General features: G+C 39.4%; 61 protein-coding genes (1 of these 61 running past the window's edge). 54 read left to right on the plus strand and 7 right to left on the minus strand.

Translation table 11 applies throughout. The features are described from left to right. Both P9Q65_RS00920 and P9Q65_RS00925 read right to left on the minus strand, forming a co-directional pair. A partial coding sequence (locus P9Q65_RS00920) for a GDSL-type esterase/lipase family protein (protein ID WP_304507203.1) occupies positions 1 to 602 on the minus strand: 602 nt, incomplete at its 3' end. A 16-nt stretch (positions 603 to 618) separates the two neighbouring features. Then, positions 619 to 1,374 carry a LytR/AlgR family response regulator transcription factor gene (locus P9Q65_RS00925; protein WP_304507204.1) on the minus strand — a complete coding sequence of 252 codons (756 nt, stop codon included), beginning with the start codon at positions 1,372 to 1,374 and terminating at the stop codon, positions 619 to 621. A gap of 109 nt (positions 1,375 to 1,483) precedes the next feature. Here P9Q65_RS00925 and spoIIIAA point away from each other — a divergent pair, with 109 nt between their 5' ends. From spoIIIAA to recN, 19 genes are all read left to right on the plus strand, one after another. Next, positions 1,484 to 2,419: a stage III sporulation protein AA gene (spoIIIAA, locus tag P9Q65_RS00930; protein ID WP_304507205.1), complete on the plus strand. Its 936-nt coding sequence runs from the start codon at positions 1,484 to 1,486 to the stop codon at positions 2,417 to 2,419. A gap of 4 nt (positions 2,420 to 2,423) precedes the next feature. Further along, on the plus strand, positions 2,424 to 2,945 hold the full coding sequence (locus P9Q65_RS00935) for a stage III sporulation protein AB (RefSeq protein WP_304507206.1): 522 nt from the start codon (positions 2,424 to 2,426) through the stop codon (positions 2,943 to 2,945). Positions 2,946 to 2,967: 22 nt separating this feature from the next. Next, a complete protein-coding gene (gene spoIIIAC, locus P9Q65_RS00940; RefSeq protein WP_066051238.1) occupies positions 2,968 to 3,162 on the plus strand; it encodes a stage III sporulation protein AC in 195 nt (64 codons plus the stop codon). Between the two features lie 12 nt (positions 3,163 to 3,174). Beyond that, positions 3,175 to 3,558, plus strand: coding sequence for a stage III sporulation protein AD (spoIIIAD, locus tag P9Q65_RS00945; protein WP_304507207.1), 384 nt, complete (start codon positions 3,175 to 3,177; stop codon positions 3,556 to 3,558). A gap of 13 nt (positions 3,559 to 3,571) precedes the next feature. Continuing rightward, positions 3,572 to 4,669 (plus strand): stage III sporulation protein AE, encoded by a 1,098-nt coding sequence (locus tag P9Q65_RS00950; RefSeq protein ID WP_304507208.1) that lies wholly within the window; start codon positions 3,572 to 3,574, stop codon positions 4,667 to 4,669. Positions 4,670 to 4,683: 14 nt separating this feature from the next. Next, positions 4,684 to 5,187: a stage III sporulation protein AF gene (locus P9Q65_RS00955; RefSeq protein ID WP_304507209.1), complete on the plus strand. Its 504-nt coding sequence runs from the start codon at positions 4,684 to 4,686 to the stop codon at positions 5,185 to 5,187. Positions 5,188 to 5,207: 20 nt separating this feature from the next. Beyond that, positions 5,208 to 5,765 (plus strand): hypothetical protein, encoded by a 558-nt coding sequence (locus P9Q65_RS00960; protein ID WP_304507210.1) that lies wholly within the window; start codon positions 5,208 to 5,210, stop codon positions 5,763 to 5,765. Between the two features lie 12 nt (positions 5,766 to 5,777). Then, a complete protein-coding gene (locus P9Q65_RS00965) occupies positions 5,778 to 6,413 on the plus strand; it encodes a SpoIIIAH-like family protein (protein ID WP_304507211.1) in 636 nt (211 codons plus the stop codon). 460 nt (positions 6,414 to 6,873) lie between these two features. Then, on the plus strand, positions 6,874 to 7,239 hold the full coding sequence (locus tag P9Q65_RS00970; protein ID WP_304507212.1) for an Asp23/Gls24 family envelope stress response protein: 366 nt from the start codon (positions 6,874 to 6,876) through the stop codon (positions 7,237 to 7,239). Positions 7,240 to 7,315: 76 nt separating this feature from the next. Beyond that, on the plus strand, positions 7,316 to 7,720 hold the full coding sequence (gene nusB, locus P9Q65_RS00975) for a transcription antitermination factor NusB (RefSeq protein WP_304507213.1): 405 nt from the start codon (positions 7,316 to 7,318) through the stop codon (positions 7,718 to 7,720). Positions 7,721 to 7,901: 181 nt separating this feature from the next. After that, positions 7,902 to 9,137: an exodeoxyribonuclease VII large subunit gene (gene xseA, locus P9Q65_RS00980; RefSeq protein WP_304507214.1), complete on the plus strand. Its 1,236-nt coding sequence runs from the start codon at positions 7,902 to 7,904 to the stop codon at positions 9,135 to 9,137. Next, positions 9,112 to 9,351: an exodeoxyribonuclease VII small subunit gene (gene xseB / locus P9Q65_RS00985; protein ID WP_304507215.1), complete on the plus strand. Its 240-nt coding sequence runs from the start codon at positions 9,112 to 9,114 to the stop codon at positions 9,349 to 9,351. Before xseA ends, xseB begins: the two co-directional genes overlap by 26 nt. Next, positions 9,348 to 10,235, plus strand: coding sequence for a polyprenyl synthetase family protein (locus tag P9Q65_RS00990; protein WP_304507216.1), 888 nt, complete (start codon positions 9,348 to 9,350; stop codon positions 10,233 to 10,235). The genes xseB and P9Q65_RS00990 overlap by 4 nt, the downstream gene beginning before the upstream one ends. A 34-nt stretch (positions 10,236 to 10,269) precedes the next feature. Further along, positions 10,270 to 10,698: a divergent PAP2 family protein gene (locus tag P9Q65_RS00995; protein WP_304507217.1), complete on the plus strand. Its 429-nt coding sequence runs from the start codon at positions 10,270 to 10,272 to the stop codon at positions 10,696 to 10,698. Positions 10,699 to 10,721: 23 nt separating this feature from the next. Further along, positions 10,722 to 12,608: a 1-deoxy-D-xylulose-5-phosphate synthase gene (gene dxs, locus P9Q65_RS01000; protein WP_304507218.1), complete on the plus strand. Its 1,887-nt coding sequence runs from the start codon at positions 10,722 to 10,724 to the stop codon at positions 12,606 to 12,608. Continuing rightward, positions 12,598 to 13,407, plus strand: a complete 810-nt coding sequence (locus P9Q65_RS01005; protein ID WP_304507219.1) for a TlyA family RNA methyltransferase — start codon at positions 12,598 to 12,600, stop codon at positions 13,405 to 13,407. Before dxs ends, P9Q65_RS01005 begins: the two co-directional genes overlap by 11 nt. Positions 13,408 to 13,425: 18 nt before the next feature. Beyond that, on the plus strand, positions 13,426 to 14,277 hold the full coding sequence (locus tag P9Q65_RS01010) for an NAD(+)/NADH kinase (protein ID WP_304507220.1): 852 nt from the start codon (positions 13,426 to 13,428) through the stop codon (positions 14,275 to 14,277). A 27-nt stretch (positions 14,278 to 14,304) separates the two neighbouring features. After that, entirely contained in the window at positions 14,305 to 14,760 is a 456-nt protein-coding gene (locus tag P9Q65_RS01015; RefSeq protein WP_304507221.1) for an arginine repressor, read from the plus strand. 24 nt (positions 14,761 to 14,784) lie between these two features. After that, positions 14,785 to 16,470 (plus strand): DNA repair protein RecN, encoded by a 1,686-nt coding sequence (gene recN / locus P9Q65_RS01020; RefSeq protein WP_304507222.1) that lies wholly within the window; start codon positions 14,785 to 14,787, stop codon positions 16,468 to 16,470. Between the two features lie 60 nt (positions 16,471 to 16,530). Here recN and P9Q65_RS01025 read toward each other — a convergent pair whose 3' ends face one another. Further along, on the minus strand, positions 16,531 to 16,950 hold the full coding sequence (locus P9Q65_RS01025) for a helix-turn-helix domain-containing protein (protein WP_304507223.1): 420 nt from the start codon (positions 16,948 to 16,950) through the stop codon (positions 16,531 to 16,533). Between the two features lie 284 nt (positions 16,951 to 17,234). Here P9Q65_RS01025 and nifS point away from each other — a divergent pair, with 284 nt between their 5' ends. The 9 genes from nifS to sstT all read left to right on the plus strand — a co-directional run bounded on the left by nifS (position 17,235) and on the right by sstT (position 28,671). Continuing rightward, positions 17,235 to 18,416, plus strand: coding sequence for a cysteine desulfurase NifS (gene nifS / locus P9Q65_RS01030; RefSeq protein ID WP_304507224.1), 1,182 nt, complete (start codon positions 17,235 to 17,237; stop codon positions 18,414 to 18,416). Positions 18,417 to 18,443: 27 nt separating this feature from the next. After that, on the plus strand, positions 18,444 to 18,884 hold the full coding sequence (nifU, locus tag P9Q65_RS01035; protein WP_304507225.1) for a Fe-S cluster assembly scaffold protein NifU: 441 nt from the start codon (positions 18,444 to 18,446) through the stop codon (positions 18,882 to 18,884). Between the two features lie 390 nt (positions 18,885 to 19,274). After that, the gene (gene fusA, locus P9Q65_RS01040) at positions 19,275 to 21,353 is read left to right on the plus strand and encodes an elongation factor G (RefSeq protein WP_304507226.1); all 2,079 of its coding nucleotides are present in this window, start codon (positions 19,275 to 19,277) and stop codon (positions 21,351 to 21,353) included. Between the two features lie 408 nt (positions 21,354 to 21,761). Next, positions 21,762 to 22,622: an NAD(P)/FAD-dependent oxidoreductase gene (locus P9Q65_RS01045; protein WP_304507227.1), complete on the plus strand. Its 861-nt coding sequence runs from the start codon at positions 21,762 to 21,764 to the stop codon at positions 22,620 to 22,622. Positions 22,623 to 23,262: 640 nt separating this feature from the next. Further along, positions 23,263 to 23,550 (plus strand): co-chaperone GroES, encoded by a 288-nt coding sequence (locus P9Q65_RS01050; RefSeq protein ID WP_304507228.1) that lies wholly within the window; start codon positions 23,263 to 23,265, stop codon positions 23,548 to 23,550. 20 nt (positions 23,551 to 23,570) lie between these two features. Further along, a complete protein-coding gene (gene groL, locus P9Q65_RS01055) occupies positions 23,571 to 25,199 on the plus strand; it encodes a chaperonin GroEL (protein WP_304507229.1) in 1,629 nt (542 codons plus the stop codon). 502 nt (positions 25,200 to 25,701) lie between these two features. After that, positions 25,702 to 26,355 (plus strand): L-serine ammonia-lyase, iron-sulfur-dependent subunit beta, encoded by a 654-nt coding sequence (sdaAB, locus tag P9Q65_RS01060; RefSeq protein WP_330695119.1) that lies wholly within the window; start codon positions 25,702 to 25,704, stop codon positions 26,353 to 26,355. 143 nt (positions 26,356 to 26,498) lie between these two features. Beyond that, entirely contained in the window at positions 26,499 to 27,377 is an 879-nt protein-coding gene (sdaAA, locus tag P9Q65_RS01065) for an L-serine ammonia-lyase, iron-sulfur-dependent, subunit alpha (RefSeq protein WP_304507231.1), read from the plus strand. A gap of 70 nt (positions 27,378 to 27,447) precedes the next feature. After that, positions 27,448 to 28,671, plus strand: coding sequence for a serine/threonine transporter SstT (gene sstT / locus P9Q65_RS01070; RefSeq protein ID WP_304507232.1), 1,224 nt, complete (start codon positions 27,448 to 27,450; stop codon positions 28,669 to 28,671). Positions 28,672 to 28,795: 124 nt separating this feature from the next. Here the strand turns inward: sstT and P9Q65_RS01075 are convergent, their stop codons facing one another. The 3 genes from P9Q65_RS01075 to P9Q65_RS01085 all read right to left on the minus strand — a co-directional run bounded on the left by P9Q65_RS01075 (position 28,796) and on the right by P9Q65_RS01085 (position 31,263). Further along, complete coding sequence (locus P9Q65_RS01075) at positions 28,796 to 30,046, minus strand: hypothetical protein (protein WP_304507233.1); 1,251 nt, start codon at positions 30,044 to 30,046, stop codon at positions 28,796 to 28,798. Between the two features lie 157 nt (positions 30,047 to 30,203). Further along, positions 30,204 to 30,491, minus strand: a complete 288-nt coding sequence (locus tag P9Q65_RS01080) for a hypothetical protein (protein ID WP_304507234.1) — start codon at positions 30,489 to 30,491, stop codon at positions 30,204 to 30,206. A 286-nt stretch (positions 30,492 to 30,777) separates the two neighbouring features. Beyond that, entirely contained in the window at positions 30,778 to 31,263 is a 486-nt protein-coding gene (locus P9Q65_RS01085) for an S-ribosylhomocysteine lyase (RefSeq protein WP_304507235.1), read from the minus strand. A gap of 153 nt (positions 31,264 to 31,416) precedes the next feature. Here P9Q65_RS01085 and P9Q65_RS01090 point away from each other — a divergent pair, with 153 nt between their 5' ends. From P9Q65_RS01090 to P9Q65_RS01135, 10 genes are all read left to right on the plus strand, one after another. After that, positions 31,417 to 31,977, plus strand: coding sequence for a hydrolase (locus P9Q65_RS01090; RefSeq protein WP_304507236.1), 561 nt, complete (start codon positions 31,417 to 31,419; stop codon positions 31,975 to 31,977). 391 nt (positions 31,978 to 32,368) lie between these two features. Continuing rightward, on the plus strand, positions 32,369 to 32,530 hold the full coding sequence (locus tag P9Q65_RS01095; RefSeq protein ID WP_304507237.1) for a DUF1540 domain-containing protein: 162 nt from the start codon (positions 32,369 to 32,371) through the stop codon (positions 32,528 to 32,530). 143 nt (positions 32,531 to 32,673) lie between these two features. After that, the gene (locus P9Q65_RS01100; protein WP_304507238.1) at positions 32,674 to 33,267 is read left to right on the plus strand and encodes a histidine phosphatase family protein; all 594 of its coding nucleotides are present in this window, start codon (positions 32,674 to 32,676) and stop codon (positions 33,265 to 33,267) included. Between the two features lie 110 nt (positions 33,268 to 33,377). After that, positions 33,378 to 33,728 carry a YlxM family DNA-binding protein gene (gene ylxM, locus P9Q65_RS01105; protein WP_304507239.1) on the plus strand — a complete coding sequence of 117 codons (351 nt, stop codon included), beginning with the start codon at positions 33,378 to 33,380 and terminating at the stop codon, positions 33,726 to 33,728. 15 nt (positions 33,729 to 33,743) lie between these two features. After that, on the plus strand, positions 33,744 to 35,084 hold the full coding sequence (ffh, locus tag P9Q65_RS01110) for a signal recognition particle protein (protein WP_304507240.1): 1,341 nt from the start codon (positions 33,744 to 33,746) through the stop codon (positions 35,082 to 35,084). A 32-nt stretch (positions 35,085 to 35,116) separates the two neighbouring features. Next, positions 35,117 to 35,365, plus strand: a complete 249-nt coding sequence (rpsP, locus tag P9Q65_RS01115) for a 30S ribosomal protein S16 (protein ID WP_304507241.1) — start codon at positions 35,117 to 35,119, stop codon at positions 35,363 to 35,365. Between the two features lie 22 nt (positions 35,366 to 35,387). Beyond that, on the plus strand, positions 35,388 to 35,618 hold the full coding sequence (locus P9Q65_RS01120) for a KH domain-containing protein (protein ID WP_304507242.1): 231 nt from the start codon (positions 35,388 to 35,390) through the stop codon (positions 35,616 to 35,618). 191 nt (positions 35,619 to 35,809) lie between these two features. Beyond that, complete coding sequence (gene rimM / locus P9Q65_RS01125; protein ID WP_304507243.1) at positions 35,810 to 36,319, plus strand: ribosome maturation factor RimM; 510 nt, start codon at positions 35,810 to 35,812, stop codon at positions 36,317 to 36,319. Continuing rightward, positions 36,319 to 37,053 (plus strand): tRNA (guanosine(37)-N1)-methyltransferase TrmD, encoded by a 735-nt coding sequence (gene trmD / locus P9Q65_RS01130; protein WP_304507244.1) that lies wholly within the window; start codon positions 36,319 to 36,321, stop codon positions 37,051 to 37,053. The genes rimM and trmD overlap by 1 nt, the downstream gene beginning before the upstream one ends. A 113-nt stretch (positions 37,054 to 37,166) precedes the next feature. Continuing rightward, entirely contained in the window at positions 37,167 to 37,736 is a 570-nt protein-coding gene (locus P9Q65_RS01135; protein WP_304507245.1) for an acetate uptake transporter, read from the plus strand. Between the two features lie 425 nt (positions 37,737 to 38,161). Here P9Q65_RS01135 and P9Q65_RS01140 read toward each other — a convergent pair whose 3' ends face one another. After that, entirely contained in the window at positions 38,162 to 38,473 is a 312-nt protein-coding gene (locus P9Q65_RS01140) for a DUF3892 domain-containing protein (protein ID WP_304507246.1), read from the minus strand. Between the two features lie 656 nt (positions 38,474 to 39,129). Between P9Q65_RS01140 and aroF the strand changes: the two genes are divergently transcribed. The 16 genes from aroF to mraY form a co-directional block, all read left to right on the plus strand. Continuing rightward, a complete protein-coding gene (aroF, locus tag P9Q65_RS01145) occupies positions 39,130 to 40,143 on the plus strand; it encodes a 3-deoxy-7-phosphoheptulonate synthase (protein ID WP_304507247.1) in 1,014 nt (337 codons plus the stop codon). Positions 40,144 to 40,243: 100 nt separating this feature from the next. Beyond that, the gene (locus tag P9Q65_RS01150) at positions 40,244 to 41,092 is read left to right on the plus strand and encodes a prephenate dehydrogenase (RefSeq protein WP_304507248.1); all 849 of its coding nucleotides are present in this window, start codon (positions 40,244 to 40,246) and stop codon (positions 41,090 to 41,092) included. An 8-nt stretch (positions 41,093 to 41,100) separates the two neighbouring features. Continuing rightward, positions 41,101 to 42,162: a 3-dehydroquinate synthase gene (gene aroB / locus P9Q65_RS01155; RefSeq protein ID WP_304507249.1), complete on the plus strand. Its 1,062-nt coding sequence runs from the start codon at positions 41,101 to 41,103 to the stop codon at positions 42,160 to 42,162. A 5-nt stretch (positions 42,163 to 42,167) separates the two neighbouring features. Next, positions 42,168 to 43,433, plus strand: coding sequence for a 3-phosphoshikimate 1-carboxyvinyltransferase (gene aroA, locus P9Q65_RS01160; RefSeq protein ID WP_304507250.1), 1,266 nt, complete (start codon positions 42,168 to 42,170; stop codon positions 43,431 to 43,433). Further along, positions 43,423 to 44,517, plus strand: coding sequence for a chorismate synthase (gene aroC / locus P9Q65_RS01165; RefSeq protein WP_304507251.1), 1,095 nt, complete (start codon positions 43,423 to 43,425; stop codon positions 44,515 to 44,517). The genes aroA and aroC overlap by 11 nt, the downstream gene beginning before the upstream one ends. Before the next feature lie 72 nt (positions 44,518 to 44,589). After that, on the plus strand, positions 44,590 to 45,729 hold the full coding sequence (locus P9Q65_RS01170) for a bifunctional chorismate mutase/prephenate dehydratase (protein WP_304507252.1): 1,140 nt from the start codon (positions 44,590 to 44,592) through the stop codon (positions 45,727 to 45,729). Between the two features lie 13 nt (positions 45,730 to 45,742). Beyond that, complete coding sequence (gene aroQ, locus P9Q65_RS01175; RefSeq protein WP_304507253.1) at positions 45,743 to 46,186, plus strand: type II 3-dehydroquinate dehydratase; 444 nt, start codon at positions 45,743 to 45,745, stop codon at positions 46,184 to 46,186. A 3-nt stretch (positions 46,187 to 46,189) separates the two neighbouring features. Further along, on the plus strand, positions 46,190 to 47,377 hold the full coding sequence (locus P9Q65_RS01180) for a pyridoxal phosphate-dependent aminotransferase (protein ID WP_304507254.1): 1,188 nt from the start codon (positions 46,190 to 46,192) through the stop codon (positions 47,375 to 47,377). 501 nt (positions 47,378 to 47,878) lie between these two features. Then, positions 47,879 to 48,310: a division/cell wall cluster transcriptional repressor MraZ gene (gene mraZ / locus P9Q65_RS01185; RefSeq protein WP_304507255.1), complete on the plus strand. Its 432-nt coding sequence runs from the start codon at positions 47,879 to 47,881 to the stop codon at positions 48,308 to 48,310. Between the two features lie 133 nt (positions 48,311 to 48,443). Continuing rightward, complete coding sequence (rsmH, locus tag P9Q65_RS01190) at positions 48,444 to 49,382, plus strand: 16S rRNA (cytosine(1402)-N(4))-methyltransferase RsmH (RefSeq protein ID WP_304507256.1); 939 nt, start codon at positions 48,444 to 48,446, stop codon at positions 49,380 to 49,382. Positions 49,383 to 49,402: 20 nt separating this feature from the next. Further along, a complete protein-coding gene (locus P9Q65_RS01195; RefSeq protein WP_304507257.1) occupies positions 49,403 to 49,942 on the plus strand; it encodes an FtsB family cell division protein in 540 nt (179 codons plus the stop codon). A 6-nt stretch (positions 49,943 to 49,948) separates the two neighbouring features. Further along, a complete protein-coding gene (locus P9Q65_RS01200; RefSeq protein ID WP_304507258.1) occupies positions 49,949 to 52,177 on the plus strand; it encodes a penicillin-binding transpeptidase domain-containing protein in 2,229 nt (742 codons plus the stop codon). Positions 52,178 to 52,399: 222 nt separating this feature from the next. Next, positions 52,400 to 54,343: a penicillin-binding transpeptidase domain-containing protein gene (locus P9Q65_RS01205; RefSeq protein WP_304507259.1), complete on the plus strand. Its 1,944-nt coding sequence runs from the start codon at positions 52,400 to 52,402 to the stop codon at positions 54,341 to 54,343. 358 nt (positions 54,344 to 54,701) lie between these two features. After that, entirely contained in the window at positions 54,702 to 56,156 is a 1,455-nt protein-coding gene (locus P9Q65_RS01210) for a UDP-N-acetylmuramoyl-L-alanyl-D-glutamate--2,6-diaminopimelate ligase (protein ID WP_304507260.1), read from the plus strand. Beyond that, the gene (locus tag P9Q65_RS01215; protein WP_304507261.1) at positions 56,153 to 57,538 is read left to right on the plus strand and encodes a UDP-N-acetylmuramoyl-tripeptide--D-alanyl-D-alanine ligase; all 1,386 of its coding nucleotides are present in this window, start codon (positions 56,153 to 56,155) and stop codon (positions 57,536 to 57,538) included. Before P9Q65_RS01210 ends, P9Q65_RS01215 begins: the two co-directional genes overlap by 4 nt. 1 nt (position 57,539) lies before the next feature. Next, positions 57,540 to 57,671 carry the 5' portion of a phospho-N-acetylmuramoyl-pentapeptide-transferase gene (gene mraY, locus P9Q65_RS01220; protein WP_330695106.1) on the plus strand. The gene runs 855 nt beyond the window's last position, so 132 of the gene's 987 nt are visible here — the first part of the coding sequence; the start codon lies at positions 57,540 to 57,542; its stop codon lies off the right edge, out of view.

Below are 57,671 nucleotides of genomic sequence, written 5' to 3' on the forward strand. Positions count from 1 at the left end.
TTTGTTATAGTATCTCGAATCAATGGGTACAGTAATGCATAGCCCCTATTACTTAGATGAATACCATCAAATTGGAAGAAGTCTTCGAAGCCTTCTTCTTCTTTTTTTGCCCAAAGAGCGGAGAAAAAGTCAACCACAGGGCACTGATATTCTGCGGCAATCTTCTTTACTGATTCAGCATAAAGCTTCACTCGGTCTGTAGTAGTAAAAGGAAAAAAATCTGTATCTACTACAGGGGGAGGTGTAATGAAAATAGGAAGGGCTGTCCCGTTATTAAATTTCTTTTCATGTTGTAAAGAAAGTACAAGTTCGGTAATGGAACGCAAATTTTTTTCATATTCTATTAGTGGAAGGTAATAGCCTTCAACCAAGGAGCAATCGTTGGAACCAAAAAAAATGGTGACAATCTGAGGATTGAAAATCAGAACGTCCTGTTTAATACGCTCTAATGCATCCCTAGTTGTATCGCCATTGACACCTTTATTGATAATGCGCCACTTAGGAAAATCTTTCTTTAAACAGGCCGGAAATGCGACCTGATCCAAAACGCCATATCCGTAAGTAAGGCTGTCACCAAAAGCAACAATTGTAAAAGGATCCATAAGTTATATCTCCATTTCATTCAAGGTTGTTTGAAGTTATATCATCATCGGTTCCCGGGAAAAAGGGCAGAAGTGTTTTTTTATGGCTTCTGCTAGCAAAGGCTTCTTTGTCTGAATTGAAAAAGAAGATACCCCAAGGTTCCTTAGATTTATCCACAAAGGAAACATTCTCCAAATTGACGATAAAAGAACGGTGTGTTTGGACAAAGTTTTTGTCAGCAATCATGCTTCGCACCTGGTAAAGTGGGCATGGAACGTAAATAGCATCATTTTTAAGATGAATGATCGATTTTTTCATTGTGCTCTCAATATAAAGAATTTCACTGTATGGGAGATTATATAATCCCTTTGATGTATTAATCTGACAAAACTTGCGATCATCACAGTGTATTTTTTTGTACAGGCTCACATAGTAATGTAACAAGCTAGTTAATGCATCTTTCCTTTTATTGTCCAAGGGTAAGAGAAAACACTCACACGACCGCCAATGAACAAATGCCGTAATAAGGTATTCAATTTTGGTTGAAAAAAGCAATATAGGCGTGTGCTGGTGTTCATCACGATTTCGCAAGGTGAAAATTACGCTGCGAACAAGCATGATATCTTTTTCGAAGGAAAAAAAGAAACAGTCATATTTATGTTGTTCAAAAAGAGTGAACCATTCTTCTTTTGTACTGGCACAAGAAACATTTATTTGACCGCACTGATCACAAAAATCTTTCATTAATTCCTGTGTAGGTGCATCAAAAAAGCCTAGTAGAATCGAAAACATTTTGGCACCTCTCTAAATAATTTTTTAATGAGTATATCACAAAACATGAATAAAAAAAAGACATTTTGTTAATTTTTCGAAAAAATTGCAAGAGAAAGTCGGTGAAACAATGGAAATATTTGAAGAAGTTTGGAGATTATTGCCTTTTGATGTAAAAAACAGGCTAAAGGAGGAGACGACATTACGGAATGAGCAAATACAAGAAATACGACTCCGTGCTTTGAGACCGTTGTTTGTAAAAACAAATAAAAACAAATATTTTTTAAAGGATGGGGAGAAAGAATGGATCGTTTCAAGCCGGCATATTAAGGAAGCGGTGGAAAAATTGGGAGGGTACTCCTTATATGCCTTTGAAGAGGAATTGAAGCAGGGTTATCTGACGGTTTCCGGTGGACATCGTGTTGGTTTTTGCGGCAAAGCGGTTCTCGAGGGCGGAAAGGTAAAAACCCTTCGACAAATCAGCAGCTTAAACATTCGAATTGCTGGGGAGGTTAAGGGATGCGGTGAAGAGTGGATTCCCTATTTGTTTGAAAACAATGGGCTCTGTCATACGCTCATTGTATCTCCGCCCGGTTGCGGCAAAACAACGTTGTTGCGGGATATTATTCGTTGTTTAAGCTATGGTATCAATTGCAGAGAAAGCTATAACGTTGGTGTGGTAGATGAACGTGGTGAAATTGCAGCCATGAAAGACGGAGTGCCCCAAATGGATATAGGACCTTGTACGGATGTACAGGAAAACTGCCCCAAAGCTGAAGGAATGCTTTTTTTGCTTAGAAGTATGACCCCTGACATCATTGCCGTGGATGAGCTGGGAAAGGAGGCGGATTTTATGGGAGTTGAGGAATTACTTCATGGGGGTGTAACGCTGATTTCAACAGTTCATGGCAACGATATGGACGGGCTTTTAAAAAATACGAAGATGCAAACAATGCTTAAGAAAATGGAAAATGGCAGAGTTTTATTTCTTTCTAAAAGATGTGGGGTTGGAACGGTAGAGGAAATTTGGGATACGCAAGGTAAAAAACGGTTTGAAAGGAGGTAAAATCATGATTATTCAAGGCATCGGCGCATTTTTAATTGTATCAGCAACAACCTTGGTGGGGTTTGCTTTTGCCGCAAAGGAAAAATATCGGCGAAATGAGTTGGGCGAAATTGAACGGGGAATTTTGTTGATGAAAAATCAAATCTCATACTTGGGGACGCCGTTAGGGGAATTATTAGGGCAAATCAGCTGGAAAACTGAGGGTGTGGCTGGTCTGGCCTTTCAAGAAATCGCAAACCGAATGGAAGAAAGACAAGGAAATTCGGCAGAGGAAATTTGGGAAAGTACATGGGTAGAGGTGGGAAAAAAATCCTATTTGACTGCCGTAGATTTAGAAGAACTGACTGCCTTTGGCCGAACCCTTGGTTTTTTGGAAAAAGAACAGCAGGAAGGCAGTATGGATATGCTTTTGCATTATTTACGGGAAGTGCAGGAAAAAATCAGCAAACGCCTGGATAAAAATGGACGCTTATATTATAGCATGGGTGTGCTCAGTGGACTTTTGCTTGTAATTACACTGTTGTAAGCGTAAGGGGGAGGAGTAGGTTATGGAAATTAATATTGTATTTCGTATTGCAGCGGTGGGGATTTTGGTTGCAGTTTTGAATCAGGTTTTGATTCGAGCCGGCAGAGAAGAGCAAGCGATGATGACAACGTTAGCGGGCCTTGTGGTAGTTTTGTTTTGGGTAATTCAGTATATCAGTACCCTTTTTGAAACGGTACAGACGCTATTTCAATTGTAAGGGGGTTAGACCATGGAAATGGGGCGAATCATTGCGCTGGGGCTGGTGGCTACCATATTTGCGGTGATGCTGAAAAAGGAAAATCCGCAAATGAGCCTTTTGGTTTCTGCAGCGGCGGGAGTCCTGATCTTTTTTACGATTTGTACGCCCCTAAGCGGATTAATTGCACTGTTAAGGGATGCTGCGGAAAAAGCAGGTGTAGGCAGTGGTTATTTTGGAATTGTACTTAAGATTATTGGTATTGCCTACTTGGCGCAATTTGGGTCTCAGCTTTGCGCAGATGCTGGAGAAAGTGCCATTGCAGCTAAGGTTGAATTGGCGGGTAAAATTTTGATTATGGCAGCCTCTGCACCAGTTTTAACAGCACTTTTGGAATTAGTAATGAATTTAGTTTAGAGGGGGAGGGAGAATGAAAAAAATTATAATTATATTGTTCTTATTTTTAGGATTCCTACCCTCTCCTGTGTATGCAGAGGATTTATTGGAAAATCAATTGGATTCCTTAGATTTGGAAAATGTGGATGCTCGCCTAGATGACGGGACAAGCTTTTCATCTATGGTACGTAATATCATTTCAGGAGAATACTCTTTTTCCTTCAAAGATCTACCTGATACCATTGGCGAATTGGCTTTTGGGGAATTTAAGGCCCAGGGCCGTTTACTTACGCAATTACTTTTAGTTGTTATACTTAGTGCGGTGTTAAAGCAACTCAGCGGCTCCTTTCATGGGAAGTCAGTGGGGGAAATGGGATTTTATGTGTGCTATATGGTGTTAATTGTGGTGATTATCACTTCGTTTTATAGCCTTTCTTCTATAGTTGTGGAGAGGGTAGACCATATATGTAAAGTTTTTTTGGGTATGCTTCCGGCGTTTTTGGTGCTTTCTGTTTCCGGTGGGAATTTCACCCAAACAGCGCTCATGGGTCCCACCATTATGGGTGGTTCCACGGTGTTGACCTTTGGCATCAGAGATTTTATTATACCAGCCATTCTTCTGGCAGTGGCTTTGGAAATGGCAGATCATATTTCGGAGAAACCCATATTGTCTCGTTTTGCACAGTTATTTCGCCAAGGCATTTCTTGGGTATTAAAAGGAGCGGCCATTCTTTTTATGCTTTTACTGTCCCTTCAAAAGGTGGGTGGGGGTGCTTTGAATGGCCTTGCAGCAAAAACGGCAAGAATCGCCGTAGGTTCCGTACCTGTTGTGGGTGACGTCATGGGCGGTGCCGTGGAAACAGCGGCGGCGGTGGCGGGAACGCTAAAAAGCGGAACTTTGGCGGCGGCGGCAATTTTTCTGTTATTGTTGTGTATCCCATTGTTGGTAAAGCTTGCTGTAATCCTCTTGGTTTTTAAGGTGACAGCGGCAGCGGCAGAATTTATTTGTGAAGAACGATTGGTAGACTGTATTAGTGCAGCGGGGGATTATACAGCATTATTATTGGGGGTTGTTTTTCTTGCCGAAGGGATGTTTCTTTTTTCCGCCTTATTACTTTTAGGCGGTTTCTAGAAAGGAGAATTGGAATGATGGCGGCTTTAAGCGCATATATAAAAACTATAACGGCTTTGACCATTTTCTCTGCTTTGGCCTGTATGCTAATGCCTGATGGCTCCTTTCGAAAATATGTTGAGTTGGTTCTTGGTGTATTGGTATTAACTGCTGTTTTAAATCCGTTTTTACGAATCTTCGGTACCGATAAAGGATATATGGAGCTTGGCTTGCTTCAGAATCAGGCTCGTATGGAAAAATATTTTCTATCATCTGAGGAGTATGAGGAAATAGAACAGCAAAGGGTAACTGCGGCTTATGGTCAGGTGCTGGAGGATAGAGTCAAGGAAGACTTGGCACAAAAGTATCTCGATATTGAGTGGGTAAATATTACTTTTTGTCAAGATATTGATGATGAGGACTACGGCATGATAGACAGCATTGTAATTGGTTGTGCTGATGAAGATGCGGGAAAAATACAGACCTATGCCGCCAAAAGGTATGGATTGCCGGAAGAAGCGGTTTCTGTGGAAAAATGACGAAAGAAGGGTGACATAAGATGCAAAAAGACTTTTGGCGGGATTTGTTTCGCCCGGAAAATAAAAAGACAGGCAATAACATATTATTAGCACTATTGATTGGTGTGCTTCTTTTGGTTCTAGGAAAAACCCTTTTTCCTACGGAGAAAAAAGTGGCCGAAGCCAGCATTAAGGAACAAACAACGGAAGTACATAATTACAGTGAACAAGATATGGAAGGGCGTATGGCTGAAATCCTTTCCAAAATTCAAGGGGCGGGGCAGGTTGACGTAATGCTGACATTTTGTGCAAGTACAGAAAGTGTGGTGGCACATGAAGAAAAGACGGAGGAATCCCATTCTCAGGAAAGTGGAAAAACCAGTGAAGATTTGCGTAAGGAGTCAACTGTGGTAATGACAGAGGATGGAAATGGAAATACATCTCCTTTGGTCTTGATGGAGCATTCTCCCCAAGTGGAAGGTGTGGTGATTGTGGCAGAAGGCGGAGACAATGCCGTGGTTTGCGAAGCTTTAAGCAACGCGGCTCAGGCACTGCTGGATGTGCCGGCTCATAAAATCGCAATATTAAAAATGAAATAAGGGGGAAAAAAGATGTTTGTTATTAAAAGAAATCAGGTAGTGGTTACAGCACTGGCAGTTATGATTGCTGCGGCAGGGTATTTGAATTTTCAAGACAGCAAGGCCTCCCAGGAAACGAAAACGGCTTTGCAGCTTACAGAAGAAGGGGATGCGGCTGCTGTGATTACGGATTATGATACGTTACCGGATGACGTTTCTGCCAGTGAAATTGGATTGGATCCCATTACCGCAGAAGTTTCCGATACAACGGGAGATGGTGCGGCTGTATTTGTAAGTGCGGATGCTGCCCAGGATGGTTCTCAGTTTTTTGCCGAGGCAAAATTGGATAGAGAACAGGCAAGAGCTAAGGAAAAAGATATTTTAACGGAAATGATGAATAATGAAAATGTTAGTCAGGGGCAGAAGGACAAATGCAGTGACAGCATGTTGCAACTACAGCAAAGGATCGAAAAAGAGACGGCTGCGGAAGCAATGATTGAGTCAAAAGGCTTTGAGGAAGCGTATGTGCGTATCGACGACGAAACAGTTGACGTTGTGGTAGATAAGGAAACACTGACGGATGCAGAGGTTGCGCAGATTGAGGATATTGTAAAACGGAAAACAGGCTTTAAAGCGGATCAAATCAGAATAAATCCGTTAGTAAAGTAAAAGATATACTTATTCTTGTAAAGGCTTACTTAGATTTTCCTATTCCCGAGTTGCAATATTTTTGTATCAGACATGATTTTCAATACTAAAATAAAGGAAACAGACAATACTGTTTTTTTACAGAAGTTTGTTAAAGGCAAACAATATAATCTTGTTGTTAGGCGGTCAAAATAGAGACATTGATAAACCAAAAAACGGTTTTGCGGCTATAAAACGCAGGTATTCCATTACGTTTTTTTCATTGGGGACTTGACAAAAAAATGGCTGTGAAGCCGCTGTTGGGCATTTATGTTTTCTTATGATGACCGCTTAATTTTGTTTAATTATGTGTGATTAAAGGATGCATATTTATTTGCATCCTATTACTTTTTCTGGTATAATGAAACCCAATAATGCTTATTATGTATGAGCTTTCTATAAATGCATAGAATCATGTATAAAAAGACAGGAGGTATTGATAATGTCTGAAAATAAAACCACGGCAGGTCAAATTGAGATTGCTGATGAAGTGATCGGTGTCATAGCGGTTACTGCCGCACTGGAGGTTGAGGGTGTTTCTGGAAACACAACCAAAGCTTTAACAGAATTTTTTGGGAAAAAAGGGCAAACAAGATGCGTAAAGGTTGCAAAGGATGAGAACGAAGTGGTTCTTGATATGGATATCATCGTAAACTTTGGCACCAAAGTTCAAAATATTGCCGAAGAGGTGCAAAAAAAGATTAAAAATGCCGTTGAAACCATGACAGGGCTTGTTGTTCCTGTGGTAAATGTTTGTGTGACTGGCATTGTAAAAGAAAAAGCTACTAAGGTGCAAGAAGAGGAATAAACAGTGAGTTGTTGGGATACCACTCCAAATTACGGGGTGGTATTTGTCCTTTTTAATTTTGTGGAGGATTGAATTTATGAGCCGAAGAAGTGCCAGAAAAAATGCGTTTTTCCTGCTGTTCCAGATGGATTTTAATAAGGCGGAGGAATATGAACAGGTAAAAGAAATTTTCTTTGCGGAAAAAGAAGAACCTGTTGAGGTGGAAGATAAACAATTTATTTTAAGCGAGGTTGAAGGTACAAGAGGTCATTTAGAAGAAATTGATCTTATGATTGGGGAATGTGCAAAGGGCTGGAATATAGACAGAATGTCTAAGGTGGATTTGGCCATTCTTCGTTTAGCGGTATATGAGCTGTGCTTTAGCCAGGATACTCCTGTGGGTGTAGCCATAAATGAGGCTGTGGAATTGGCGAAAAAGTTTAGTTCGGATGAAGCCCCCGGTTTTATTAACGGCATCTTGGGTAAGGTGGCAGCAAGATAAAGGGTTGTTTAAAAAATCCGGAACTGAAAAGACTTATCTTTTTTGGTAGGTTTATTGTTAATTGTTCTTAGTTTGAATAAAACTATAAAACCATGGGTGAAAATAGAATGAATTAAAAGGAATTGTTTGTGTTTGCTGTTGTGCAAGCAGAGAGCCGTTTTTGTTTTAAAGGAGCGTGCTTATGATTGAGCCAAAGGTTTTTTCGGTAGGACAAATAAACAGATATATCAAAAACCTGATGGAGAACGATTTCATCTTGAGCAGCCTTTTGGTAAAAGGTGAAATCTCTAATTTTAAAGCACATTCAGGTGGACATTTTTATTTCAGCTTAAAGGATGCTACAGGCGCAATTTCCTGCGTAATGTTTAAGCAAGATGCATTTCGCTTGCCTTTTTTGCCTGAAAACGGTATGAGTGTCATTTTGTACGGCCATGTTTCTTTATATGAAAAAACGGGGCAATATCAGCTGTATGCCGAAATGATGGAGCCGGCGGGCATTGGTTCCTTGCAAATTGCATTTGAACAGCTGAAGCGGAAGCTTGAGGAAGAAGGCCTGTTTGATCAGGATTTTAAAAGAGAAATTCCGTCTCATATAGAAACCGTAGGCGTAATCACATCACCTACGGGAGCAGCGGTGAGAGATATTATTCAAATTATAAAACGTAGGGATCCAAGGGTGAAAATCGCTATTTTTCCAGCATTGGTACAAGGGGAAAGAGCCGCTGACGATATAGTGCAAGCCTTGAAACTTGCGAATGCGTGGGGAAAGGCAGAGGTAATTATTCTTGGTCGCGGCGGTGGTTCTATCGAGGATTTGTGGGCATTTAATGAAGAAAAGGTTGCCAGAGCTATTTTTGCCTCGGAAACACCAGTTATTTCCGCTGTGGGACATGAAACGGATTTTACCATTGCGGATTTTGTTTCCGACTTACGGGCACCTACTCCCTCTGCTGCTGCAGAATTGGCTACACAGCCTTTATTGCAAAAAGTAGAAGAGGTAATGCAGCTTGAAAACCACCTGCAAAGAAATGTTATCGCGATTTTGGAGGATGCCAAACGCAGGCTGTTATATATAAAAGAGCGCCCTGTTTTAAAACGTCCTTTGGAGCGAATTCATAACACCCAGCTTCTTTTGGATAGAATTGTGTTTGACATGATAAAAGGGACTGACCAAAAGCTGATGCGCTGTGGAGAAAAGATTGGAGCCCTTGATGCAAGGTTGCATGCCTCCTCTCCTTTTGCTGTTATGAAGCGTGGATATTTGATAGCTATGAAAGAAAATGAAAAAACAATTGTTTCTGTGAACCAAGTTGGTGTTGGGGAAGAATTTCGTTTGAGACTTCAGGATGGATATATCAAAGCAAAGGTACTGGAAAAGGCGGTGATGGCTCGTGGCGAAGAAGAAACGGACATTTGAAGAATCCATACAAAGGCTGGAGGAAATTGTGGAACGGCTGGAAACGGAAGAGGTTTCCTTGGATGAGGCTGTGGCTTTTTATAAAGAAGGAATGGTTCTTTCTGCATTTTGCAAGGAAAAGCTAACGAGTGCGGAAGGCGAGATTTTGCTTTTGCGCAAGGAAGCGGGCTTGTGGCAGGAGGAACCTTTTCAAACGAAGGAGCAGGAGTTATGACTGAACTAAAAGAACAAATGAACCAATGGATTGCATATATCGAAGCAAAATTGGAAGATTTTATTCCCAAGCAGGAGCAGTTTCCCCCTATTATTTTTGAGGCCATGAGATATAGTCTTTTTGCCGGAGGAAAACGCCTACGCCCCATGATGGTTTTGGCGGCCTGTGAAGCCGTTGGCGGTGATCGAGAGGAAGGAGTGCCTTTTGCTTGCGCTATGGAAATGATTCATACCTATTCCTTAATCCACGATGACCTACCTGCTATGGATAACGATGATTACCGCCGAGGAAGGTTGACGAATCATAAGGTTTTTGGTGAGGATATGGCAATTCTTGCAGGAGATGGCTTGTTGCACAATGCTATGGAAATCATGGCAGATGCTTGTTGCTTGAATCCTTGCCAAAAAACAACAGGAGCCATGCAGGCCATTGCCCACGGCGCAGGAATTCACGGAATGCTGGTAGGTCAAGTGGTGGATGTATTTTATGAAGGCAAGACGTTAGATGGAAAGACCTTGGATTTTATCCATATTAATAAAACAGCAGCCATGATTTGTGCAGCTTTAAAAGCAGGAGCTATTTTGGGCGGCGCAACAGAAACAGTTATCGGGAAATTTGCCCTTGCCGGGGAGAAAATCGGCGTGGCATTTCAGATATTAGATGATATTTTAGATGTGACAAGCACCATGGAAGAGTTAGGTAAGCCCATTCATAGTGACGAAAAAAATGAGAAAAAAACTTATGTAGATTTATATGGTATTGAGAAATCCAGAGAAATTGCTTGCAAGCTTTCAGATGAGGCAATGGCCATTTGGTTGGAACTGGGGGAAAGCTGTGATTTTTTAAGAGATTTAACCGAATACTTGACAAAAAGAACCTATTAATTATTTGGGACGACGTAAGAAAGAAGATGGGAGTATGGGGTTTTCTAAAATCGCATATAACATGCCTTTATGGGCGGCGATCATATCATGGGCAATTGCCCAAGGATCAAAAATAATTTTGACTTTTATTACAGAAAAACGCTTTGATGCTACCAGAATTGTGGGAACAGGCGGTATGCCAAGCTCCCATACGTCCTTGGTTATGGCGCTGGCTATTAGCATCGGAAAGTATAATGGTTTTGACTCTCCTTTATTTGCAGTTGCTTTGATTTTTTCTTTTGTTGTGATGTATGATGCGGCAGGAATTAGAAGAGCGGCAGGAAAACAGGCTGAAATTATTAATATGCTGATTATAAAGCACCAGGTTCCTGATATGGAAAAGCTGAAAGAACTTTTAGGGCATACACCATTAGAAGTTTTTGTGGGAGGCATTTTGGGAATTGCGGTAGGTCTTTTGGTATAAGATTGATGAGAGCAGGTGAATTTGTGGGAGGACTATTGGATAGAATCCAGACCACCGGAGATATAAAAAAATTTAAAAAAGAAGAGTTGGACCCCCTTTGCAGAGAGTTGCGACGGTTTTTACTGCAAAATGTCTGCAAGACGGGGGGGCATTTGGCGTCAAACCTAGGGGTAGTAGAGTTGACGGTGGCGTTAGAATACATCTTCAATCTTCCGGAGGATAAAATCGTATGGGATGTTGGGCATCAAGCCTATATTCATAAGATATTGACAGGGAGAAAAACTGGTTTTTCTTCTTTAAGACAATTAGATGGTCTAAGCGGTTTTCCTAAACCAAATGAAAGTGAAGCGGATGCGTTTGCGGCCGGGCATAGCTCTACTTCTATTTCGGCGGCGCTGGGGATTGCCAAGGCAAGAGATTTACAAGGCAAGAAGAATAATGTAATAGCCCTAATTGGCGACGGCTCTATGACAGGCGGCCTTGCCTATGAGGCGTTGAATAATGCAGGACGGGAAAAAACAAATTTTATTGTTATTCTCAATGATAACCAGATGTCCATTGACAATAATGTAGGGGCAATCAGTAAACACTTAAACACCCTGCGTACAAGCAACCGTTATCGTATGCTCAAGGACAACTTTAAGCAATTTCGCGATCAAGTTCCCCTTTTAGGAAAAGCAACTTACTTGGTTTTGGAAAAAGTTCGGGACAGTGCAAAGGTTTTATTTTTAGAAGGTGCTGTGTTTGAGGAATTCGGATTTAAATATATTGGTCCTGTAGATGGTCATAATTTAGAAGAAATGCTGGAAATTTTTCAAAATGTAAAGGATACGAAAGAACCTATATTAATTCATATTAAAACAACCAAAGGGAAAGGATATTTGCCGGCGGAGAAAAGCCCGGGACATTTTCATGGTGTTGGGCCTTTTGATATAAAAACGGGAAACGGGGTTGGAAAAAGCGGTGGCTTAAGCTGGTCTGCAGTTTTTGGCAAAAAAATGGTGGAATTGGGGAAGCATAATCCCAATGTGGTAGGAATTACGGCTGCCATGTGTAGTGGCACGGGCCTTGAGGCTTTTCAAGCTACATTCCCCAAGCGTTTTTTCGACGTCGCCATTGCTGAACAGCATGGGACTACATTTGCCGCAGGATTGGCGAGCCAAGGTATGGTGCCGGTGTTTGCGGTGTATTCTTCTTTTTTGCAACGGGCATATGATCAAGTAATTCATGATGTCTGTATGGAAAACCTGCATGTTGTATTTGCCATCGATCGTGCCGGAGTTGTTGGTGCCGATGGAGAAACGCATCAGGGGGTTTTTGACCTTTCCTTTTTGACGCACATTCCCAATATGACGGTATTATCCCCCAAAAATGCTTGGGAATTAGAAGAAATGTTGGAGTTTGCAGTGAATGTTTGTAAGGGTCCCGTTGCTGTGCGCTATCCCAGGGGAACGGCAGATATGGATTTTGTCGAACATAAACAGCCTATTCAATTTGGGAAAGCAGAAGTAATACAAAAAGGAAAAGGCATTGCCATATTAGCCGAAGGTCATATGCTTCAAGCAGCAAAGGGAGCGGCAGAGCGATTGGTGGAAGATGGCTTGGACGCACCTATGCTTGTAAATATGCGTTTTATTTCTCCTTTGGATGAGGAATTATTAAAGGGAATTACATTGGATTGTGATCAAATTTTTACTGTAGAAGATAATCTTCGAAAAGGTGGGTTTGGCTCAAAGGTTTTGGAATTTTACAGTGATGGCGGTTATCAGGTTTCCATCACCAACTTGGCTTTTCCGGATAAGTTTATTGAGCAAGGAACCCAGGGCCAATTGTTTGCCCGTTATGGGTTGGATGGCGAAGGTATTTACAGGAAAATGAAAGAAAAAATAGGAGAAGGCTATGGCAGATAAAGAAAGACTTGATGTCTTGTTGGTAGAGAAAAATTTGGCAACATCCAGAGAACTGGCAAAAGCATATATTATGGCAGGAAACGTATACGTTGAAGGAATGAAAGAAGATAAAGCGGGTACAAAAATTCCTGTTACAGCCAACATTGAGCTTAGGGCTCCCAAGATGAAATATGTTAGCCGTGGGGGCTACAAGCTGGAAAAGGCCATTGATGAATTTGGAATTTCTCTGGATGGAAAAATTTGTTTGGATATCGGAGCTTCAACGGGAGGCTTTACCGATTGTATGCTGCAAAATGGTGCTGCAAAGGTTTATGCCGTGGACGTTGGTTATGGTCAATTTGCATGGAAGCTGCGGAATGATGAGCGAGTGGTTTGTTTGGAAAAAACCAATGTTCGCTATATTACCCACGAACAAGTGCCTGATGAAGGAGATTTTGCATCCATTGATGTTTCTTTTATATCCCTAACCAAGGTATTGCCGGCGGTTTTAGGAGTAATGCAGGAAGAAGGCCGACTTGTATGTCTGATTAAACCGCAATTCGAGGCGGGAAGAGAAAAAGTTGGAAAAAAAGGAGTGGTAAAGGATATTGGGGTGCATAAGGAGGTAATCGAAACCATTGCAAATTATGCATTAGAGCAGGGGCTTGGGATTTTAGGTCTTAGCTTCTCACCCATAAAAGGTCCCGAAGGGAATATTGAATATTTAATTTATTTAGATAAAAAACATCAAGGGGTGTCAAGGGAGGAGGTACATTTCCTTATAGAAGATGTTGTGGGGAAATCCCATGAAGTGCTTTGATGGGAAATGAGGTGGTCAATGAAAAAAATCGGAATAGTTCCCAATATTGATAAGGATAAAGATCTGGCTGTAACAAAGCGTTTGGTAAGACACATATTAGAAAAGGGCTGTATTCCCCAACTATCGGAAAAAATTGCAGAGCTGGCAGGATTGGAAATGTACGCCAGAAAGGAGTATGAAATTTACGAACATTCGGACTTTATCATCTCTCTTGGGGGAGATGGAACCATATTGGGCGTGGGAAGAAAAGTCTGTCAATATAATATACCCATATTGGGGATAAACCTAGGTACACTGGGTTTTTTAACGGCAGAGGAAAAAAATAGAGCCGAATACGCCATTGATAGAGTCCTAATGGGGGATTATAAAAAAGAAAAAAGAATGATGCTTCAAACCTCAATTGCAACGGATAATGGCCGTATTGACGGCATTAATGCCCTGAATGATATTTGCATTACCCGGGGTTTATTATATAAAATTTTGGAGTTTAATGTATTTGTCAATGATGAATATGTCAATACTTTACGGGCAGATGGTGTTATTATTTGTACGCCAACGGGATCTACGGCATATAATCTTTCCGCAGGAGGACCGGTTCTTAAGGCGGATGCGCAAATTATCGCAATTACCCCCATTGCACCTCATACCTTGACCAGCCGATCTATCGTAGTTTCGGCGGATGATGTGGTTACAGTGGAGATTAATCCTCGTGAAGATACCGCTTTTACCATTAGTGCCGATGGTCAGGATAGCTGGAGTTTAACGGGGAAAAAAGTTGTGCAAATACGCAGGGCGCCGGTTTACACCACAATCATAAAAACAAATTCGCAGAACTTTTACGATGTTTTGCGCCATAAATTATCAAAATAAAGACATAAGAAAAAGGAGGCGTGGGCCATGAAGATTGCTAGACATGCAAAAATTCTTGAATTAATTGAAAATTATGATATTGAAACGCAGGATGAATTGGCGCAAAGGTTGTGTGATGAAGGTTTTATGGTTACACAGGCTACAGTATCCAGAGATATACGCGAGATGAAGCTGACAAAAATTGCAACGGAAAAGGGACGTCAAAAATATGCGGTAATTTCAGGCAATGATACGGAAATTACCGAAAGGTTAACACGCGTGTTTAAGGAAGCCGTAATTAAGATGGACTATGCCCAAAATATGATTGTTATTAAAACCTTGGAAGGGATGGGCATGGCAGTTGCTGTAGCCTTGGACAATATGCAAAATACAGAAATTTTAGGTACCATTGCGGGGGATGATACTGTTTTTTGCGTGGTTCGAACCCACAATCAGGCTGCCATTATTATTGAAAAGCTGTATCGTATCATTCATAGTGCATAAGGACCGATAAAGGGGGAATGGCCTATGCTGGAAAATTTACATATTAAAAATGTAGCGTTAATTGAGGAGTGTCAAGTCTCTTTTGGCAAAGGGTTAAATATTCTAACCGGAGAAACCGGTGCGGGTAAATCCATGCTAATTGACTCTCTTCAATTTGCGTTGGGCGGAAGAATGGGGAAGGATTTTTTGCGAAAAGAGCAAAAAATGGCCTTAGTTGAAGCACTTTTTTCAGTAAAGGATAGAAATTTTTCTTGCAGACTTGAGGAAAGTGGAATAGAGCCTGAAGAGGACGGAACTTTATTAATTAGCCGAACTTTGAACGATGCGGGCAAGTCAGTTTGCCGGATTAACGGCAGCATTGTAACCATAAGTATGCTACGGGAACTGGCTGCCGATTTAATCGATATTTATGGACAGCATGAGCACCAATCCCTTTTAAACCCATCAAAGCACATTCGTCTATTAGATCGGTTTTGCACCGGTGAGTTTGATGAGGTGATGTCGGTTTACAAGAAAAGTTTTGAAAAGCGAAAAGAAATTGATAAACAGTTGGAAGAACTTATGGGAGACGAGGCCCAAAGGGAACAGCGTTTGGATATTTTAAATTTTCAAAAGGAAGAAATTGAAAACGCGGCTTTATCTGTTGAAGAAGAAGAAGAATTAACTGAGAAAAAAAAGCGATTGACGCATATGGAGCGTTTAATGCGCTTAACGAGTGAAAGTGCCAGCCTTTTGTATGATGGAACGGATGACCTGCCTTCTGCCTGTGATAATCTAAGTGTTGCTGTTGCCAAGCTTCGGGAGTGCATAACTTTGGATTCAACTTTAGAGGGCTATTATAGTGGTCTTGAAGATGTCTATGCAAAGCTGGAGGACATTTCAAGAGAAGTGAAGAGATATGCCCAAAATTTAGAGGATGACCCAGCTGAATTAGAAATGGTGGAGGAGAGACTCCAAATTATATATAAAATGAAGCGTAAATATGGTGGAAGCATAGAGGCTGCCTTAGATTTTTATGCGAAAATCACAAAGGAAATTGCGTTTTTCTCGAACAGTCAAGAAAGGGTTATCCAATTAACTGCTGAGAGAGAGAAGGAACAGCACATTTTGGAATTAAGTGGTAAGCAGCTAACAGCTTTGCGTCAGGAAGCGGCAGAGAGGGTTGCCAAACAAATTGAGGATTCTTTGAAGGATATGGAAATGAAGAATGCCAGATTTTATATACAGGTGGTGTCCCGGGATGATTGGAATGCAACGGGTAAGGATAAGGTTGAATTTTTGATCTCTGCCAATAAGGGGGAAGATTTAAAGCCTCTTGCCAAGATTGCCTCCGGTGGAGAAATGAGTCGTGTTATGCTGGCCTTAAAATCTGTTTTGGTGGATGCGGATGAAATTGAAACATTTATCTTTGATGAGATTGATACAGGTGTCAGTGGTAGAACCGCTGCAAAAGTCGGAAAAAAGATGAGTGTTATTGGCGAAAAACGGCAGATTCTTTGTATCACTCATTTACCCCAAATTGCTGCTATGGCAGACAAACATTTTCTTATTGAGAAACAAACAAAGAAAGAACAAACTATAACTAGGGTGAAAAATCTGGATGAGATGGCTTCTGTTGAGGAAGTCGCACGTCTTATGGGCAGCACAAATATAACTGCAGCTACGTTAACTGCTGCGAAAGAATTGCGTGAAGGGAAAAAAGGTTCGTGATATGAAATAAAAATAAACGGTATTTTTCTTTGAGGAAAATACCGTTTATTTTTTTTATAACTATAGTTTAAAATCTTTGGGTTTTTGTGCCACCTGCAAGGAAGAGTTTTGAAATCCATAAACATCCACATAAGGGTCTTCATAAGAATTTTCTTGCCGATTTAAAAGCCATTGAATATAAAGAAGCAACTCTTTTCTTCCTCTTTCCTCCAATATTTCAAAATATTTAATGAATGTTTCGTAATCGTCTGCCTTTTTATCAGATTCATATGGACGACGAATTTCATTTACCCCTAAAAGATAATCCATGGAAACGTTAAAAATAGAAGCGATTTTTTTTAAGTCGGTAATGGAAGGCTGGTTATGACCGGATTCATAATTTGAAATAGCGGTTGCACCGTAAGCTAATTCTTTTGCCAAAGCCGCTTGTGTCATTTTTTTTTCTTTTCTCAGTTGTTTGAGCCTTTCGTGAAATTCCATAGAAACACCTCATTTAGCAAAGGGAATATAATAGTATAAAGCAAAATGTCATAAAATGATTATAAAGTGAAAATCGACAGTGCGAAAGATAAATCCATAAAAAAGGAACAATAAATGAAAAAAACCATGGTTTATGGATGTAATCCCATAATAAATGATATTATTTGTGACTTATGTCAGATTATTCATAAAATCTATTGACAAACTATAAAAAAAATGATATTTTTAACACATAAAACATATAGGAATACTATGATATAAAAATTGGCGAGAGGAGCATTTTTATGGCAACTAAAATATATATGGACAATGCAGCAACAACACCTGTAAGGGAAGAAGTATTTCAGACAATACTTCCCTATTTTAAAGACTATTATGGCAATGCATCCAGTGTGTACAGTATTGCAAAAGAAAGCAAAAAAGCATTGGAAAAGGCAAGAGAACAGGTAGCAAAGGGAATTGGAGCAAAAACCGAGGAAATTTATTTTACTGCCGGCGGTTCCGAGAGTGACAATATGGCTCTTCGTGGGGTTGCAGAAGCATTGAGAGGGAAAGGTAACCACATCATTACAACAAAAATTGAGCATCATGCGATCTTGCATACTTGTGAATATTTGGAAAAAAATGGCTATGAGGTGACCTATTTACCTGTAGATGAGTTTGGCAAGATTCGTTTGGAAGAACTTGAAAAAAGTATTCGCCCGGAAACAATTTTAATATCTGTAATGTTTGCGAATAATGAAATCGGAACCATTCAACCTATCGCAGAAATTGGAAGAATTGCCGAAAAGCATGGTGTTGTATTTCATACGGATGCGGTGCAAGCAGTTGGCCACGTCCCCATTAACGTGGATGAGATGAAAATTGATTTGCTCTCTATGAGTGGTCATAAGTTAGGGGCTCCAAAAGGTATCGGTGCCATTTATATTCGCAAAGGGATCTCTATAGAGCCTTTGATTTTTGGAGGTGCACAGGAAAAGAAAAAACGTGCTGGGACAGAAAACATTCCGGGTATTGTTGGATTAGGAAAAGCGGTAGAATTGGCAACTGCAGAAATGGATGTTGAAACAAAACGTTTGCTTCAGTTGAGAGATAAATTGATTACCGGCATTTTGGAAAATGTTCCTTATAGCCGTTTAAATGGACACCCAACTGACAGACTACCAGGCAACTGTAATATTTCTTTTTCTTATATCGAGGGAGAGTCTATGCTGCTATTATTGGATGCTTTTGGAATTGCAGCTTCCAGTGGGTCTGCCTGTACCTCGGGTTCTTTAGATCCTTCCCATGTTTTGATGGCAATTGGTTTACCTCATGAAATTGCCCATGGTTCTTTAAGATTAACATTAGATCGCATGAATACAGAGGAAGAAATTGATTTTGTATTGAAAAAAGTTCCTGAAATTGTTCAAAAATTAAGGGATATGTCACCATTATACGAGGAAGTTACCAACAAAAAAGCATAAGATTAAACAACTAAGGAGGAAACTCATATGGAATACAGCGAAAAAGTAATGGACCATTTTATGAACCCTAGAAATGTTGGCGTTATTGAGGATGCAAGCGGGGTAGGACAGGTAGGCAATGCCAAATGCGGCGACATTATGAAAGTATATTTGAAAATAGAAGGTGGACGGATTTTGGACGCAAAATTTAAAACCTTTGGTTGCGGTGCTGCTGTAGCAACAAGTTCAATGGCAACTGAATTGGTGAAAGGAAAAACAATTCAGGAGGCCTTAGAAGTAACTAACAAGGCTGTTATGGAGGCATTAGACGGATTACCTCCTGTGAAAGTGCACTGTTCCTGTCTTGCAGAAGAAGCACTGCATGCAGCTTTGTGGGATTATGCTGAAAAAAATGAAATTGAAATTCAAGGTTTGAAGCCTCCGGTGGAGGATATTGATGAATTACACCATCATGAATTGAAAGAATAAAAGACTTTAAAAGGGGGTGGCTATATTTTTATAGCTGCCCTTTTTTGAGATGAAGATGAATGATGCTTCTGTAATTTGGATAATAAGAAAACGGTCATGGTATGAAAAAATGAAGATTAATTATTATTTTATATGCTTAAAAAAGAATGCGCCGATATTTATGAGAAATTACCAAATATATACAACTTAATTTTGAAAAACTTACAATAAATAAGCCTTGTTTCAGTGTAAAGTGACGAATGTTTTTTTTGGTATTTAATTATAAAGGAAAATCAATACAAGTGAAGAAAGATAATAAATGTATATATTGTGAAATAAATATAACTTGTGTAAGCGTATATACAAAAAAGGCATTTTCGCCATTAAAAATTGAATCAGGAGGTTGGTATTATGAAAAATTACACTGCAGACAAAGTAAGAAACGTAGTTCTATTGGGTCACAGCGGTTCCGGTAAGACAACATATGCCGAAGCAGCTCTTTTCTTCTCCGGTGCGACAAAGCGCTTTGGGAAAGTGGATGAGGGCAATACCGTTAGTGACTATGAAGCAGAAGAAATTCGTCGTAAGGTATCAATCAATACATCTGTATTACCCGTTGAGTGGCAGGATACAAAAATCAACTTCCTAGATACACCAGGTTATTTTGATTTTGTTGCGGAAGGAAAATTGGCAATGAGTGTTGCCGATACAGCACTTATTATGGTTTCAGCAAAATCAGGCGTTGAGGTTGGAACAGAAAAAGCATGGGAGTATACGGAAGAAACGAATCTCCCAAGGATTTTTTTTGTAAACCAAATGGATGACGAAAATGCAGACTTTGAAAAAACGTTGGCAGATTTAAGAAGCAATTTTGGTAAGGCAGTTGCACCATTGCAAATTCCTTTTAATGATGAAAATGGTCAATTTATTGGGTTTATTAATCTGATTAAAAAAGATGCAAGAAAGAAAGTTAACGGCAAATTGCAGCCTTGTGAGGTTCCTGCCGATAAAGTTGATGAAGTAGAGGTTCTCCGTTCTATGTTGGTAGAAGTAGCTGCCGAGAGCAGTGAAGAATTGATGGAGAAGTTCTTTAATGATATAGAACTGACTGAAGAAGAAATTTATGACGGTTTGCTTGTAGGTATTGAGAATCGGAGTATTTCACCGGTTATGTGTGGCTCGGCAACATTGGGCTATGGCGTAAAATTATTGATGAATACAATCGTAAGATTTACACCTCCTGCAATGGAGGCAAAGAAAAATTTCCATGCATTTATTGATGGGACGGATACTGTCCTATGCAGTTCAGAAGATGAAACTTTTTCCGCATTTGTGTTTAAAACGATTTCTGACCCTTATATCGGTCGTTTGAATTTATTTAGAGTAATGACAGGAAAATTGGATACTTCTACCAGTATTTATAACGTTGAAAAAGATACCCTTGAAAAGGTTAGCCATATTTATATTGTAAGAGGCAAGGAACAAATTGAAGTAAAAGAGCTGCATACAGGTGATATTGGTGCGTTAGCGAAACTTACAAACACATCCACACAGGATACACTGGCTGCAAAAGAAAATCCTATTTTGATCCCAAAACTGCCTTTGCCAAGCTCTGTTCTTTCCATGGCAATTCAACCTAAGGGAAAAGGGGATGAGGATAAGCTTTCTGCCGCATTGACAAAAATCAGAGAAGAAGATCCTACGCTTAAGATGGAAGTAAACAAAGAAACAAAGCAGACACTTCTATATGGGATTGGAGAACAGCAGTTTGATGTAATGGTAAATAAATTGAAAACAAAATATAAAATTGAGGTTGACTTGTTAGATCCAATTATTCCTTTTAGAGAAACGATTAAGGCAAAGACTTCTGTAAGAGGGCGTTATAAGAAACAATCCGGTGGACACGGTCAGTTTGGCGATATTGTTATGGAATTTGAGCCCAGTGGTGATATGTCTGTGCCTTATGTATTTGAGGAGAAAGTTTTCGGGGGTTCTGTACCCAAGCAGTATTTCCCTGCAGTTGAAAAAGGCTTGCAGGAATGTGTTTTAAGTGGAGTTTTGGCAGGTTATCCCGTTGTTGGTTTAAAGGCAACCTTGACTGATGGTTCCTATCATCCTGTAGATTCCTCCGAAATGGCATTTAAGATGGCAACTGCCGTTGCTTTCAAAGAGGGTATTCCTCAGGCAAAACCCACTTTGCTGGAGCCCATTGAGCATGTTGAGGTGCTGGTTCCCGAAAGATACATGGGCGATATTATGGGTGATATTAATAAGCGACGTGGACGTATTTTGAGTATGGATGCAGCCGGGAGTAAAAAATGTATTATTGCAGAAGTTCCTGCTTCAGAAATGCATAAATATGCTACTGATTTACGCTCTTTGACACAAAGCCGTGGTGAATATAAACATTATTTTGAACGTTATGAAGAAGCTCCAATGGAAATTCAGAAAAAAATAATTGAAGTCAGAGCAGCAGAAAAAGAAAAGTAATTTATAATTATTGAATGTTTTACAGACACAAGCCATGGAAAAACAAAGAAATCTTCGTTTTTTCATGGTAAGTGTCTATTTTTGTTTATGGTTGATATAACATTTGCTATTATAAATGTTTTGTCGTAAATATAAAGGATGATTACGTGCAAAAGGCACTGACAAATTCGTGATTTTATGTTAGAATAATTGAAACCTTAGGAAAATATTGGGATAGAATATTTTTTTGAAGGGAACAATAAATGATATGAATATCATGATTTAAGATTCATCATCTTTGTTACGTAATTAGCTTATTGTTAGGTATTCATTTATTTGAGCCTTAATTTTTCCTTTGATTTGGAATGACTTGTTGAGAAATGAGAAATATAGCTTTTGATTGGTTTAAAAAAGTTAGGAGGTTTTAATATGCTAGATGTTGCAATTATTGGCGGTGGACCCGCAGCCCTATCTGCTGCACTAAACTGTCGTCAGCGGAATAAAACGGTTTGTATTTTCGGAAGAAGCTTGGACAGTTCCTTATTATATGCCGCAGAAAAAGTGGATAACTATTTGGGATTGCCGGATGTTAATGGAGAAGAGATGTTAAATCGTTTCTATTCCCATGCTGTAAAAAATGGGGTAGAGTTTCAGGAATGCCGTGTTACCCAAGTTTTAAATGTTGGTGAGCATTATATGATTAATGCAGAGAATAATTTCATTGAAGCAAAAGCCATTATTTTGGCTACCGGACTTAGCAAAAGCAAGGGGATTTCCGGCGAGATGGATTATCTGGGTAAGGGCGTTAGTTACTGCGCAACTTGCGATGGGATGCTGTATCGTGACAAAAAGGTTGTGGTTGTGAGTGAAAACGAGGAAGGCGAAGCAGAAGCAAACTTTTTGGCAGATATATGTAAAGAAGTGATTTATATTCCGTTATATAAAAATATTCTATATCTGAAGGAAAATGTGACGGTTTTGGAAGCAAAGCCCAAGGCAGTCATTGGCGGTGGAGATAAGCTAACAGCTTTGGAAACAGATAAAGATACAATAACTTGTGATGGTATTTTCTTTGCAAAGAATACCATGCCTCCGGATAGTTTGATTTTCGGATTAAAAACAGATGGTAAAAATATTGAGGTTGATCGGCATATGGCTACAAATTTACCTCGTGTTTATGCGGCGGGAGATTGTACCGGTGCACCATACCAGATTGCCAAGGCGGTTGGGGAAGGTTTGGTTGCTGCGTTGTCCGCTGTTTCAGATATCGACCAAATGAAGAAAGAATAATAGACTCCCTCTAGGCATTACAAAGGAATGGGGCAATATAAATGATATTGCCCCTCAGGGTGTCGATAAAGTCGACACCCTTTGAAAAAAGTTCAGTTCCTTCAAGCTTTTTTCAAGTTAGCAGAGGACAAATAGATGTGTTCCTGCGACCAAAAGGTCTTGAAACGCCCTATTTTCCTCGGATGGGCAAAGCTCATCCTGCGGATTCTACTTGGGGAACTTTTCGTTTCTATGCCCTTTCGTTTTATAAAATAGGTTTGTCTACAGTCTGTGGGGCAATATAAATGATATTGCCCCTGTTTTTTGGGAACCCTATTTTAATTTGTTTCCCAAAATGGGAATGCTTAGAGGGATTTTTATGTGCAATGAAATGAAGAAGAGTGAAAATCCAAAGGGGATGAAAATCCTGATTTTCCTAATTATTTTTAGTCAAAGATGGAATTTTAAGAAAAATGAAGTAAATATGAGTAAAAATTGATAAATGCATTGATTTCTAGAAAATTTATAGTAATTAAACCAATTTTGGCATAAAATAACTGAATATAAAATTTGAATATTCTTGAAAAAATGCTAATATAATATCAGAAATCAGCACTCGATAACGATGAGTGCTAACAGATACAAATAAGGAGGTAATGATATGAAACTTTCACCATTAGGAGATAAGGTTGTATTAAAGCAGTTGGAGGCAGAAGAAACAACAAAATCAGGGTTGATTTTAACATCTCAGTCCAAGGAAAAGCCCCAAGAGGCAATTGTTGTTGCGGTAGGCCCTGGAGGTATGGTTGGGGATACAAAGGTTGAGATGGTGCTGAAAGAAGGGGATCATGTTATTTTCTCCAGATACGGCGCAATGGAAATCAAATTTGATGGCGAAGAATATCTGGTTATGAGACAAAACGATATTTTGGCAGTAGTAAAAGACTGATTTAAGGAGGCGTTTTAGATATGGCAAAGGAAATTAAATACAGCACAGATGCCAGAAGTTTCATGGCAGCAGGCGTGGATAAATTAGCAAATACAGTAAAAGTTACATTGGGACCCAAAGGTCGTAATGTTGTTTTGGATCGTAAATTTACATCCCCGTTGATTACAAATGACGGTGTAACCATTGCAAAAGATATTGAACTGGAAGATCCATATGAAAATATGGGTGCACAGCTGGTAAAAGAGGTTGCTACCCAGACAAATGATGTTGCCGGTGACGGTACTACAACTGCAACCGTTTTGGCTCAGGCTATGATTCAAGAGGGATTGAAAAATATTGCCGCAGGTGCAAACCCTATTATCTTAAGAAAAGGGATGCATAAGGCGACAGAAGCCGCTGTAGCTGAAATTAAGAAAATGAGCCAAGCGGTTACAACGAAAAAACACATTTCAAATGTTGCTGCCATTTCCGCAGGTGACGAAGAAGTTGGCGATATGATTGCAGATGCAATGGAAAAAGTTACAAATGATGGTGTTATTACAGTGGAAGAATCCAAAACCATGAAAACCGAGTTGGAATTGGTAGAAGGTATGCAGTTTGATAAAGGGTATCTTTCCTCCTATATGTCCACAGATATGGAGAAAATGGTTGCGATTTTGGAAGATCCTTATATTCTTGTAACAGATAAGAAAATTTCTAATATTCAGGAATTGGTTCCTGTTTTGGAACAAGTTATGCAGGCAGGCGGGAAAATTTTAATTATTGCCGATGATGTGGAAGGCGAAGCATTGGCGACCTTGGTTGTAAATAAGTTAAGAGGTACTTTCACATGTGTTGCAGTGAAGGCACCCGGTTACGGCGAAAGAAGAAAAGCCCAGCTTGCAGATATTGCTGCATTGACAGGTGCACAGGTTATTTCCGAGGAAATTGGTTTGGATTTGAAGGATACAACGTTGGATATGTTGGGTCGTGCGAAAACAGTTCGTGTTGAGAAAGAATTGACCATTATTGCAGATGGTGCAGGTTCTAAAGATGAAATCGAAGGACGTATTCATCAGATTAAAAAGGCAATTGATGAAACCGATTCTGATTTTGATAGAGAAAAATTGCAAGAAAGACTTGCAAAGCTCAGCGGTGGCGTAGCGGTAATTAAAGTTGGTGCGGCTACAGAAACCGAAATGAAAGAAAAGAAACTGCGTATGGAGGATGCTTTGGCGGCAACAAGAGCAGCGGTTGAGGAAGGCATTGTTGCCGGCGGCGGTACTGCACTGGTTCATGCAATTGAAAAAGTAAAATCCGAATGCCAGAATCTGGTTGGAGATGAAAAAACAGGGGCTGCCATTGTTATTAAAGCCTTAGAAGCTCCTTTACGCCAGATTGTTGAGAATGCTGGTTTAGAAGGCTCTGTAATTGTTAATAAAGTGAAGGAAATGGCTGAAGGTGTTGGATTTAACGCATTAACAGAAGAATATGTTGAAATGGTGGAAGCTGGAATTCTTGATCCTGCAAAAGTAACAAGAAGTGCTCTGCAAAATGCTACATCCGTTGCATCTTCTTTCTTGACAACGGAAGCAGTTGTTGCGGAATTGCCTTCCAAGGCACCTGCTATGCCTGATCCAGGCATGGGTGGCATGGGCGGATATATGTAATTCTTCGTAACCCCCATTGATTAATTTTTTATACAAAATGAAAAAGCCTCTGTCCTTATGGATGGAGGTTTTTTGTATTTGAGAGAACGGAAAAAATTCTAAGGATTTTATGTTTATAATTTTTAATTTATAGTAAAAATATTTAGAGTAATTTTTAATTTTTTGAGTGAAAGTAAAAATTTTTTGAAAAATAAGGTTTAAAATTGAAAAAAATGAAAATAATTTTATTTTAAAGGAAAAAAAATTGAAAAAAATGAAAATAACATAATGTAGATTATTTGTATTTTTTAGCGAATTTTTTACTAAATGTTTTTCAACGAAAGACAGATGTAAAGCAAAATAAAAAAATGTCCGCCTGTAAAAAACTTTTTTTGTCTTTTCTATTGACTTTGACGAAAAAGTTCATATATAATTGCTTTGCAAGGACAAAAAGTTAGTTCATTCAACATACTTTTGTCTAATATTGAGGGTTATAATGAGGGGAGGAATATGCTTGTTACAGGTGTTCGATATTATCGGTCCGATAATGATTGGCCCATCCAGTTCCCACACTGCCGGAGCAGTTCGTATTGGGAAATATGCCCGTTCTATTTTGGGTACTGTCCCTGTTTCTGCGTTGATACGCTTTAGTGGTTCCTTTGCAAAGACTTATAAGGGACATGGAACGGATAAAGCAATTGTTGCTGGAATTTTAGGAATGGAAACAGATGATGAGCGCATTCGTATCAGCTTAGACGTTGCCAAAGAAGAAGGACTTGCTTTTACTTTTGAGGAAACTGAAATTGACGGAGCACATCCAAATACAGCAGAAATAATATTAAAGGATGCAGATGGTAAAGAAATTTTGATCCAAGGAGCCTCCATTGGCGGAGGTAATATTATTATTAATAAAATAAACAACACTACTGTTGCAATTTCAGGAAAATCTGATACATTGATTATTCCCCACGAGGATGTTCCGGGAATGATTGCTGTTGTGACAAAAATTTTAGCTGAGCACAGTGTAAATATTCATGGGTTCTCTCTTTGTAGAGATCACAAAGGGGGCACAGCCGTAATGACTATAGAAATAGATGGCGATATTGATGAGGGTATAAATAATGTTATTACGCAGCAACCCCATATTTTGGCTTCCACCTTATTAAAAGCTATTTGATATAAAAATAAAAAAATGGAAACTATAGAGTAACGGTATTTTCGTTATGAAGAAGTCAGATATTTTTTTCATTAATCTGACAAGTACTATTGTTTATAAAGTTTATTATCTAAATTATGAAAAATTAGAAATGAGGTGATAAAATGAAATATGATTCCTTATCAGATTTAGTTTTGCAAGCGGAAAAAGAAAATATTGCCTTATGCAAACTTATTTTGAAAGATCAAGCCGAGACAGCAGAAACTGATGAAAGTGTATTGTTTGAAAATATGAAGCGTTCTCTTTCGGTTATGAAAGAATCTGTTGGAACTGGTTTGGATCCCAAAAAAAGATCGGCCAGTGGACTTACAGGTGGTGATGCTTATAAAATGAACGAGGCTGTAAAGGCAAACAGGAACATTTGTGGAAAAATCTTCGGGGAAGCAATGGTGAAAGCCCTTGCGGTTTCACAGACAAATGCCTGTATGGGTAGAATTGTAGCAGCACCAACAGCAGGTAGCTGCGGAATTTTACCTGCAGCTTTATTAACAATTTCAGAAGATAGAAAAATTCCTGATGATGACGTGGTAATGTCTCTTTTTACTGCATCCGCAGTAGGTATCATTATTGCCAATAAGGCAAGTATTGCCGGTGCAGAAGGTGGATGTCAGGCAGAATGCGGTGCAGCCAGTGCTATGGCAGCCGCTGCCTTGGTAGAGCTTTGCGGAGGAACACCAAAACAAAGCGAACATGCTTGTGCCATTGCCTTAAAAAATATTTTAGGGTTAGTGTGTGATCCTGTGGCAGGATTGGTAGAAATTCCTTGTATTAAGAGAAATGCCATGGGTGTTGCAAATGCTTTCGTAGCAGCTGAATTGGCCTTGGCGGGCGTGGAGAGTGCCATCCCGGCTGATGAAGTTATATTTGCTATGAAAAAAATAGGGGAAGCAATGTCCCCTGCTTTAAAAGAAACAGCAGAGGGCGGTTTAGCAGCAACCCCTACTGGTAAAAAACTTTGTGAAAAAGTATTTGGTCATTGCTAAAACTTATTTTGCTTTCGTACAACCAAAGTAACCGCAATAATATTTTAAATTAAATAGGAGAATTGATAAAATGACTAGTTTATTTCAAAAATGGAATTCTATCAGCTTGGTTAAGCGTATCATCGCGGGTTTGATTATCGGTGCTATTCTTGGTAAAGTATTACCAAGCTTAACTGTAATCAGTATCTTGGGTGATCTGTTTGTTGGTGCATTAAAGGGCGTTGCACCAATTCTGGTATTTTTCTTGGTAATGAGTTCTTTAGCTCAGCACAAGAAAGGTGCAAAGACAAACATGGGCACTGTAGTAATTTTGTACTTAATCGGTACTTTTGCTTCTGCTTTAGTAGCAGTTGTAGGTAGCTTCTTGTTCCCTGTATCTTTAAATTTGGCAGATGCAGTCGGAAGTGGTACACCTCCTGATGGCGTAGGCACTGTAATTAAAACTTTGCTTATGAACATCGTTCAGAACCCCTTAGCATCTATTACAACTGCAAACTACATCGGTATTTTGGCTTGGGCTGTTGTTTTTGGTTTGGCGTTGAAACATGCATCAGATACAACAAAAACAATGCTTGGCAACTTTGCAGATGCAGTTTCTCAGGCAGTTAGATGGGTAATTAGCTTTGCACCTTTTGGTATTTTAGGTCTTGTATTCTCCACCGTTTCTACAAGTGGCTTGGGAATTTTCACAGATTATGGCAAGCTTTTGTTATTGTTAGTAGGATGTATGGCTGTGATTGCCCTTGTTGTAAACCCTATCATTGTATTCTTAAATATTAAGCAGAATCCATATCCATTGGTATTTAAGTGTTTGAAGGACAGCTTTATTACAGCATTCTTTACTCGTAGTTCTGCCGCAAATATTCCTGTTAACATGACACTTTGTGAATCCTTAGGCTTGGACGAAGATAACTATTCCGTTTCCATTCCTTTAGGCGCAACAATTAATATGGGTGGTGCTGCGATTACCATTACTGTTATGACTTTGGCAGCAGTACACACATTGGGTTATTCCGTTGATATCGGTACAGCTTTGGTTTTAAGTATTGTAGCTGCGGTTTCCGCTTGTGGTGCTTCCGGTGTTGCTGGTGGTTCCTTATTGCTGATTCCTTTGGCATGTTCCCTGTTTGGTATCTCTAACGATATCGCGATGCAGGTTGTAGGTGTAGGTTTTATTATCGGTGTTGTTCAGGATTCCTGCGAAACTGGTTTGAACTCCTCTACTGATGCATTGTTTACTGCTGCTGCGGAATTTAAACAGTGGAGAAAAGAAGGCAAACCCATTAAATGGTAATATTCATCTTGTGATAAATTTGTAAATTGGTTGTACGAAAAGCAACTTTTTTCTGAAATAAAGCAGTTTGTTTCAGACAAAAAGAAGGGATATAAAAAAGCGGTGATTTTAATCACCGCTTTTTTTATACACGAATGTCCTTTCCTCCAGGATTTTTTGAATTTGTTATGGTAGCTGTGGTATCGTTATTTAGACCTTTTGCATACTTTATTTTTGTAGGACTATCTAATACCACTTTTTGGGTGTTTGTGGAATTTTCGGGTTTTAAGCTATCCTCCTGCTTTTCAGAAAGTTCTTGTAGGGTTAGCTGTATTGTCTCCCCGGAAGATGGGGAGTCCTCGGAACCTTCCTTTGAAGCTCCCTCTGAAACATTCTCTTCGCAAACACCATTGCATATTCCACTCTCAACCAACGCATTTAGTTTTAAATAAAGTAGATATTCCAATTGTGAAATATTGCAAATTGTATTGTTTACTTCTTTATTTACGCCAATAATAACATCAATATCTGTGCTTTCTTCGATAATTTTTTGCAACTTTTCCCCTTCACAGTTTAAGATATGGGCAATTTCAGTTTCAACTAAAGCAATTGATTGTAAAATTGAAGTACAGGGATCACCGCAATTTTCTTGTTCGCAACAGTTTTCACTACAGATATTAAAATTGCATTCATCAGGCTCGAAGGGTAATTCATTTAAAAAAAGTTGGTATCTGTAAATATAAGGGTAGCAGCCTTTTTTCAGCACAAATAATTCTAAATAATAATTATCATCATTAACGCAAGGATTAAAAAGAATATTTCTTATTTGCAGTTCATTGCTGATGGGCTCCGTATACGCCACGGTACTATCAGAATTTAGGATAAACATGTACTGTTCGTTGTTGTATATACCCGAAATTACCAAGCCGGGACATAAGCTTAAAACACTGGTGATTTGGAACCCATTTGGGGTATAAAGCAAGTTAGAAAAGCCCGTTTCTTTGTTGGTTTCCAGGATGCAGTTTGAATAAGACAGTACCAGCTGATTGTTGCAACAATTATAAGAAATACCTGTGATATCCCCTGTAAAATCGGTATAGCCGTTCATTGTAATACAATCAATTTCGCACATGTTACAGTTTAACTTAAAAACTGCATTGTTATATTTTTTTGTTGTTGCCCAAAAACAATGATCTGTTTGGTCATAACAAATGCAGTCATATTCTTTCCAAGTATTGTAACATTCAACGATGTAAAAATGACAATCGGTCTTTATAATTTGGCAACAACATTTAACCGTAAAGTAATAGAAACAACCATCGAAAGCGCAGTTATTGTATTTTTTTGCGCAAGCAACGGAAAGAGCAAAGGAATCGATCAATTCAAATGTTTTCATGGAACCCCCCCAAAAAAATGAATATAGTCAAAATCATTACTATATGATATGAGTTTGTTGTTTGTATTGATAATTTTATTTTAAGAATCTGTTTAAATTACATGAAAAAAATATCGTCAGATAAGTTTAGTTGACGATAAACGGAGGAGTGTTGAGATTATTCATCCTCTTCATATAAACAATCTTCAAACAATTCCAGTTTTATCTGTAATAATATTTCCAGACGAGTAATGGTGTTTACCATTTTTTTTACGGTTTTATTTGCAGATAAAATAACTGCTACATCATCAGGTACCGTGGAAAGGCTGATGATTTTTTGTAATTTTTGGCCTTCTGCATTTAAAATATGAGAAAGTGCAGATTGTTCTAAAGCAATGGATTCTATTACATCCGTTACCGCTTTCTCTCTTGAAACTTCACTATTTTTCAATTCTGGCATACTCATTAAAAAGTTCCCCTTTCTAAATAACCATTTTTAAATGGTTACTGTATTTCGTAAAAGCATCAGAAAAATTTTTTCGTCAAAAACAGAAGAGGAAATCGCCAAACGCTTTTTATAATAGTACATAATATGATGAAAATCCTGCTTTAGTGAAGGAGATTATAGTTCTGGTACTGCTATTCATCCCAAATTTAACACGAAAATAACAATAAAAAAACATACGAAGTTAGTAGTTGCGTACTTTTCGTATGTTTTGTGTATATTAATTTTAAATTTTAAAATAAAAACATTAACTGCTTTGCCGAGGATAAACCATGTTTTCTTCTCTTAGACAGGCCAAAACCTCTTCTGTAAATTTTTTGCATTCCAGTTTTGTGATCGCCAAGTTATGGTCTAGGTAGTTTCCGCACATTTCGGCCTTTGCTGCAGGAATTTCTCCTTTAAAGTCGCTCATATATTCATAGCAGTCTTTCATAATGCTTGCAATATTGGAGGGTTCCAAATCTCCTTTGAAAATAGCATACATGCCGGTACGGCATCCCATAGGGCCGATATAGACTGTTTTTTCTGCCCAAAGGGGATGGCTGCGAAAGAAGGTGGCCATTAAATGTTCTATGGTGTGCATAACAGAGGTATCTAAAACCATTTCGCGGTTGGGTTCTTTCATTCGAATATCAAAGGTAGTCAAAATTCCGTTTCCTACGGTATCCTTTCTGGATACATAAATCCCTCTTAAAAGTGTATTGTGATCAATACCGAAGCTGGTTACATCCATATTTCTCTTCCTTTCCCTTTTTATTTATCAAACAAGGTCATTCTACCCGTTTTTATTTGGAATTTCAAGTATAACTTTTTGCATCAAGGGTTGATACCTTTCAAATTTTGCTGTAAAATATGTAAAAATATACTATGGAAGAGGAGAATGCACATGGCACACCAAATAACAAGAGATGAAGCTTGGGAGTTACTGACACAATTTAATAAAGATCCATTTCATTTGCGACATGGTGAAACGGTTGAAAGCGTAATGCGCTATTTTGCAAGAGAACTTGGATATGGTGATGAAGAAGAATTTTGGGGAAATGTAGGATTACTACATGATTTGGATTTTGAAATTTACCCTAATGAGCATTGTATTAAATGTCAGGAGATTATGAAGGAGCACGATCTGGAGGAGTCCTTAATTCATGCGGTAGCAAGCCATGGATACGGAATTTGCTGTGACGTTGAGCCTACCCATGAAATGGAGAAGGTTCTTTTTGCCGTAGATGAATTAACCGGATTAATTGGCGCAGCGGCTTTAATGCGTCCTTCTAAAAGTGTACAGGATATGGAATTAAAATCCGTAAAGAAAAAATTTAAGGATAAAGCCTTTGCCGCTGGATGTAACAGAGATGTGATTAGAAGGGGCGCAGAACAGCTGGGATGGGAATTGGATGAGTTATTGACAAAAACCCTGGAAGCTATGAAGGCAGATCCCAAGAACTAAAAAATCTAAAAAATTTTAAATAAAACCAATGGTATTCATTTTTTGAATGCCATTTCAGACTGTGGAAAAACCTATTTTATAAAATGGAAGGGCTTGGGAAACAAAGAGTTTCCCAAGTGGAATCCGCAGGATGAGCTTTGCCCATCCGAGGAAAATAGGGTGTTTCAAGACCTTTTGGTCGCAGGAACACATCTATTTATTCTCTACTAACTTGAAAAAAGCTTGAAGGAACTGAGCTTTTTTTAAAGGGTGTTGATTTTATCGACACACTGCAATGGTATTCATTTTTTTGAATGCCATTTTTTTTTATAAAGAGCTTAAGAATTACAGTAATATTTATTTTTATTTCGGACAAAATAATATCGAAATCAAAATGAAGGAGGGAATTAACATGGAGAAATGTAATGAATGTATCAGATGTACTGTAGAAAATTGCAGACACCATCATAATGCGAAAAACTACTGTACTTTGGAGGCCATTCAAGTTGGCACACATGAAGGAAATCCTACAATGGATCAGTGTACAGATTGTAAATCCTTCACTTTAAAATAAGATAACCGGTTATTTTTTGATAGCGGGCGTTTTTTTATGAATTGTCATAAAAGAATGCCCGCATTTCTTATGAATTTAATAGAAATATCCTTGCTAGGATAAGCCACTTTGGCGTAAAATAATAAAAGTGAGGTGATGTTTTTATGAAGATTTATCTTGTTCGCCATGGTGAAACAGACTGGAATTTACGTGGAATGTTTTACGGATGGACAGATTGTGATATCAATGAAAAAGGAATGATACAAGCAAAAAGACTAAAAAACTTTTTTGATACCACTGATTATGATAAAATTTATGCAAGTGATTTACTTAGAGCAGCACATACGGCTGAGATTATTGCATCTGATAAAAATATTAAGGTGAAAAAGAATAGTTGTTTTCGTGAATTGTTCTATGGTGATTGGGAGGACAAAGAGGGCAGTTACATACGAGAAAATTATAAGGAAGAATTAAATCAGTGGGTAAAGGAATGGAAAACAAGTTCTTTACCGGGCGGGGAAGCTTTTCCGGATTTTTACCAGAGGGTAACGGATGGATTAGAGCAGGTGATACAAGAAAATAAGGGCAAAAAAATCATTATCGTATCTCATAATGGACCGATGAGTGCCATGCTTTGTTATTTAACGGGAGCCGGACCCGATGGGTTTTGGCATTTTTTCTGCGAACAAGGTTGTTATAGCTCAGCATGGGTTTCAGAAAAAAAGATAACCATTGAAAAAATAAACTGTCCTGTTTAAATATAAAATTTTTTGAGCTGTAAAGGAAAAATACTTGACAGCTTGCTTTTTTTTTAGTATGATAGTTCAGGTGGTTGTAAAGTAATTTTCCTTTACAGGGGGAATGAAAGATGGTTGAAATTTTAAAGCTGACTTTGCTTTATGATTTTTACGGCGAACTTTTGACGGAAAAACAAAAGCAAGTGTTTGAGATGCACTATCAGAACGATCTTTCTCTTTCTGAAATCGGAGAAGAATTATCAATTAGTCGGCAGGCTGTGCGAGATCAGCTAAAGCGTACTGAAAAAATTCTGATTGAATATGAAGAAAAGTTAAAATTGGTAGAACGCTTTCAAGAGCAGCAAAGTGCTGTTCGGAAAATGAAAAGCATTCTTGATAAAATAGGAATGGGAGAAATCAGCGAGGAAACAACGGAAGCTATTTCTGCCATGAAACAAATTGCAGATGGGATATTATCCTAGAGAGGAGGGCGATCTATGGCATTTGAAAATCTTTCCGCCAAGCTTCAGGAAGTATTCAAACAACTCCGAGGAAAAGGCGTTTTAACGGAGGATGATGTAAAAGCTGCGATGCGAGAAGTGAAGATCGCACTTCTGGAAGCAGACGTAAACTTTAAGATTGTCAAAGATTTTATAAAAACTGTTACAGCCCGTGCTGTTGGCGTTGAGGTTTTGCAGGGGTTAAACCCCGGTCAACAGGTCATTAAAATCGTAAATGAAGAATTAATTTCTCTCATGGGCAGTACACAAAGCAGGTTAACCTATTCAAACCGTCCGCCTACAGTTTATATGATGGTAGGTCTGCAGGGTGCAGGTAAAACCACCAGCAGTGGAAAGTTAGCAGGTCAGCTTAGAAAGCAGGGCAGGAATCCTCTTTTGGTTGCTTGTGATATTTACCGTCCTGCCGCAATCAAACAGTTGCAGGTGGTAGGAAAAAATTATGGTATTCCTGTTTTTGAAATGGGTACCGAGGTTAATCCCGTAGAAATTTCAAAAAAAGCTTTGGAATATGCTGCGGAACAGCACCATGATGTGATTCTGATTGATACTGCGGGTCGTTTGCATATTAACGAAGAGTTGATGCAAGAACTGCAAGATATTAAAGCTACGGTGAAGCCACAGGAAGTTTTGCTGGTGGTAGATGCTATGACCGGACAGGATGCTGTGACAGTAGCAGGCAGTTTTGACAGCCAATTGGGTGTAGATGGTATTATTATGACGAAGCTGGACGGCGATGCCAGAGGCGGTGCTGCCCTTTCAGTCAGAAGTGTTACCAACAAACCAATCAAATATATTGGTATGGGTGAAAAAATGGAAGATCTGGAACCTTTCTTCCCTGACCGTATGGCTTCCAGAATTTTAGGGATGGGCGATGTTCTTTCCCTAATTGACAAAGTACAGCAAAACATTGATGAGCAGGAAGCAGTTGAGATGCAAAAGAAAATGCTCTCCAACGAATTTACACTGGAAGACTTCCTTTCTCAAATGCAGCAAATCAAAAAAATGGGTCCGTTGAAGGATTTAATGGGAATGATTCCCGGGTTAAATGGGATGAACCTTGATAAGGCAATGCAAGGAGTTGACCCTGCAAAGGAAATGGTGAAAGTAGAGGCCATTATCCAGTCGATGACCAAAGAAGAACGATCAAATCCTTCTGTGCTCAATGGTCCCAGAAAAAAGCGCATCGCCAATGGTTCCGGAAGGAGCATTGCGGATGTCAATCGTCTGTTGAAACAGTTTGAAGAAATGAAAAAAATGATGAAGCAGATGAACAATATGCAAAAGGGTAAGAAAGGAAAACTTCCTTTTTTCCGATAAATGAAGTTTAATTTTTTAGGAGGTGAAATGATATGGCAGTAAGAATCAGATTGAAAAGATTGGGTGCAAAAAAGGCTCCTTTCTATAGAATCGTTGTTGCGGATTCCAGAACATCCAGAAACGGTAGATCTATTGAAGAGATTGGTTACTATGATCCTACAAAGGAACCCGTTGTTTTGAAAGTTGATGCAGAAGCAGCTACCAAATGGATTGCGAATGGTGCACAACCTTCCGAAACTGCAAAGGCTCTTTTGAAAAAAGCTGGCGTAATCGGCGAATAATCCGAAGGCGGGAGGCTTGGCTATGAAAGAATTATTAGAAGTCATTGCAAAAAATCTTGTGGACTGTCCTGATGAAGTGCAAGTAACCGAAACGGAAACCGAACGCACCTTAGTGCTGGAGTTAAAGGTTGCCCCCGAGGATATGGGAAAGGTTATCGGCAAACAAGGAAGGATTGCAAAAGCAATTCGTACATTGGTAAAGGCATCCGGCGTTCATGAAGACAAAAAAATTATCGTTGAAATCATTCAATGAAAAATTGCCTTAATATTGGGGCATTATAAGAGCGTAGACAAAGTCTACGCTCTTCGTAAAATCTGGATGTAGTTGAGTATGTTGTGATATTTCGGGTAAGCCGAAATATCTATTATGTAATTTAATGGCATGATGCGTGCATCCTGCCTGTTTTTATTATGAAGAATTTATTATTTTATCATGAGGTGTGTATGGAACAGTATTTTGAAATTGGAAAGATTACAGGTACTCATGGAATCAAGGGGACGATGCGTGTGTTTCCTACAACACAGGATCCTACTAGGTTTGAGCGCTTAAAAGAAATTATTGTAGAAATCAGAGGAAAGAGAGAAACCTTTCATATACAAAAGGTAGCATATCATAAACAGTTTGTTTTGCTTACCGTAAAAGAAATAACAGATATTAATGTAGCAGAGCTTTACAAAAACGGAACGATTTTGATTCCTGATTCGTTAGCCATTCCTTTAGAAGAGGATGAATATTATGCCAGAGATTTGTATGGATTAAAGGTTATTACTGACGATGGGGAAGAATTAGGTGTGTTGACTAAAATTTACGTTACGGGTGCAAACGACGTTTATGCAGTGCAAAAAAGCCCTAATGAGAAAGAACTTTTAATTCCTGCCATCAAAGATTGTATCAAAAAGGTGGATTTGGAAGCTGGTGTTATGACAGTATCACTTCTGGAAGGGTTGAGATAATGAAGCATTATTTTGTGTTAACATTATTTCCCGAAATGATTCAGGAAACGCTCTCCCATAGTATTTTGGGAAGAGCCCAAAGAGATGGATTCATTTCCATAGAAGCCATTAATATTCGGGATTTTTCCATGAATAAGCATTTACAGGTGGATGATTACCCCTATGGCGGCGGAGCCGGTATGGTTATGCAGCCACAGCCTATATTTGATGCCTATCAAAGCATATTACCAAAGGCGGGCAAGGCAAGGGTTTTATACATGACGCCCCAGGGAAAGCCTTTTACCCAGCGTATGGCAGAGGAATTGGCGCAGGAGGAGAGCCTGGTTTTTTTATGCGGTCATTATGAAGGTGTGGATGAACGGGTGATCGAAGAAATTGTTACTGATGAAATTTCATTGGGGGATTTTGTACTAACCGGTGGCGAATTGGCTGCAATTACTATGATCGACGCTGTGTCTCGTTTAACACCAGGTGTTCTTGGTAAAGAAGCTTCCTTTGAGGACGAGAGCTTTTCCCAAGGCCTTCTGGAATATCCCCAGTATACTCGACCTCCTGTTTTTAAGGATAGGGAGGTACCAAAAGTATTACTTAGCGGTCATCATGGAAATGTAGAAAAATGGCGCAGGGAGCAGGCATTGATTCGTACGGCACAAAAGCGCCCTGATTTATTAGAAAAGGCGGAACTAAGCCAAGAGGATATTAAATTTTTGAAAAAAAATAATATTAAATTTTAAGTTGTATGATAAATTGTTCCTTAATAGCCCGAATTTTTATAGTTTGGTAAAGTTCGGGCAAAAAGCGGTAAAAAAAGTGAATATTAAAGTGAAAATTTAGGAGGAAATTATTTATGAGTAGCCCAAAAAGCAATATTGCAAACCCGGCACCTTTAGGTCTGTTAGGCTTTGGCATGACTACAATTTTGTTGAACTTACATAATGCAGGTATTATTTCATTATCAGCAGTAATTATTAGTATGGGGCTTTTCTTGGGCGGGCTTGCTCAGGTGGTTGCAGGCATTATGGAGTTTAAATCAGGCAATACCTTTGGTGCAACTGCTTTTACTGCATATGGAACATTCTGGTGGTCTTTGGTGGGAATCTGGTTGCTGCCCTTTGTGATTCCGCAAGGTGTTGTACAGGCTTCAGATGAAATTTCTATGGGATTTTATCTATTGCTGTGGGGTATTTTTACAATGGGTATGTTTATTGGTACTTTTAAGCACAACATGGCTTCGAGAGTGGTTTTTGGTTCTTTGACATTATTGTTCTTCCTGTTGTCACTGGGCGATTTTACAGGCAGCCATTTTATTAAAACAATAGCTGGCTATGAAGGTATTTTCTGTGGTGGTAGTGCAATTTACGCTGCCCTTGGTCAGATTATTAATAATGAATTTCAGAGAGAAATTGTGAAGCTGTAAGGATTTTAAATAAAAATAAGCAGTCTTTTTACCGTTTACTTGGTAGAAAGGGCTGCTTTTTTGTAGAAAAGAAACCCACACGTTTGATGAAGTTGTAAAATCAAAGTAGACAAGAAATATAACCGCTGATGTGACCCCAATAAGTTACGAGTAGGAACTCCGACGGATAATTCCATCAATCCTATCATTGAATCTATTAATGGATTAAAGCTGAAATACGTTGCGATTATAGCAAAGAGGAGAAAACAGATTTTCCTGAATTTTTAAATAAATATGTTGAGTATTTTATAATCAGCGTCCCGCCTACGCCTTAAAATATTTAAGCCCTGTTCAATATAGAACTGAACAAGGCTTTCCTTAAGGTGGTTTTTAAATTGTCTGCATTAACTTGACAACTTCATTAAACGCGTGGTTTTAATTATAACTTATTTATTTACTGAAATGGTTGGTAAATGAGACAAGTTATTGTCCTCTGTGCCGTCGGGGATTGATTTTAAATATTCTGTATTTCCACGATGGGCGATTCCTACACCTTCTATACCACCCTGGCGGGCTAGTTCAATGGCGTCATCCTTATCAATGAGTGTATTATCTGAAAGTTGATAGCCTTTTATTTTTCCGCTTTGTTTTAATAGCCCGGTGATTTTTTTTGCATTGGGATTTGGAGAAGGAATATTATCTAGTGTATTTTTTGCTAAAGTTTGTGTTAGTTCGTTTTTATCAAGAGTAAATGCCATAGCTACACCTCCTTTTTTATTATTTTAACCGTTAACTAAAAAAATATTGAATAAAGAAGGGAATTCTGATTTTTGATAATTAGAATAATATATTCTTTTATGTTTTAAAAAAACAACATTGTCGAAGAATGTTTTAAGTTGACAAACTTCACGCATTGTGATATTTTGTAAATAAGGAAGAAATGGGGAAAATCTTTCGCTTTATTAAAATTACTTTGGTTTTTAATCAAAGTGATTTTTTTTGGGAGACTGAACCATTGTTATTTAGGAGATTAGAGTTTGCTATACTATTTTTTTCAAATTTTAAAAATAGGGGTTTACAGACATTTGCCTTTGTGGTAGTATGTTTAAAAATAACCAAATACCAAAAATAATTGTGAAAGAGGTTGCGAATATGAATCAGATCAATTTTGCTGCAACTACATACTTTTACTTTTACCGTGTTTTCAGAGATTCAAAGTGAATTTTACTGTGAGAAAAGACGGTTAGTTGTGATGGTTTTTTCTAAAAAGAAGGCTAATAAGACTTCGCAGTGAGATTCGCTGCGGAGTCTTTCTTTTTATATTGAAAAAGCCAAATGTTGTATGTATGGATTCTATATATTTACAAAAATCTTTCAAATTAAAAACATTGGACAGAATGAAGGAGGATATAACATGATCGTAGTATTGAAAAACGGAACAAAGCCGGAACAAATTGATAATTTAAAAGCGTGGTTGAAAAGTATGGGCATTGGCACCCATATGTCTGTTGGCGTGAACCATACCATTGTAGGTCTGGTAGGAGATACTTCCAGTGTAGATGTGGATTTAGTTCGCTCTTTGGATATTGTGGAAAAAGTGCAAAGAATTCAGGAACCCTTTAAAAATGCCAATAAAAAATTCCATAATGAAAGACTGGTTGTGGATGTAAATGGTGTGAAAATTGGCGGAGGAGAATTTCAGATTATTGCTGGACCCTGCTCTGTTGAATCAAGAGAACAGGTTTGCTATGTTGCTGAATGCGTAAAGAAATCTGGTGCAGGAATGCTCCGTGGCGGTGCCTTCAAGCCTCGTACTTCCCCTTACGCGTTCCAAGGCTTGCATGGAGAAGGAATCAACCTTTTGCTTGAAGCAAAGAAATTGACGGGTTTGCCCATCGTTTCTGAAATTATGAACATCACACACTTGCCTTTGTTTGACCCTGTGGATGTAATTCAGGTTGGCGCAAGAAATATGCAGAATTTCGAACTTTTAAAAGAGCTGGGGAAAACGAATAAGGTAATACTTTTAAAAAGAGGTTTAGCAAATACCATTGATGAATTGTTAATGAGTGCAGAATACATTATGGCGGGTGGTAATGAAAACGTGATTCTTTGTGAAAGAGGGATTCGTACATTTGAGACAAGAACCAGAAATACGTTAGACCTTTCTATTATTCCTGTGCTGAAAAAGTTAACGCACCTACCTGTGGTCATTGATCCTAGCCATGCATTAGGTTACTCATACATGGTAAAACCCATGGCAATGGCGGCAACTGCGGCAGGGGCAGACGGCTTAATGATTGAGGTACACAATGATCCTCCACATGCTTTGTGTGATGGAGCACAATCTTTGACTCCGGAGGCATTTGACGATGTAGCAAAGGCGGTATTCCAATTAAGACCTTTTGCTTGCACATTCGAAGACTAAGTGCTATTGCATATATGAAAATTAGAAGATGGGGGTTGTTTATTGACCAAAACCAAGAACAGCCTCCCAATAGAATTAGAAAACAGGTTGAGGTGAGCATATGAAAATTGGAGTGATTGGCTTGGGGCTGATTGGTGGCTCCATGGCAAAGGCAATAAAACAGAAAACGGAGCATATCGTTTATGGTTGGGATGAATCGGAGATGGTGCGATACAGTGGGAAGCTGGCTGAAGCAGTGCATGATATTTTGGAAGGAGGAGACCCTTCTGATTGTGATTTGGTTTTAATTGCCCTATATCCCGGAGCAACAGTGGATTATGTGAAAAAGTTTGCTTCTAAATTTAAAAAAGGAGCAATGGTGGTTGACTGCGCCGGAATCAAACGTGTGGTTTGTGAACCTTTACAGGCCGTTGCAGCGGAAAACGGATTTATTTTTTGCGGTGCCCATCCCATGGCGGGTATTGAGCGTAGTGGTTTTACTTATTCAACGTCTGCACTATTTGAAGGGGCAACCATGATTTTAACACCTTACACCGGGACGGACATTGCACCCATGAATGAATTAAGCTTATTTTTTAAAAGCCTTGGGTTTGCCAGAATGCAGGTGGCTACGGATGCAGAGCATGACCAAATGATTGCGTATACCTCTCAGTTGGCGCATGTTGTATCCAGTGCATACATTAAAAGTGAATTATCTCCCAAATTTAAGGGTTTTTCTGCCGGGAGTTTTCATGATATGACTCGAGTTGCAAAACTAAATGAAACCATGTGGACGGAACTGTTTTTGGATAACAACGATTTCCTTGCAGATGAAATTGATGGTTTGATTACTCGATTGCAAGATTATAGCAAAGCAATACGGGAAAAAGATAGCGTAAAACTTAGAGATATGTTAAAGGAAGGCAAGGAAAAACGCCTTGCCATTGATGAAGTAAAAGAATTTGAATGAGGTTGCCTATGAGAAAAGTGAAGGTAAGTACATCGTCAGATTATGATATTTTAATTGGGAAAGGATTGCTGACACAAGTTGGGAAAGAAGTTTCCAAGCGGGTGAATCTTTGTAAAGCGGCAATTATTACAGATAGCAAGGTGGATTCTTTATTTTCGGCGACAGTATCCCATTCTTTGGAAAATGCAGGGTTTTCCATATGTAAATTTGCTTTTCCCCGGGGAGAAGGCTCCAAGCATATCGGAACCCTTAGTGATATTTTGGAATTTCTTGCTGAGAACGAAATGACCAGGCAGGATATTATTATTGCATTAGGCGGGGGAGTTGTTGGCGATATGGCGGGGTTTGCCGCAGCTGTATACCAAAGAGGCATTGGTTTTGTTCAAATCCCCACTACTTTTTTGGCAGCGGTGGATTCCTCTGTTGGCGGGAAAACAGCGATAGATTTAAAGGCGGGGAAAAATATGGCGGGTGCATTTTATCAGCCCAAACTGGTTCTTTGCGATACCAATGCATTGCTGACCCTGCCAAAGGAAATTTTTGCCGATGGCGTTGCCGAAACGTTGAAATACGGTGTAATTGGAAATGAACAATTATTTGAGAAGGTAGAGTCTTTGGATTTTCTGCAAGATTTGGAGGAAACCATAGAAATTTGTGTTTCCATGAAGCGTGACATTGTAATGCGGGACGAATTTGATAACGGGGAACGTCAGTTATTAAACCTTGGGCATACCTTGGGGCATTCTATAGAAAAATTAAGTGGGTTTAAAATTTCCCATGGCCATGCTGTTGCTATAGGGTTGTATCTTATTGCCAAGGCTGCTGAGGAAAGAGGCATTGGAGAGCGTGGGCTTGCCCAACGGATTGACAGAGCACTTGTGAAAAACGGCTTGCCTACGAAAACGGAGTTCTCAGTTGAACAAATTGCCCAGGGGACGTTGATGGACAAAAAACGCAGAGGAGAAGCAATTAGTTTTGTTTTTCCTGAAAAAATAGGAAGATGCCATCTGGTAAAAGTTCCTGTGAAAGAGGTAGAGCAATTAGTGGCAGAGGCTATGAAAAGTAGGTGAAACGAGTGAATATTAGAATCGGAAAAAGTACCCTGAGAGGGAACATAAAGGTCATTTCTTCCAAATCCGATGCCCACCGTTTGCTGATTGCGGCGGCATTAGCCGATCAGCCGACGAGGATTATGGTTGAAGGTTGGTCTAATGATATTGAGGCAACGAAAAATTGTCTGGAAGCTTTAGGCTGTAGGATAAAACGTGATAACGGTATGGTTGAAGTTACGCCTCTTTGGGCAGCGCAAACAAAGGATGCTGTGTTGGATTGCGGGGAAAGTGGTTCTACGCTGCGATTTTTACTTCCCATTGTAGCGGCTTTAGGAAAACACGCTATCATGGAGGGGCAAGGCAGATTGCCGGAAAGACCCGTTGGGGTTTTGCTGGAGGAGCTTAGGAGCCACGGATGTTTGGTAAAGGAAAATTCCTTACCCCTTGAAATGTCAGGTGGGATTACCGGTGGTGTTTATACTTTGCCGGGAAATATCAGTTCTCAATTTATCACAGGACTTTTGTTTGCGTTACCCCTTTTGTCGGAAAAAAGTGAGATTCGTCTTACCACACAAACAGAGTCCAAGGGCTATGTGGACATGACACTGGAAACACTAAGAGCATTCGGGATAGAAATTGAACAGCAGGATTGGGGTTTTTCTGTGAGAGGTGGTCAAACCTATCATTCTCCCCTTGAAATATCAGCAGAAGGCGATTGGTCGGGCGCTGCATTTTGGGTTGTTGCAGGGGGTGCTGGCGGCGATATTACTTGTACCGGTTTGCGTAAGGACTCCTGCCAAGGAGACAAAGAGATTGTTAACTTAATGGAACGTTTTGGTGCAAAGGTTGCGTGGCAAGAAAATGAGGTTCAGGTTTCTGCTGGAAATTTAAGTGGAATTACCATTGATGCATCTCAAATACCGGATTTAGTTCCTGTTCTTTGCTCGGCGGCAACGGTAGCCCAAGGAAAAACCGTGATTTATAATGCAGGAAGACTGCGTATGAAAGAAAGTGACCGCCTTAAGGCAATGGCAGAGGGTTTGCAAAGGCTTGGTGTAAAGGTAACGGAACAGGAAGAATCTATTATCATTGAAGGAGGGAGTGATATGCCTTCGAATGAGGTTATTTTGGATTCTTACGATGACCATAGAATTGTTATGGCCCTTGCCATTGCGGCAGCAGCTTTGGGTGTAGAAGCAGTTATTGAAAGGGCAGAAGCGGTTTCCAAGTCTTATCCTACGTTTTTTGCAGAATTTATAAGATTGGGGGGTGCTGCGGATGTCTTCTAATTTTGGAGAAAAAGTGAAAATAAGTATTTTTGGACAATCTCACTCAGAAGCAATCGGTGTTGTGATTGATGGTTTGCCTGCTGGGGAGGAAATTGATCTTGAGGCAGTACAACATTTCCTTGATAGAAGGGCTCCCGGTAAAAATGACTATTCTACTCCCAGAAAAGAGGGGGATCAGGTTCGTGTGGTTTCGGGTCTGTTTAACGGTAGAACCTGTGGTGCGCCAATCTGCGGAATGATAGAAAATACCAATACCCGTTCCAAGGATTATACCCAGCTTAAGGATATGCCAAGACCGGGACATGCAGACTTTACTGCTGAAATAAAATACGGCGGGTTTCAGGATTACCGAGGCGGCGGTCATTTTTCTGGAAGATTAACAGCACCTCTTTGCTTTGCAGGGGCGGTTTGCTTGCAGATTTTGGAACGCAGAGGGATTTCCATAGGTGCTCACATACTTTCTATTCACCAAGGGAGAGACAAGGACTTTGATACCATAGGTATCACAAAGGAAGAATTGGTTAAGGTTACATCAAAAGAATTCCCGACCATTGAAGCCAGTGCGGCGGAAGAAATGAAGGGCATCATTCAGAAAGCCAGAGAACAAGGGGATTCCGTCGGCGGAATCATTGAAAGTGTTGCCATTGGATTACCTGTGGGCATTGGTGAACCCATGTTTGATGGGCTGGAAAGCAAGCTATCCTCCATATTATTTGCCATTCCTGCTGTAAAAGGCGTAGAATTTGGACAGGGGGTTGGTGTTGCAGAACTTTTTGGATCGGAAAATAATGATAGCTTTTATATAGAAGAAACAGGGCAAATAAAAACAAGAACGAATCATCATGGAGGCAGTTTGGGCGGTATCTCCAGCGGTATGCCTTTGCTGATTCGAACGGCGTTTAAACCGACACCTTCTATTAGCAAAAACCAAGATACAGTAAGCCTTCAAAGAGGAAAAAATACTACCTTAAGCGTTACCGGGCGTCATGACCCTTGCATTGTTCCAAGAGCAGTGCCTTGCGTGGAGGCGGCCATGGCAATTGCTATTTTGGATTTATATGAGATTGGGTTAAGAAATTTGTAATAGTTTAACTTATAAAGTGATGATAAAAGCAGTTTTGACGAGCATTGTGCTTAATAAAAGGAGGAATAAAAGATGGATTTAGAAGCATTAAGAAACAGTATAAATGAAATTGACGATCAAATTGTGAAGCTGTTCGTGGAGCGTATGAAGACTTCTGCAAAGATTGGTGAGTCAAAAGCGGAAAATAATCTTCCTGTTTTGGATAAAAAAAGAGAAAATGAAGTGTTGCAGCGTGCCATGGAAACAGCGGGAGAAGAGTTTGAGTTATACGTGCATACCCTTTATCAAACCTTATTTGAGGTAAGCAGAAGCTATCAGGCTGGAATATTATCGAAAGAAACATCTCTTACTCAAGAAATCCTCTCCAATATCAAAGAGCCTAAAATGGAATTTCCCAGAAAAGCTGTGGTCGCTTGTGCGGGAGTGGAAGGGTCTTATGCAGAACGTGCTTGCGGAAAGCTCTTCTCCATGCCCAATACTATGTTTTTCAACAGCTTCGAAAGTGTATTCAATGCAGTGGAAATGGGTCTTTGTCAATATGGTATTTTGCCAATCGAAAACAGTTCAGCCGGTTCCGTAACCGAAGTATATGATTTAATGGTTCGCCACAAATTTTATATTGTTAAAGGATTGAAGCTTCATATTAACCATGCCCTTGTTACAAAAAAAGGTACAAAGCTGTCTGATATTAAAGAAATTATTTCTAAGGATCAGGCATTACAGCAATGCAGTGAATTTTTAAAATCTTTGCCCAATGTGAAAATTACTGTTTTTGAAAATACTGCAACAGCGGCAAAGTATGTTGCGGAATGTGACCGTACGGATATAGCGGCTCTTTCTTCCGCAGAGTGTGCAAAACTTTATGGCTTGGATATCCTGCAAGAGGATGTGCAGAACAATCAAAATAATTATACCAGATTTATCTGTATTGCGAAAAATATGGAGATCTATGCTGGTGCAAATAAAATTAGTTTGTTGCTTTCTGTGGAGCATAGACCCGGCTCTTTGCATGAAATGATTGGTAAGGTTGCTTGTCATGGCCTGAATCTATGTAAGTTAGAAAGTCGTCCTATTCCGGGCAAAGATTTTGAATTCCGTTTCTATTTTGATATAGATGGTTCTGTATTCTCCTCCCATGTATTGACTTTATTGAAGGACATGGAATTATCAGTAGATAAGCTCTCCTTCCTTGGATGCTACTCTGAAATATAAGGGGCGGTGGAGTATGAAGATACTGGTATTAAACGGCCCTAACCTAAATATGCTTGGTATTCGTGAAAAAAACATCTATGGTAGTGGAACCTATGATGACTTGGTACGTTTAATTGAAGAAACTGCCAAAGAAAATGAGATGATGGTGAAGGTCTATCAGTCCAACCACGAGGGTGCCTTGGTGGATCGTATTCAACAGGCTTATGATGATGGCACAGAGGGAATAGTAATAAACCCAGCAGCGTACACCCATACCAGTGTTGCTATTTTGGATGCACTGAAGGCGGTGAATTTGCCAACAGTGGAGGTACATCTTTCTGATGTAAGCCAAAGAGAGGATTTTCGTCAGATTTCCTATGCAGGCAAAGCTTGCGTTAAAACAATTATGGGGAAGGGCTTTTTGGGATACAAGGAAGCTATGTTGTATTTAAAAAACGGAAATGAGAAGGAGGAATAAGCCATGATTTCAAAAAATATGAAGATTTTGGTGGATAAGAGTGCTGCCATCAGCGCATTATTTACTGAGGGAAAGCGGATGCGTCAAATTTTAGGAGACGAAAATGTTTTTGATTTTGGCATTGGCAACCCCAACGTGAAGGCACCTCTTTCTGTAAATAAAACAGCCATTGAACTGTTGGAAAATATGGATTCTTTGGCATTGCACAGCTATACGGATGGTGCGGGTATCCCTACTGTACGTCAAACCATTGCGGAAAGCCTAAATCATCGCTTTCAAGAGGAATACACAGGCGAAAATATCGTTATGACCACAGGTGCGGCTGGCGGCTTAAACGTGATTTTGAAGGTTTTACTAGACCAAGGAGATGAAGTTTTGACCTTTGCTCCCTATTTTTCAGAATACGACGTATATGTTGCCAACGCAGGGGGACGATTGATTGCTATTGAGCCCAATATTCCTTCTTTTTTGCCCGATGCAAAAAAGCTGGCGGAGTCTATTACCCCTAAAACAAAGGCGATTATTATCAATAATCCCAATAATCCTACGGGAGTGGTTTATGACGAAGAAACTCTGAAAAAAATTGCGGAAGTTTTAGAAGCAAAACAAAAGGAATTTGGAAATGCTATCTATTTAATTTCTGATGAGCCATATAGGGAATTGGTATTTGACGGGGCAACGGTGCCATATATACCGAAAATTTACAAAAACACCATTGTTGCTTATTCTTTTTCAAAATCTCTCTCTCTTCCCGGGGATCGAATTGGCTATTTAACCATTCCTTCGTCTGTGGAGGATTTTCAGGATGTGGTTTATGGAGCAGGCGTTGCTAACCGTGTATTGGGGTTTGTAAATGCCCCTGCGTTGCAGCAATTGGTGGTTGCAAAATGCTGTGATGAGAAGTCAGATATTGCATTTTACGATAATAATAGAGGAATTTTGTATAATGCTTTAATTCAATATGGTTTTGAATGTGCGAAGCCTCAAGGAGCATTTTATTTGTTTGTAAAGGCATTGGAGGAAGACGATGTTGCATTTGTAAACAAAGCCAAGGAGTTTGGAATTTTAATGACACCGGGCGATGGGTTTGGCTGTAAAGGTTACGTTAGAATTGCCTATTGTGTAGCAAGAGATACCATTGAGCGGGCTTTACCATCTTTTAAAAAGCTGGCAGAAGCATATAAGCATTAATTTTTTTTATCCATGTGGGAAAAGGATAAAAATGTTGTATGCGTTAAAAAATAAAGGGGTATGCTCATTTTGCAATTATGAATTTGAGTTTGTTGAAATATAAAAAGAACAGGTATTGCTTTTGCGATACCTGTTCTTTTTATATTTGTGGAGGAAAATGGAGGATTATCTTTAGATATAAATTTGAATGAAAAATCAATTTTATTCACCTGTTGTGGAGAATGCCCCCATGTTTTTGCGGTTATTTTTCTGGTAATTCATTTATGGTGGAGAATGGATGAGGATTGCCTTTGTCGAATGTTAATATGTTTTGAAACTTATAGAGAAAAATCCTTGAATTATCAAGGTTTCTTTATAAAAAAATCGCAACATTTTTGGGGCTGGGGGCTTGCCATATCCCGTTAAATATATTACAATGTGGTTATTAGTGGAGAGAAGTGGTTGAAAATGGTTAATTAACCTCAATTTGTTCTTCTTTTGGTGAAAGGTGGTGACTGCAAATTGTTTCTTGGTGAATTTCAACATTCTATTGATTCCAAAGGGCGCTTAATTGTTCCTGCGAAATTCAGAGAAGGTCTAGGCGAACATTTTGTAGTGACCAAAGGTTTGGATAACTGTCTGTTTGCTTATCCAAAAAGCGAGTGGGCAATTTTTGAAGAAAAACTGAAACAACTCCCCCTAACAAACAGCGGTGCAAGAAAATTTGTACGTTTTTTCTTTGCCGGAGCCATTGAATGTGACTTAGATAATCAGGGTAGAATAAACTTGCCGGCAAACCTTCGAGAATATGCAGGGTTGAAGAAAGATGTGGTTTCCATTGGTGTTAACAACAGGGTGGAAATTTGGAATAAGGATAGCTGGAACGAGTATAACAATGAAGAAAATTTTATCAGCAATGATTTGGCCTTTGAGATGGAGAATTTGGGAATATAATTTCTACTTTACCATAGAACTGCAAAAGGATTCATCTTTTATTGGTTTTTGAGAGTTAAGCGGCGTTGGACGAAGGCCGTAGATTATAAAAAATATCAGAAAGGGTGCAGCCAAGCTGCCTTGGGTAACTATTTTGGAATTTCATCATGTTTCTGTACTTCTTTGGGAGTGTATTGGAAATTTAAATATTAAGCCTGACGGGGTATACGTGGATGGTACTATGGGCGGCGGCGGTCATTCTCTGGAAATCGTAAAAAAATTGACTACGGGAAGGCTGATTTGCATTGACCAAGATCAAAATGCCCATAAAGCGGCGAGGGAAAAATTAAAAGAGTATTTAGACAAAATTACTTTTGTTCATGACAACTTCGGGAATATTGAGAATATTTTGAATCAGTTGGAAATTGAAAAAATAGATGGCATGCTTTTAGATATTGGTGTTTCATCTCATCAGTTGGATGAAGCAGAGCGTGGGTTTTCCTATCAGCATGATGCACCATTGGACATGCGAATGGATATGACAAAACCGTTTTCAGCTTATGAAATAGTGAATGAGTATAATGAGGATGAGCTGAACCGTATTATTTTCAGTTATGGTGAGGAGCGTTGGGCAAGGAGGATTGCTCAGTTTATCGTAAAAGAACGGCAGGACAAGCCAATAGAAACAACAGGAGAACTGGTTGATGTCATTAAAAAGGCAGTGCCGAAAGGGGCCAGAAAGGATGGTCCACATCCTGCAAAACGAACCTTTCAAGCAATCCGCATTGAAGTAAACGGCGAGTTGGAGGTTTTACAGCGTGCCATCGATGATGTTTCTCATAGATTAAATCCGGGAGGAAGGCTCTGTATTATAACTTTCCATTCCTTGGAGGACAGGATTGTAAAAGAGGCTTTTCGTAAACAAGAAAACCCCTGTATTTGCCCACCGCAGTTTCCGGTCTGTGTTTGTGGTAGGAAGCAGACAGGTAGGGTGATTACGAGAAAACCTATTATCGCAAGCGAAGAAGAATTGGCAGCAAATCCCCGTGCCAGAAGCGCAAAATTGCGTGTTTTAGAGGGGGTAGAAAAATAAACGGAAAGGGGTATTAAGTTATGGCTGCAAAGCGGTTGGACAAAAATCAAAATGCATATAGAGGTTCCTCCTACTATTCCTTTGGGAACGTTGCTTATGATGTGCAGCCGGAGTATACCCCCTATTATTCTGATGAAAATGAACAAAAAGAGCGACTGGCAGAGGAAAAATTACGAAAAGCTGAAATTAGGGAAAGTAGAATTGCCGCTTTCAAACTTATTGCAGTGATTATGGTTCTTTTTGCCGGCAGCATTGCTTTTATGGGGATGCATGTGAAGGTGACCCAGGAGAACTTCGAACTGAGAAAAGAAAAAGGGCAGTTGTCGGATTTGCAAGCCAGCAACGCTATTTTGGAAGCAGAATTAACAGAACAGATTGATTTGGATTATATTAAAGCGCAAGCCACAACCCGTTTGGGAATGGCGGAACCCCAGCCTTATCAGATTGTCTACATAGATGTACCTAAGCAAAGCTATACAATTCAATACGCAGCGGACACAACAGACGAAAAAAAAGATTCCGGATTTTTAAATATTACAAATCGGTTGAAAAAGGATTGATGCATAATGAAAAAAACCACAATGGGAATAAAAGCAAAAAATAAATTTGTTTTTATTCTTTTTGTATTTATCGTAACTTTTGTTATTATTTTGAGCAGAGTTGTTTATTTGAAGGTTGTTCATGGAGAGGAATATGAGGCGGCTGCAAAAAATCAGCAAATTAACCGCTATGATGCGGTGATTGCACCAAACAGAGGTAGTATTTTGGATCGTAACGAGCAGGTATTGGCTGTTTCCACTGCAGTTTATAATGTGGTTCTGGATTCTTTGGTTTTGGCCGAAAACAAAACGGAAGAACAGGAAAAAACGTTAACAACCTTATGCCAGTATTTTCCCGAATTAGATTATACAACCCTAAAGGATTATATAACAGAGAACCCTACAACGGGAGAAATCAATTTACCTAACAACTGGAAATACTTGGTGAAGGGCATTGACCGCTCTTTGAAAGAGGAATTGGAGGCCTTGAATCTAAAGGGTGTTTATTATGAACAAACCAGCAAGCGTTCTTATCCTCTGAAGAATTTAGCCTGCCACCTGTTAGGCTTTACTCGAGGGGGGTCCCAATGGGGGGTAGAAGGGCAGTATAATGATTATATGGTGGGTACACCTGGGCGCTCTTTTATACTCTATGATGGTGCCAACGACATTACTTATCAAGATTATCCGGCGCAAGACGGTGATACAGTGGTAACCACCATTGATTATACCATTCAACAGTATGCGGAAGATGTTGTAGATGAAACGATGAATGAATGGCCTGCTGAAAATATTGCTGCACTGGTAATGGATCCAAACACAGGGGAGATTTTAGCTTTGGCGGAATCAAATAGCTTTGATTTAAATGATCCGGGTATTCCTCCCCAAGTGGAAACCGATCCTGCATTTAAGACAGAATGGGAAGCAAAAAGCAGCAAAGAACAAATGGAATATCTGAATAATATGTGGAAATGTTTCAGCATTAGCAGCACCTATGAACCGGGATCAATTTATAAGCCTTTGGTTGCTGCTGCGGCGTTGGAAGAAGGGGTTATTACACCGGAAACAACTTTTTATTGTGGTGGCTCTATAGATGTAAGTGGCACTACCATTCATTGTCATTTGCATAGCGGACATGGAACGGTCAATGTGGAAGACATTTTAGCCCAGTCTTGTAATGTGGGAATTATTCAGATTGCGCAAAAACTTGGGGCAGAAAAACTCTTTCGTTATCAAATGGAATTTGGCTTTGGTCAAAAAACCGGTATTGATTTGCCTGGTGAAGCGGATTCGGCACATCTATTGCACTCTTTATCTGGTATTGGGCCTGTAGAATTGGCTACCATTTCTTTTGGACAAACTTTTAACTGCACTACAATTCAGGTTTTAACTGCTTTTTCTGCGCTGATTAACGGCGGGAATATGATGAAGCCTTATGTTGTTTCTCAGGTGATTGATCCAAAAGGAGATATTGTATATGAGAATAAGCCGGAAGTGGTTCGTCAGGTTATTTCGAAAAAAACTTCTGATTATTTACGGATTGCTTTAAAGGCAACAGTAGAGAGAGGAACAGGTAAAAAAGTTCAAATTCCTGGGTACTCCATTGGGTGCAAAACGGGCACAGCCGAGCAGGGTGACAGAGAAAGGGATGACCTTTGGGCATTGACACATATGGCATACTTCCCTGCGGAAAATCCTCAATATATCATATTAACAGTTATCTATTTGCCGGAAGATTATGCCGATGGGGTACAAAGCACTGCACCTATGACAAAGTCTTTGATGGAGAAAATTATTAAATATAAGAATTTGGAGCCAACGGAGGGGGCAGAGGCAGCTTCGGCTTTGACAACGAAAGAAACTGTTGTACTTCCTGATTATGTTGGCAGTTCAACCTATGATGTAGTAACAGATTTAGATGCAAAGGAATTGACTTATAAAGTTGTAGGTACAGGAAACACCATTTCCAATCAGGTTCCCAAAAGTGGTGCCACGGTTGAAAAGGGCAGTGAGATAATTTTGTATGTTGAAAAAGCATCCGGGGACGAAGGAACGGTTTCAGTGCCAAACGTGATGGGCAAAACTTACAATGATGCAACTTCTATATTGACGAATGCAGGGTTTGAGGTGGTATTTGAAGGAGATACCGATGGTATTGTATCTTCTCAAAATCCCCAATATGGGGTATCTGTTGAAAAAGGTGAAGAAGTTAAAATAAAGCTGGAAGCCAAAACAGATGCAACACAGAACGGCTAAAATATCTATATAATATATTTGAAGCATTAAGTCTTAAGAATTAAAGAGGCTTTCTTCAAAAATGCAATGGAGCGAATGATAAGGTGATAGATTATCAAATGAATCTAAAGCTTTCATAAGGAGGGGACTTGTATTTTCACGATGCATGCTTCCCACTTATACGCATACACGCCCTGTTTTTTCCATATATTCTTTATAAATGGAAAAGGCAGGGGTGTTTTTATGCAACGACCGCCCATAGGGGTTAAGAAGAAGCTATTAGTTTTTCTGCTGGGGGCCATGTTTGGCTTTACCTTATTGCTTGGCAGAATTATTTATATTGAACTTTTTCGCTCGCAGCAATGGCAGGAACTGGCATATGAGCAGCAGACAAGAGATAGGCTGATTATGCCGAAAAGAGGCAGTATTTTGGATAGAAATGGTGTAGGAATTGCGTTGACGGAAACAGTAAATGCTGTTAGTGTTATTCCTATACAAGCCAAGGACAAAGAAAAAACTGCATCTTATTTGGCAGAAAAACTGGATCTGGATTATGAAACGGTTTTAAAAAAGGTTCAGGAAAACGTTGCCTTGGTGAGAATCAAGACAAAGGTGGACAGTGAGTTGGCGGCGGAAATCCGAAAGGCAGAAGTTCCCGGTGTAATGGTGGATGAGGATGTTAAGCGGGTGTATCCTTTTTCTGAAATGGCAGCTCAGGTCATTGGATTTGTGGGAAAGGACAACCAAGGTATTTTGGGTCTGGAAGCAAAATATGATGATACGTTAGAGGGAAAGCAAGGAAAAATTTTGACGCTTACTGATTCCAGAGGGAATGAGGTAGACAGCAAACAGGATAGAATTCCTCCGGAAGACGGAAAAAATTTGGTAACCACGATTGATGTTGTAATGCAGCAATATGCGGAACAAACCATTGCAAAGGCGGTAGAAACCAAGGGCGCTGATCATGGGCTTATTATTGTGCTTAATCCGCAAAATGGTGAAATTTATGCTATGGCAAACTATCCGTTTTTTGATTTGAACGATCCTTTCACCATTAATGATGATGACTTGGCAGCAGTTTGGAATACCTTTTCGGAAAAAGAAAGAAACGATTATTTGAATGCTATGTGGCGTAATACGGCCATAAATGATACCTACGAGCCCGGGAGCACCTTTAAAATTGTAACATCTGCGGCAGGGCTTGAGGAAGGTGTGGTTACACCGGAAAGCACATTTTACTGCAGAGGATATTACATAGCCGGCGATAGGCGTATTAAATGCTGGCGTTATCCCCGATCTCACGGTGCAGAAACATTTGTGGAGGGTGTGCAAAACTCATGTAACCCTGTTTTCATGGAGGTCGCTGAGCGTTTAGGGGCTGAAAGGTTTCTTAATTATATGAAAAAGTTTGGTTTTGACCAAAAAACAGGAATTGATCTTGCTGGGGAAGCAGTGGGGATTATCCATAAACTTGAGAATATTGGGCCTGTGGAATTAGCAACTATGAGTTTTGGTCAGTCTTTTCAAATTACACCGTTACAGCTTTTAAGAGCTGCTTCCTGCATTGTAAATGGAGGGTACTTAGTTACACCCCATTTTGCAAAAGGGATTGCCGATGAAGAAGGTAATTTAATTGAAGAGTATCAGTATGATAAAGGGGAACAGGTTATTTCAAAGGAAACCTCTGAAACCATGAAAATGATTCTGGAGAGTGTTGTTGCAGAGGGTACGGGTAGCAAAGCTTATATCCCCGGGTACCGTATTGGCGGTAAAACGGCCACCTCAGAAAAATTACCTCGAAAGAGCGGCAAATATATTGCTTCCTTTATGTCCTTTGCACCTGCGGAAAATCCTCAGGTCATGGCTCTTGTTTTGATTGATGAGCCCCAGGGGGTTTATTATGGTGGTACGGTTGCAGGGCCTGTTATGCAGGAGCTATTGAAAAATATTTTGCCTTATTTGGGAGTTGAGCCTGAATACAACGAAAAAGAGGCTGAAGAAGCTGCAAAAGAACAGGCTGTCATGCCTGATGTAATTGGTATGACGTTACAGGAGGCAAAAAACACGATTCAAAAAGAAGGTCTTACTATGAGTGTTCGTGGAGAAGGGGAAACCGTTCAAAGGCAGTTGCCACCCAGTGGAGAGACAATAAACAAAGGGACGGAGGTCATTGTTTATTTGGAATAGATTAACAAAAAAAGAAGTGTTTGTTATATTGACGATTTACAGATAAAAAAATTTGGTAGTAAAGCGTAAATGTGGTATACTTTTTCCAGAATATTTTTGGTAACTTCTATAGCATTCTTCCTTGCGGATTTATTGCATTTTATGTATTCGATAAAATACATGTTTTCCCGCAAGGAAGGCTGCTTGTCAGAGGTTATTTACATCTAATACCAAAGAGAGGTATGCATGAATACAAAAAGGGTTGTAATCACTGTTTATTATGAGTAAAATGATTGAGTGATTTTTACCGTTTGTTGGATGTTTTCAGAAATAAAAGCTGAAAACTTCGATTTGTAGTTAACAAAAGGAGGAAACAGCCATGGAATTGAAAAAGCTGTTAAAAGGGGTCACCTACGAGATGTTGCAAGGAAATCCCGCCATGGAAGTGAAAAAGATTGAGTATGACTCCCGAAAGATAATAGAGGGAGATGTTTTTGTGTGTATTACAGGATTTCAAAGGGACGGGCACAAATTTGCGGCGCAGGCGGTAGAAAGTGGTGCTATTGCTTTGATTTGTGAGTATATGCCCGAGGAAATCAATGAGAATGTTACGGTTATACAAGTGGAAAATACCCGTGAGGTTTTGCCTCTTTTGGCGGTGAATTTTTTTGATGCGCCGTCTTCAAAAATGCATGTTGTAGGTGTTACCGGAACAAATGGAAAAACGACAACCACATATTTGATTAAATCCGTATTAGATCATTTTGGGAAAAAAGTTGGCGTAGTAGGAACCATAGAAAACCGCATTGGTGATAAAGTGATTCATACGGAGCGAACCACTCCGGAATCCAAAGAATTGCAGGAACTGTTGCATACCATGGTAAATGAGGAGGTTACTCATGTGGTAATGGAGGTCTCTTCCCATTCTTTGGATTTACACAGGGTCGATGGGATTCAGTATGAGATTGGGATTTTTACAAATCTTACCCAAGATCACTTGGATTATCATAAGACAATGGAAAAATACAAGGAAGCGAAGTCCAAACTATTTGAACGGACAAAAAAAAGCGTAATCAATTTAGATGATCCAGCCGGTGCTTTTATGAAGGAGAAGGCAAGGGGGCAAGTGTTAACTTTTGCTGTTGAAGCACAAGCTGATTTGAGGGCGAAGGATATTGTAATTTCGGCTCAAGGTACAGATTTTTCTTTGACTTGGAATAGGAAGGAATATGATGTGCATTTAAGTACACCTGGAAGGTTTAGTGTTTACAACGCCTTGGGGGCTATTGGTGCCTGTTTGTTATTAGAAATTCCTATGGAAGATATTGTGAGCGGCTTGGAAGAAAACCGCGGCGTGGCAGGACGCTTTCAGACTGTTCGCAGCAAAAAAGGGTATCAAGCCGTTGTGGATTATGCCCATACACCCGATGGCTTAGACAATATTTTAAAAACTGCAGGGGAATTTGCCAAGGGACGCATTATTACAATTTTTGGCTGTGGCGGCGACAGAGATAAAACGAAACGACCTATTATGGGAGAAATTGCAGGCAATGGTTCAGACTATTGTATCATTACTTCCGATAACCCCAGAACGGAAGAACCTTTGACCATTTTAAATGAAGTAGAGATAGGAATGAAAAAAACCCAATGTCCATATGTAAAAATTGCTGACAGAAGAGAAGCAATTATAGAAGGGGCGAAGATGGCAAAGGCAGGCGATGTGATTATCATTGCAGGAAAGGGACATGAAAATTATCAGATTTTTAAAGATGGTACCATTCACTTTGACGATATGGAAGAAATACGAAAGGCTTTTGGTGAGGATTGCATATGAAAAAAATGACCATTCGAGAAATAATTCAAGCTACAGATGCAAAAGTAATTGCTGTTGATGAGCTGGATGAGATTTTGGAAAAGAATATTTCTCATATTACTCAGGATTCCAGAGAGGTTAACAAGGACAGTTTGTTTTTTGCAATACAGGGAGAGCGTTTAGATGGACATCAGTTTGTGGCGGAGTGCTTTGAAAAGGGTGTTGCTGCTTGTTTATCCTCAAAGGTGATTGCACCGAAAAAGGGTAGTGTCTTGCTTTTGGTTCCTGATGTGAAAAAGGCTTTGTTAAAATTGGCGGCACATTATAGGAATAAATTCAAGATACCTTTTATTGGAATAACCGGCAGCGTTGGTAAAACAACAACAAAGGATATGGTTGCATCGGTTTTAGCCCAAAAGTATGATGTTCTTTGGACCCAAGGCAATTATAACAATGACATTGGTGTTCCGTTAACACTATTTCGATTGGAAGACCATCATCAAATTGCAGTAATTGAAATGGGAATGAATCATTTTGGAGAAATTCACGCTTTGGCAGAGGTGGTTCGCCCCCAATTGGGGTTGATTTCCAATGTAGGGGTTGCTCATATTGAATATTTAGGCAGCAGAGAAGGAATTTTGAAGGCAAAATGCGAAATGTTTGATTTTATGCCCCAAGATGGTGTGGCAATTTTAAATGCTGATAATGACATGCTCGTTACTTTAGACGAGAAACTTCATCAAAAGCTGCGCTGGTTTGGTGTGGAAAATAAAAAAGATGTTTATGCTGAAAATCTTGAATTATTGGGTATGGAAAAAACAAAATGCTGTGTGCATACACCTGCAGGCTCCTTTGATGTTCTCGTGCCTATGCCAGGGGAGCATATGGTTTTGAATGCGCTTTCTGCTGTGGCAGTGGGGCTTGAAATGGGGCTTACCCTTGAAGAAATGAAGGCGGGAATTGAAAACTTTGTACCAACGAAAAATAGAATGAACATTATGAAGCTTGACAACGGAACAACAGTTTTAAACGATGTTTATAACGCAAATCCTGTATCTATGAAAGCGTCATTGGATATTCTTGCAAATGCTGATGGGCGTAAGGTGGCCATTTTAGGGTTTATGGGTGAGCTTGGGGAATATGCCACCGAAATGCATGAAGAGGTTGGCGTATATGCCGCTGAAAAAGGGGTTGAACTTCTTTTTTGCATCGGCAAATTTAGTGAGTACATGGAGCAGGGGGCAAAAAACAAGGGAATAAAAGAAATTCATCGTTATGACAGTCAGGAAGATTTCTGGAATCATGGACTGGAATTGCTGAATAAGGGAGATAGCATTTTGGTGAAGGCATCCAGAAGTATGGCGTTGGAAAAAACCGTAGAGAAAATACAGGGAGTGAACTAAAGTGGGATCTTTGGAACAGGCAGTATATGCGATCATTATTTCTTTTGTGGTGGGGGTTATCCTTTGTCCCGTTATGATTCCAATGCTGCATAGATTAAAATTTGGACAAAACGTAAGGGATGATGGCCCTCAA

This window comes from Anaerotignum sp. (assembly GCF_030625865.1).
Taxonomy (GTDB): domain Bacteria; phylum Bacillota; class Clostridia; order Lachnospirales; family Anaerotignaceae; genus Chakrabartyella.

Coding starts and splice junctions, on each gene's coding strand:
- P9Q65_RS00925 (WP_304507204.1), bottom strand. CDS start 1,374: ATGTTTTCGATTCTACTAGGCTTTTTTGATGCACCTACACAGGAATTA.
- spoIIIAA (WP_304507205.1), top strand. CDS start 1,484: ATGGAAATATTTGAAGAAGTTTGGAGATTATTGCCTTTTGATGTAAAA.
- P9Q65_RS00935 (WP_304507206.1), top strand. CDS start 2,424: ATGATTATTCAAGGCATCGGCGCATTTTTAATTGTATCAGCAACAACC.
- spoIIIAC (WP_066051238.1), top strand. CDS start 2,968: ATGGAAATTAATATTGTATTTCGTATTGCAGCGGTGGGGATTTTGGTT.
- spoIIIAD (WP_304507207.1), top strand. CDS start 3,175: ATGGAAATGGGGCGAATCATTGCGCTGGGGCTGGTGGCTACCATATTT.
- P9Q65_RS00950 (WP_304507208.1), top strand. CDS start 3,572: ATGAAAAAAATTATAATTATATTGTTCTTATTTTTAGGATTCCTACCC.
- P9Q65_RS00955 (WP_304507209.1), top strand. CDS start 4,684: ATGATGGCGGCTTTAAGCGCATATATAAAAACTATAACGGCTTTGACC.
- P9Q65_RS00960 (WP_304507210.1), top strand. CDS start 5,208: ATGCAAAAAGACTTTTGGCGGGATTTGTTTCGCCCGGAAAATAAAAAG.
- P9Q65_RS00965 (WP_304507211.1), top strand. CDS start 5,778: ATGTTTGTTATTAAAAGAAATCAGGTAGTGGTTACAGCACTGGCAGTT.
- P9Q65_RS00970 (WP_304507212.1), top strand. CDS start 6,874: ATGTCTGAAAATAAAACCACGGCAGGTCAAATTGAGATTGCTGATGAA.
- nusB (WP_304507213.1), top strand. CDS start 7,316: ATGAGCCGAAGAAGTGCCAGAAAAAATGCGTTTTTCCTGCTGTTCCAG.
- xseA (WP_304507214.1), top strand. CDS start 7,902: ATGATTGAGCCAAAGGTTTTTTCGGTAGGACAAATAAACAGATATATC.
- P9Q65_RS00990 (WP_304507216.1), top strand. CDS start 9,348: ATGACTGAACTAAAAGAACAAATGAACCAATGGATTGCATATATCGAA.
- P9Q65_RS00995 (WP_304507217.1), top strand. CDS start 10,270: ATGGGGTTTTCTAAAATCGCATATAACATGCCTTTATGGGCGGCGATC.
- P9Q65_RS01005 (WP_304507219.1), top strand. CDS start 12,598: ATGGCAGATAAAGAAAGACTTGATGTCTTGTTGGTAGAGAAAAATTTG.
- P9Q65_RS01010 (WP_304507220.1), top strand. CDS start 13,426: ATGAAAAAAATCGGAATAGTTCCCAATATTGATAAGGATAAAGATCTG.
- P9Q65_RS01015 (WP_304507221.1), top strand. CDS start 14,305: ATGAAGATTGCTAGACATGCAAAAATTCTTGAATTAATTGAAAATTAT.
- recN (WP_304507222.1), top strand. CDS start 14,785: ATGCTGGAAAATTTACATATTAAAAATGTAGCGTTAATTGAGGAGTGT.
- P9Q65_RS01025 (WP_304507223.1), bottom strand. CDS start 16,950: ATGGAATTTCACGAAAGGCTCAAACAACTGAGAAAAGAAAAAAAAATG.
- nifS (WP_304507224.1), top strand. CDS start 17,235: ATGGCAACTAAAATATATATGGACAATGCAGCAACAACACCTGTAAGG.
- nifU (WP_304507225.1), top strand. CDS start 18,444: ATGGAATACAGCGAAAAAGTAATGGACCATTTTATGAACCCTAGAAAT.
- fusA (WP_304507226.1), top strand. CDS start 19,275: ATGAAAAATTACACTGCAGACAAAGTAAGAAACGTAGTTCTATTGGGT.
- P9Q65_RS01045 (WP_304507227.1), top strand. CDS start 21,762: ATGCTAGATGTTGCAATTATTGGCGGTGGACCCGCAGCCCTATCTGCT.
- P9Q65_RS01050 (WP_304507228.1), top strand. CDS start 23,263: ATGAAACTTTCACCATTAGGAGATAAGGTTGTATTAAAGCAGTTGGAG.
- groL (WP_304507229.1), top strand. CDS start 23,571: ATGGCAAAGGAAATTAAATACAGCACAGATGCCAGAAGTTTCATGGCA.
- sdaAA (WP_304507231.1), top strand. CDS start 26,499: ATGAAATATGATTCCTTATCAGATTTAGTTTTGCAAGCGGAAAAAGAA.
- sstT (WP_304507232.1), top strand. CDS start 27,448: ATGACTAGTTTATTTCAAAAATGGAATTCTATCAGCTTGGTTAAGCGT.
- P9Q65_RS01075 (WP_304507233.1), bottom strand. CDS start 30,046: ATGAAAACATTTGAATTGATCGATTCCTTTGCTCTTTCCGTTGCTTGC.
- P9Q65_RS01080 (WP_304507234.1), bottom strand. CDS start 30,491: ATGAGTATGCCAGAATTGAAAAATAGTGAAGTTTCAAGAGAGAAAGCG.
- P9Q65_RS01085 (WP_304507235.1), bottom strand. CDS start 31,263: ATGGATGTAACCAGCTTCGGTATTGATCACAATACACTTTTAAGAGGG.
- P9Q65_RS01090 (WP_304507236.1), top strand. CDS start 31,417: ATGGCACACCAAATAACAAGAGATGAAGCTTGGGAGTTACTGACACAA.
- P9Q65_RS01095 (WP_304507237.1), top strand. CDS start 32,369: ATGGAGAAATGTAATGAATGTATCAGATGTACTGTAGAAAATTGCAGA.
- P9Q65_RS01100 (WP_304507238.1), top strand. CDS start 32,674: ATGAAGATTTATCTTGTTCGCCATGGTGAAACAGACTGGAATTTACGT.
- ylxM (WP_304507239.1), top strand. CDS start 33,378: ATGGTTGAAATTTTAAAGCTGACTTTGCTTTATGATTTTTACGGCGAA.
- ffh (WP_304507240.1), top strand. CDS start 33,744: ATGGCATTTGAAAATCTTTCCGCCAAGCTTCAGGAAGTATTCAAACAA.
- rpsP (WP_304507241.1), top strand. CDS start 35,117: ATGGCAGTAAGAATCAGATTGAAAAGATTGGGTGCAAAAAAGGCTCCT.
- P9Q65_RS01120 (WP_304507242.1), top strand. CDS start 35,388: ATGAAAGAATTATTAGAAGTCATTGCAAAAAATCTTGTGGACTGTCCT.
- rimM (WP_304507243.1), top strand. CDS start 35,810: ATGGAACAGTATTTTGAAATTGGAAAGATTACAGGTACTCATGGAATC.
- trmD (WP_304507244.1), top strand. CDS start 36,319: ATGAAGCATTATTTTGTGTTAACATTATTTCCCGAAATGATTCAGGAA.
- P9Q65_RS01135 (WP_304507245.1), top strand. CDS start 37,167: ATGAGTAGCCCAAAAAGCAATATTGCAAACCCGGCACCTTTAGGTCTG.
- P9Q65_RS01140 (WP_304507246.1), bottom strand. CDS start 38,473: ATGGCATTTACTCTTGATAAAAACGAACTAACACAAACTTTAGCAAAA.
- aroF (WP_304507247.1), top strand. CDS start 39,130: ATGATCGTAGTATTGAAAAACGGAACAAAGCCGGAACAAATTGATAAT.
- P9Q65_RS01150 (WP_304507248.1), top strand. CDS start 40,244: ATGAAAATTGGAGTGATTGGCTTGGGGCTGATTGGTGGCTCCATGGCA.
- aroB (WP_304507249.1), top strand. CDS start 41,101: ATGAGAAAAGTGAAGGTAAGTACATCGTCAGATTATGATATTTTAATT.
- aroC (WP_304507251.1), top strand. CDS start 43,423: ATGTCTTCTAATTTTGGAGAAAAAGTGAAAATAAGTATTTTTGGACAA.
- P9Q65_RS01170 (WP_304507252.1), top strand. CDS start 44,590: ATGGATTTAGAAGCATTAAGAAACAGTATAAATGAAATTGACGATCAA.
- aroQ (WP_304507253.1), top strand. CDS start 45,743: ATGAAGATACTGGTATTAAACGGCCCTAACCTAAATATGCTTGGTATT.
- P9Q65_RS01180 (WP_304507254.1), top strand. CDS start 46,190: ATGATTTCAAAAAATATGAAGATTTTGGTGGATAAGAGTGCTGCCATC.
- P9Q65_RS01195 (WP_304507257.1), top strand. CDS start 49,403: ATGGCTGCAAAGCGGTTGGACAAAAATCAAAATGCATATAGAGGTTCC.
- P9Q65_RS01200 (WP_304507258.1), top strand. CDS start 49,949: ATGAAAAAAACCACAATGGGAATAAAAGCAAAAAATAAATTTGTTTTT.
- P9Q65_RS01205 (WP_304507259.1), top strand. CDS start 52,400: ATGCAACGACCGCCCATAGGGGTTAAGAAGAAGCTATTAGTTTTTCTG.
- P9Q65_RS01210 (WP_304507260.1), top strand. CDS start 54,702: ATGGAATTGAAAAAGCTGTTAAAAGGGGTCACCTACGAGATGTTGCAA.
- P9Q65_RS01215 (WP_304507261.1), top strand. CDS start 56,153: ATGAAAAAAATGACCATTCGAGAAATAATTCAAGCTACAGATGCAAAA.